The following is a 56,620-nucleotide window of genomic DNA, read 5'->3' on the forward strand; positions in this document are numbered from 1 at the left end:
CGGAGTTAAACAATCCGGACTGGGGCGCGAGGGCTCGCGCTATGGCATCGAGGATTATCTGGAACTGAAGTACCTGTGCCTGGCCGGGCTATAAGCGCACCGCATAGGGTGGGTCTCGACCCACCACTCAAAGCCATTTTCCAGGCACTCCTATCCTGGCATGCGACTTTGAATGGTGGGTCACGACCCACCCTATCCGCAGCTTGCTGCTTGACCATAGGGCGCGTTACCCCGCAGCAGTATTCATCCGAAGTGGCGCCGTTTGGTGGCGTTAAACAATCCGGGCTGGGGCGCGAAGGCTCGCGCTATGGCATTGAGGATTATCTGGAACTGAAATACCTGTGCCTGGCCGGTCTATAAGCCCACCGCATAGGGTGGGTCTCGACCCACCACTCAAAGCCATTTCCAGGCACTGCTATCCTGGCATGCCACTTTGAATGGTGGGTCACGACCCACCCTATGCGTGCAATGGTGAACCGATGTCATTCGGCCTTGGCCATCAGCTCAAGGATTTCCGCCGCGATTTCATCCGGGTGGGTTTCCAGCGCGAAGTGGCCGGTGTCAAGCAACACCACCTTTGCCTCCGGATTATCGCGTTGGTATGCCTGCGCGCCGGGCGGGATAAAGAAGGGGTCGTGCTCGCCCCAGATCACCAGCGTGGGTGGGCGGTGTTCGCGGAAAAACGCCTGGAACGCCGGGTACAGCTTGAGGTTGTTGGCGTAGTCCAGCGTCAGATCCAGCTGGATGTCTTTATTGCCCGGGCGTTGCATCAACGCGTAATCCAGTGTCCATGTTTCCGGCGCCAGTTTGCTGATATCGGGTACGCCATGCGTGTATTGCCAGCGCGTGCCTTCCAGCGTCAGCACGTTGTCGGCCACAAACTGGCGATGCTCTGGCGTCGGTTCGGCCCAATAGCGGCGAATCGGGTCCCACGCGTCGCCCAGCCCCTCCTCATACGCGTTGCCATTCTGCGAAATCAACGCACTCACCCGCTCCGGATGCTTCAGCGCCAGCCGCAGGCCAGTCGGCGCGCCGTAATCAAAGATATACAAGGCATAGCGCGTCAGTTTCAGCGCATCCACAAATGCGTCCAGCGTGTCGGCCAACGCGTCAAAGGTGTAGTGGTAATTGCGTTCGGGCGGCACTTCGGTAAAGCCAAAGCCGGGCAGATCGGGCGCAATGACGCGGTATTGCTGCGCCAACCGCGGCATCAGTGCGCGGAACTGCAACGACGACGTTGGGTAGCCGTGCAGCAGCAACAGCACCGGCGCATCCTTGGGCCCCGCCTCGCGGTAGAACACGTTCACGCCATCGGCGGCGACGGTGTGGTGGCGGACAAACAGATTGGCATTGGGGTGGGCAGTCATGGTGGCTCCTTGGCAGTAACCGTATAAATAGGCATTGAACGGTTACACTATGCGACGACCGTGGTAACTGTTCAAGTTATTTTTTAAAGGTTACAATCTACCGCGTCGTCACCGCACCGGAAATCGTCATGGCCATCGCCCCCCTGTTTGTCGCGGATCACCCCGCGCTGGATTTGTTGAATACCGTGATGACGGTGGATGGCGTTGCGGTTGACACCTGGCAAAGCGATGCCGATGTGCTGCGCTGGCTGCAAACGCTGGCGCTGCCCGGCTTGAGCGTGCCCGCTGCTATGCCGGGTTTGCTTGCTGCGGCACGAGCATTGCGCGAAGGCTGGCGCGAACTGGTGCGACAAAAATACGCCGGGCACACGCCCGATCTGCAGGCGCTGCAAAGCTGGCTCGATGCCGCCAGCCGCAGCCTGCACCTTTCCGCCGATGCCAGCGGCGACATCCAGCTCTCTGCGCGTTATACACACGCCAACCCGGCGCAATTGCTGGCCCCGCTGGCCGAAGCCGCCGCCGATTTGTTAGCGCACGGTGATTGGCAACTGGTGCGCCATTGCGAAGACCACAGCTGCAGCCTGATGTTCTATGACCGCACCAAGGCGCATCGGCGGCGCTGGTGCAGCATGGCGGCGTGTGGCAATCGCAACAAAGTGGCCAAATTCCGCCAGCGCCAGCAAGCCTGAGCCACCGCGCAAAAAAACCCCGCAGTCATCGATGGCGGGGTTTTTGCGGTTGCGACGGCGCTGAACGCGTTATTCAACCGGGATACACACTTCGGTGTCGCCACTGGCGGTTTGCGGATCGTAGTGCTCGCCGTAGCGCTCGAACGTTGGCGCATGCACCGGTTTGAATTCAGGATGCGCGGGCAACCAGTGCCGCCAGATCGCTTCCATGGTGTGGCCCAGCAGGGTGGCCGCACCTTCGTGCGTAAACACCAGATAACGCTGGGGCTCGATCTGCCACGAGGTCAATTCGGCAGGTACATCGGCGGCGCTTTCCACTTCGATACCGGCCATATATTCAAAGCTACCGTTGGCGTTGGCGGGCAGACAGACCCCATACGTGACCGCACCCGGTTGTCGGGCCAACTGGCGCATCCACGGTACAAAGCGTTGCCACAAGGCCGGGATATTGCCCACGCTGCTAAACGTAAACTGGTCTTGCAAGCCCGCCAGCACCATGGCGCGGCCTTGTTCCACGCGCGGCTCGGCCAGCGGCGTGGGTGTATTCGAAGCAGTCATTACGGTCTCCGTGCGGTTTTGACGATCTGTGCACGTTATAGAGGCTGCCGGACGGGGCGCAAGTCCGGAATCGTATGCGCAACCGCACGTTCTTCCTCGCCACCTCACCCCCGGGGCCCAGGACACCTCCTGGCTGGGACCCTTTCTAGCTTTCAAGCCGCGCGCCGCAACGCAGAATGCATTCCATCGGCCACCCACTACCGCACACGCAAATCACCTTGGTGGCCCTACTTGCGGAGTTACCCAAAATGAAAATCGTCAAAGCCCTCGCCCTCGTCGCTACCCTGATCGGCGCACAAAACGCATTTGCCGTCACCACCCAAACCTCGCAATTCCAGGTTTCGCTGACGCTGCAAGCTGCCTGCACCATCACTTCGTCGGCCCTGAACTTTGGCACCCAAGGCGTACTGACTTCCGCAATCAATCAAAGCACGTCGCTGTCGGTGACCTGCACCAACGCCGCGCCCTACAGCATCGGCCTGGATGCTGGCAACGTAACCGGCTCCGCCGTCTCCAGCCGTCTGCTGCAAGCCGGCGCCGGTGGCCCGACGGTGGCTTTCCAGCTGTACAAAGATTCCAGCCGCTCGCAAATCTGGGGCAATACCGTCGGTGTGGATGCTGCCACCGGCGTGGGTAACGGTAGCGCCCAGACCCTGTCGGTGTACGGCCAGATCGCCCCGCAAAGCACCCCGGCTGCGGGCACGTATTCCTCGACCATCACCGCCACCATCTCGTTCTGAGGCAATCGGGATCGAATGATCGATCCGCGCTGAGAGTTTGAAGCCGCACCCTTATTGAATTGATCTACGCATTACCGAATTCGCAGTAACCCGATACGACGGCCCGGATTAGTGGTCCGGGCAGTCAGCATGCATTTCACGACGCAAGGTGGGATGAGCAGGGGCAGTACCGCAGTGAAAGAAAGGCCAGTCTGGGGGGACTGGCCTTTTTTTATGGGCGCCTGCGACGGCGCGGTCAGCAACGCCCAACAACAATGCCCGCAATCGCTGCGGGCATTTTTTATTGCTGCACCAGGGTGTGATTACAAGCGCCCTACTGCGCGATACACCACGCGTTGGCGGCCGTGAGTCTGACGGTGGCGCACAAACCAGGCGGTGGTGGTGGCCAGCGTGCTCAGCAAACCGCCCCAGGCCCAGTCGGCCATCAGCCAGTCGGACGACACGGCTTTCAGCGTGCCCATATGCGCCAGCAGATAACCGCCCTGCACCACCAGGCCATACACGCAGCCCAGCGCGGCGGCATTGCGCCAGCGCGGTTGGTCCAGCGCCGGGATGATGGCCAGCAGCAACAGCACCAGCGGGTAATGATCCAGGTTGATATCGCTGCGCACCGGCACTGCACGTTGCCACAGCGTGGGCACGCCCAGTGTGAAGTCGTAACCGAACAAACCCAGCCACAGCAGATTAAGCAACATGGCGGCCGCCAACACGCCCGCACAGGCGAGGGCGTAACGATGAAAGCGGCTAAAACGGGTGGTGTGCAGGGTTTCGAGGCGGGCGGGCGTCGTCATTATGGGGCTCCGGCGCGGGTGGCGCGGGTTGCGGTGAGTTGATGGCTGTACTTTAGTCAAGCACCGCGCCGGGCTGCATCGGTGGGATTGCGCGGCTGGATGTGGGTCTTTTTAGCGAGATGCCGATGAATAAAAGCGGACCGGTGTCAGTGCCCTCGCCTATGCTGTCAGTGACGTGCCGACAGGACTATCCGCAGCGCGCCGCTTAAGGCCAGCGCGCGCCGCAACCAGAATACGCCGTAACGATGCCGCCGCGCGCCTTGCGCCGGTAGCACATAAAAAAACGGCGCACATCTCACGATCCTGCCTGACAGCCAACAGCCTTTCCGGAGCCTCATCATGCCATTGCCCCTCGACGCCCCCGTCGATAAACGGGACCGCCCCTATCCGCCGCCGCAACGCGCAGAATTATCTGAACAAGGCCGCATGCGCCGACGCGCATTGATGCTGGTGGCGGCCCTGGGCATGGTGGCGACGTTCCCCGCATGGCTGCAAGGCAGTGTGGCTCATGCCGCCCCTGCGGCCAGCCCGGCCGCGGCGCCGGCCGAATTTCTGGCCTTGTCGCAACTGGTAACGGGCCGCAGTCAGCTGGATACCGAAGTGGCCAATCGTATTTACGCGGCCTTGTCGCAAAAAGACCCGGCCTTCCCCAACCAGGCCAGCGCCTTGTGGCAGCACGCCAACGCCGGCGTCGAAGGCTTGCAGCAAGCTGCGCTCAGCGATCCGGCCTTGTCCAAAGCGCTCACCAACATCGTCAGCGCCTGGTATCTGGGCGAAGCCGGCGGCCAGGTGGTGCAATACAAAACCGCCATCGGCAATCAAGTGGTTGAAGACGTGGTCGTGACGCCCAGCTATTGCCGCGCGGCGCCCGGTTACTGGACGGCGCAACCGCCGCATACCGTGGCGCGCAGCATATGAGCGATGCCAGCAATGCAGATGTAGTGATTGTGGGTTCGGGCGTGGCGGGTGCGCTGATTGCGCACCAGTTAGCCAAAGCGGGTAAATCGGTATTGATACTGGAAGCCGGTCCGCGCATCGAGCGTTGGCGCATTGTGGAGAATTTCCGCAATTCGCCGGCCAAAGATGATTTCATGACACCCTACCCCAGCACCCGCCACGCACCCCATCCTGAATACGCCCCCGCCAACGATTACCTGATTTTTAAAGGTCCGCAAAAATACAATTCGCAATATATCCGCGCGGTCGGTGGCACCACATGGCACTGGGCAGCGGCCACTTGGCGCTTTTTGCCCAATGATTTCCATTTGCAATCGATTTATGGCGTGGGCCGCGATTGGCCCATCAGTTATGCCGATCTGGAACCGTATTATTTAAAAGCCGAAATTGAGCTGGGGGTATCCGGCCCCAATGACGGCACCGATTTAGGTTCGCCGCGTTCTGCGCCCTATCCGATGCCCGCTTTGGCCTTGTCGTGGAATGACCAGCGTTTTCATGATGTATTAACCGCCGATGGTTTCAAGGTGGTGTCCGAACCGGTGGCGCGCAATAGCCGCCCCTATGACGAACGCCCATCCTGTTGCGGCAATAACAATTGCATGCCGATCTGCCCGATTGCCGCCATGTATAGCGGCATTATTCATGTGGATAAAGCCGAGCGCGCCGGGGCGAAATTGCTGGCCAATGCTGTGGTGTACAAGATTGAAGTCGGCGCGGCCAATCGTATTGTGGCGGTGCATTACAAAGATCCGTCCGGCGTATCGCATCGTATTTCGGGCCGCTATTTTGTGCTGGCGGCCAACGGCATTGAAACGCCCAAATTAATGCTGATGTCCACCGACCATAATCCGCAAGGCGTGGGCAATAGCTCGGGCCAGGTGGGCCGCAATCTGATGGACCATCCCGGCACCGGCGTGACCTTTTTGGCAAACGAAGATTTGTGGGCAGGCCGCGGGCCGATGGAAATGACGTCGGTGGTTAATTTGCGCGATGGCGCCTTCCGCAGCGAATACGCCGGTAAAAAACTGCATTTGAATAACGGCGCGCAAACGCGTTCCGCCACCCGCAAAGCCATCAAGATGGGCTTGCTGGGCAAACAGCTGGATAGCGAAATCCGTTACCGCGCCGCGCGTACCGTCAATATCAACAGCTTTCACGACATATTGCCCGACCCGGCCAACCGCATTGTGCCCAGCGCCGACCATCGTGATGCACTGGGGATTGCGCAACCCGAAATCACCTATGCCATCGACGACTATGTGCGGCGCAGCGCGGCACATACGCACGAAGCTTATGCGCGCATTGCGCAATTGTTCGGCGGCAAGGAAATCAGCTTTGATGATGAATTTGCGCCCAACAATCACATTATGGGCACCGCGATTATGGGCACCGATCCGCGCAATTCCGTCACCGACGCGCACTGCCGCACGCATGATCACGAAAACCTGTATATCGCCAGTGGCGCCACCATGGTGACGGCCGGCACGGTCAATTGCACGCTGACCATTGCGGCTTTGTCATTGCGTATTGCCGATACTTTAAAGGCGGTGCTATGAAGCACTTGCGCATTGGTTTAACCGCATTGATTGCGTTGGCCAGCACGGCGCTATTTGCCGCTCAGGCCAACGATCCGGCCCTGATTAAACGCGGCGAATATCTGGCGCGTGCGGCCGATTGTTTTGCCTGTCACACCGCCGATAAAACCAGACCGTTGGCGGGCGGCTATGGCATTGATTCGCCATTTGGCACGATCTACACCCCCAATATCACGCCCGATAAAGAAACCGGCATCGGCAACTGGAGCGATGATGAGTTTTATCGCGCGTTGCATAACGGCATTGGCAAACACGGCGAACAGTTGTATCCGGCGTTTCCGTATCGCGCCTTTACGCTGATGCCGCGTGATGACGTGATGGCGATCAAGGCTTATCTGTTTGCCCAGCCGCCGATTCATTACACGCCGCCGCCCACGCAATTGCCGTTTCCGTTTAATCAACGCTGGTTGATGCTGGGCTGGAAGATGTTCAATTTCCGCGAAGGCGAATTCAAGCCGGAACCCGGCAAGGATGAAACCTGGAATCGTGGCGCATATCTGGTAGAAGGCCTCGCGCATTGCCAGGAATGTCATACGCCCCGCACCCTGACCATGGGCCTCAATGCCGACAAAGCATTTGGCGGCGGCCGCATCGGCAATTGGCATGCGTTTAATATTTCATCGGATAAAACCAGCGGCGTGGGTGGCTGGAGCGATGAAGAACTTATCCAGTATCTGCATACCGGCAAAGCCGATGGCCGCGCAGCCGCAGCGGGCGGCATGGCCGAAGCGGTGGAAGACAGCCTGCGCTATTTATCGCCCGAAGATTTAAAAGCCATTGTCGGCTATTTGCGCAGCGTGCCACCGGTGCATAACCCCAAGGACAATCAATCGCGTTCTACATGGGGTAAAGCGGCCAATGACGAAGTCAGCTTGCGCGGCAAAGCCGGTATTACAGCCAGCAATGACGCCAGCGGTGGCGCGGAATTGTTTAGCGCCAATTGCGCCAGTTGCCACAATCCCAGCGGCGCGGGCAGCAGCGATGGCTATTATCCGTCGTTGTTTCATAACTCGACGGTAGGCGCGCAAAATCCGGCCAATCTGGCGTTGGTGTTATTGAATGGCGTGCATCGCGATATGGGCAACCAGACCGTGTTTATGCCCAGCTTTGGCGACAAACTGACTGATGCGCAAATTGCCACGCTGACCAATTATTTGCTGGAACGCTTTGGCAATCCGGCTCGCACCGTGGATGCCCATTTTGTAAAGCGCTTGCACCACCCCGGTAAAGGATCGACCTATCTGATCGTGGCCATTGCGGCCTTTGCCGTGGTGGTGCTCGCGATTATCGCGTCGCTGTGGGCAATTCGTCGTCGCCCGTTACGGGTATTGCATCACTGATTAAAACGCAGCACTGCGTTAGCCCATAAACCCGACACTGGCCGGCCAACCCGCATTGGTAAAGCTGGCCAGATTGGGCACCACACTGCTTAATTGCGTGGGCGTAACGCCAAACCACGTGGCCAGCGTGGCGACATACTGGTCCACCGAGGTGGTGGGTATCCAGCGCCCTTCTTTGGTGGTGTCATCCGGGCCGCCCAGAACATGTTGCGGAAAGCGGCCGTAATACTGCTTGCCTTTGACCGCCCCACCCATAATCAGATGATGGCCACCCCAGGCGTGATCGCTGCCTGCGGTGGAATTGGGTTTAAGCGTGCGGGCAAAATCCGACATGGTGGCGGTGGTGACATTGCTGCCCAGTCCCAGACTGCCAATGGCGTTATTGAAGGTGGCCAACGCATTACCCAATTGGCCGTACAAGGTGTTTTGCACATTCAATTGATCGCCATGCGTGTCGTAGCCACCTTGCGACACAAAATACACCTGGCGTGATAACCCCAACTTGGCGCGTTGTTCAATCAACATGGCCACCGTCATTAATTGGAGGGCAATCGAAGAAGTCTGGCCGGCAAACAAGGGCCGCACCGTTGACGTGGCGTTATTAACAATCGGATTAACCAGCGCGCTATTGGCCAGCGCCGATTGTTTGATCTGGCCATCAATATTGCGCAAGCGCGTATTGCCGGTTTGCCCCGCCAATGCCGCCACCGCGCCTTGCAAAGACGTATTGGCGTAGCTGAGACCAAATGATCCCCCCGCCGTCGGCACTGCCAATGGGCGGGTATTTTTGCCCAGCGTAAAAATACTATTGCCCGCCAGCGTAATCACCGGCGGCACCGTGCCCGCACCGGCATTCACCGCATCGGCCACGCGCCCGCCCCAACCGCTGCTTTCAACGCCCTGCGGCGCAATGCCGGTGGTTTGCCATTGCTGTTGCTGGTCGATATGCGAATACAGATTGGCAGGCAATTTGTAGCCCGCGGTTTTTAACTGCGCTTGCGTGGTCGGCTTGGCCAACGGGCCGGCATTAAACTGGATCGCCAATTGCCCGGCATCCCATAACGGCGCGAGTGCGGCCAATGCAGGATGCAAGCCGAATTGCTGCACGCCATTCATGGTATTGGCGTTAATTGCGGCCGGATTGGCCAACGGCGTTAGCTGCGCCTGCGGAATCGCCAATGCGCCACGCACACCGGCGTAGGTGGCATACGCGCTGGCGTCGTACGGAATGATCATGTTGTTGGAATCATTGCCGCCGTACAAAAACACGATGACCAACGCCTTGTAATCACTGGCGCTATCGGCAAAGGCGCTGTTCAAGGACAACTGGCTTAGTGCGGCCAACATGCCGGCGCTGCCCGCGCCTTTTAAAAAATGACGACGGTTCATTAGCGTTGTACCTCGTAAAGCGGCGATGTCGCGATCAGATATGCGACCGTGCGCGCGGGCAATTGCGGATTGGCGGCGATGGCTTTGGCGGTCAGCGCTTTCACTTGCGCCACAATGGTGGCGTGGGCGTCTGCGGGCAGATCATCGTGCAATAACACGGCCGCCATTTGATTGACCAATTGATCCGGATCGGTAATCGGTACCCAGCTGGCAAAATCAATTCGGGTGCCGATGGAGCCGGTGACGCTGCTATCCGCGCCGACACCATTGGTTTGCAATACATAAGCGCCCACGGCATTCATGCGCGCCAAAGCGCTGCTGGTATCCAGAATGCCGAATTCGGGGCCGTACAAATCAGCCGCGCCCGGTGCGCGATATTGCGGCGAATAAAAATTGAACACTGACGGCGAGGCGTAAATGTTTTGCGACATGCCCGCTACTGCACTGCGCGGCGCCATGCCATCGCTATTGGCGCCCAGGGTACGCAACAGGCTGGCGATAAACAATGCGGGCTCGCGCAGATGGCCATAACCGGCATCGGCGACATTGCCGCCACGCGCTTCCGGGTCTAACAAAATGGCTTTGATCACGGCTTTCAGATCGCCGCGCACGCCGCTGCCATTGTTATCAAAAGCAGCGCTGACGCGTGCCACATAGGCCGGGCTGGGATTGCTGGTCACCAGTTTCTGGATGAGTTGCTTGCCCACAAACGGGCCCACGTTGGGGTGGTTGAAAATAATATCGAGCGCGCCATCCAGATCTTGCTGTGCCGTCTGGCCTGCGGGCAGCGTTTTGCCATCCAGCAGCACTTTGACGTCAACGTCGTGCTGCGTGTCAAACGCCACCATCTTGCCCGCGCGGTTAGTGGGATTGGTCCATTTGGACGTCGCGCCCGGCAGCGGCGGAAAAGTCCATCCCGTCATTGCGCGCGCCATGGCGGTAATTTCGGCCTGGCCATAGGTGGGCACCGCATCGCCATTGCTGTCGGTTTGCACGCTGCCATCGGCATTGAGTTTTTCCAGGCCGATGGTAAACAACTGCATTAATTCACGCGCGTAATTCTCATTGGCCTGTATGCCTTTGGCGGCATTGGGTTTGCCGTTATTGACCATATTCAGCCAGCTGCCCATTACCGGATGCAAAGTCACATCGCGCATCAAATCACGGAAATTGCCGAAGGCATCATTCAACAGCATATTCTGATAATCTGCCTGGGCATAAGCTTCATAGCCCGAGGTCACAAACAATTGCGATAACGCAAAGGCCACGCGCTGGCGTAATTGGTCTGGTCCGTTAATTGCATTAACAAAGAACTTTCGCTGTACCTGGGTTAACCCGTAATAATCGCGGCTGCAATTCTTGAGCATTAATGGGTCGGTGGATTGCGCCACAATCGAGGCATCCGTCGCGCAACTGCCCTGCGTGGACGGATTAACGTAAAAGAAACCGGAATAGCCGGTGCTGGCAATGCCGAATTGTTTGGTCAGCCATTGATTGGCGCTGCCGGATTGCAATTCGGCAAGGCTGGCGGTGGTGGCACCAAAGGTGGCTTGTTCCAGAAAGCGCTGGGCGTCCTGTTTAGAAGAAAACATCACATCGCTATTGCTGCTGCCCGTGCCGCCATTACCGCCGCCATTGGCGCCATTGCCCGCGGCCACATTGCCACTGCCGCCGCTATCGCCACTGCCCCCACCACCGCCGCACGCGGCCAAAGCCAGTGCGAGCGCCAGCGTACACCAGACGTGCAAGCCCGCACGCCGTGCCTGATCCGACATAGCCCTATCCCCTTTAATCAATACATGCTGAATAACGCTGATCGCAGATCAATGGCAAAGCGGTGATTGCCTTTTATCACCGACCGATGCAGGGTCGGATTGATCTTTTGCGTCGCGTTTTTACCGGGTTTATTTAGGCAGCAGCCTATGGATACAGAAAGACATTCAAGATGAGTGGCCGATACAAACAGACAGATTACCGGGTGTATAGCCAGCAACAATTAGCGCTTCATGACGCTGTAATAAGGGCTGCCGTAGATGGGCAGGCCTGCCCAAAATCGGCAGTTGCCAATGCAGGTTGATCACGTTATACGCGCGCAATCCCACGTGGACTGGCCCATCAATCCGGTTTGGCGGCAATGGCTTGCGCTCAATATATTGCTGCGCACTATTGGGCCAAATACGCTAATCAATATAGCGGCAGCGCCGCGTGGCCAATTGGCAAGCGGCTTTCGCTGTCATTGATTGCAATCGACCGTACAAATCATCGCCATCAGTAATGCAAACCGATCTTGCCAATTGCGCAATCTGCATTACAAAGAGAGCTGCGCTTTGTGGATCGTCAAGGATCAATACGGATGGCAACAGCGCCGTATTTCGCACAGGCGCAAGCGCGGGCTCAATGACAACAAGATGGGCAACGCAAAGCCGCTGCCACTGGCGGCCGGCGCGGAGCTTCAGCCACTTTTTAACTGGCGTTGCCCACCCACCCGGACGGCGCAAGCGCGACTACACGCCACCAATAAAAAACGGCCGTGATTGCTCACGGCCGTTTTGTTTCCAGACTGCGGTTTGCGTTAGCGACTTAACCCATAAAGCCCAGGTTAGCCGGCCAGCCTGCGGCGGTAAACGTCGACAGATTAGGCGCCACAGAAGCCAGTTGCGCGGTGGGCACGCCCAGCCAGGTGGCCAGCGTGGCCGCGTATTGCTCCACCGAAGTGGTCGGAATCCAGCGGCCTTCCGACGAGTAATCATTCGGGCCAGCCAGTTGATGGGTCGGGAACGTACCGTAGTAGTTCTTGCCTTTGACCGCACCACCCAGAATGAACTGGTGACCGCCCCATGCGTGGTCGGCACCACCGGTGGAGTTCGGCTTGAAGGTACGACCGAAGTCCGACATGGTGGCCACCGTCACATTGTTGGCGAGGCCCAGCGAGTTCATTGCATTCATGAAGGTAGCTACGCTGGTGCCCAGCGCGGTGTACAAACCTTGTTGCGTGGCCAGCTGGTCGGTGTGGGTATCAAAACCACCCAGCGACACAAAGAACACCTGACGAGATTGCGCCAGCTTGGCGCGGCTTTCGATCAGCATGGCCACGGTGGCCAGCTGCACGGCAATGGCGCTGGTCTGGCCGGAGAACATGGCTTTGACGGCCGAGCTGCTGTTGTTGATGATCGGGCTGATGGTGGAGCTGGCCGCCAGCGCTGCATTCTTGATCGAAACCTGAGCCAGTTCGAGCTGCGACGAAGCCAGATTACGTAAACCGATTTCCGAGCCGGCCAGGTAAGCATCGCCCCACAGCGGCGAGAACACGCTGCCATAAGTGGGCACCGACAACGGACGCAGGCTATCGCCTTGCGTGAGAATCGAGTTGCCCGACACGCTGATCACCGGAGAAATGCCGCTCAGGTTAGCGCCGACGTGTTCTGCGGCGCGGCCACCCCAGCCAGCGCGGATCATGCCCAGCGCATCGGTGCCGGTGGCTTGCCATTGCTGTTGTTGGTCAGCGTGCGAAAACAGGTTGGTCGGCAGGGTTGCGGTGCCTGCCACGATCTGGGCACGGGTGGTGGGTGCTGCCAGCGGGCCGGTATTGAACTGCACCGCCATCTGGCCCGCGTCCCAGAACGACTTCAGCGGAGACAGCGCGGGGTGCAGGGCAAACTGGGTAACGCCTGCGGTCTTGGCGGTGTTAAGGCCAGTGCTGGGATTGCTCAGCGGCACCAGGCTGCTTTGCGCCAGAGCCAGGCCACCGCGGATGTTGGCGTAGTTGGTGTAGCTGGCGCTGTCGTAGGGGATGATCATGTTGTTGGAGTCGTTGCCGCCAAACAAAAACACGCACACCAGGGCTTTGTAATCGGAGCTGGTATCCGCCAGGGCTTTCAGTGCGCCCAGTTGGCTCATTGCGGCAACCATGCCAACACCACCAGCGCCTTTCAGGAATTTTCTGCGATTCATATCTGCCAAACCTCGTAAATGGGCGACGTCCAGGACGCCAAAGTCTTTAAGGGGGCGGCTCACTCATTCACTGCGTCTTGCTGATCTCTGCCGCGTTGGTGCTATTAGGCCCGAGTATCAGTGTTTTCTTAACCAGGTCGATACCTGGGGACGCTGTAAGCTTGGTGAGTAAGGCGCAAAACCGGGGGCGTGGCGGGCTGGTTTTTAAATGGTGCCAGCGTCGCGTTGCCACTTTAAAATCAAGGGTTTACATCTGGATTCGGCGGGGGCCGACACCCCGAGGGGTATCGGCATCGCCACATTTACTTCTGGATTTCGTATTGCGGGGACGTCGAGATCAGGTACACGCAGTAAGAAGCGAGCATGGTCGGGTGCGCTTTGATCTGTGCATCGCTATACATGTTCAGGTAGCGCATGATCGCGGCCTTGCCTGCGGCGGAGAGCGAACCGTGCAGCAGCAGATCATTGAACTTGTCCACTGCGGCGCTGCGGTCGGTCAGCGCGCCGAATTTGGTCAGGTCAATGTGCGTGCCGATCGAGTTGGTGATCGATGCATCAGCACCCACACCGCCCAGGAAGAACATCTGCACTGCATAGTTGGAGCGATTGATCTGGCTGGCGGTATTCAGCACACCAAACTCAGGGCCGTTGACGCTGGTGCCCGGAGCAACATAAGCCGGCGAGTAAAAGTTGAACACCGACGGCGACATGAACACGGCTTCACCTTGCTGGCCGCTCCAGTAGTTGGGGCCCATGCCATCGGTGGTGCCACCCAGGGTGCGCATCAGGCTGATCATGTACTGGGTCGGTTCACGCAGGCGGCCGTAGCTGCTGGCGGTCTTGACGTCACCACGCGCTTCCGGATCGGTCAGGATGGCGGTCACGACTGCGGCCAGGTTACCGCGCACGCCGGCACCATCGTTATTCCAGACTGCGCTGACACGCGATACATAAGCCGGGGTCGGGTTGCTGGTGACCAGTTTCTGAATCAGTTGCTTGCCAATGAACGGCGCCACGCTGGGGTAGCTGGTGGCTGCATTAACGGCTGCTTTGACGTCCGACAACGCGCTGCCGCCTGCAGCGATCTTGTAGCCGCCCAGAACGACTTTGGCGTCGGTATCGTGGTGTGCTTCGATCGCCACCATCTGGCCTGCGTGGACGACGGTGCCTTGCCAGGTCACTTTGCCGCCCGGTGCAGCCGGGTAGGTCCAGCCGGTAAAGGCACGCGCCATGGCGGTGACTTGCGCCTGGGTATACACCGGCAGCGGCTTGCCGTGCGCATCCAGTTTGACGCTGCCGTCATAGTTGAGCTGGCTGGTGCCGGTGGTAAACAGCTGCAGAAATTCGCGAGCGTAGTTTTCGTTGGCCTGAATGCCCTTGGCGGCGTTGGGCTTGTCGTTGTTAACCATATCCAGCCAGTCGCCCATGGTCGGGTGCAGGGTGGTGGTCAGCATCAGGTTGCTGTACGTATCAAACGCATGATTCAGCAACATGTTTTGATAATCAGCCTGAGCGTAAGCCTCGTAACCCGAAGTCACCAGAATTTGCGACAAAGCAAACGCAACGCGTTGGCGCAGCTGGTCTTTGCCGCTCACGGCGTTGGTAAAGAACTGACGTTGCACAGCAGCCGGCGTGAAAATGTCACGCGCGCAGTTCTTCAGCTTGAGCGCGTCGGTCTCGTATTTGACGACGTTAACTTCTTTGTTGCAGGCGACACCAGAACCCGGGTTTACGTAGTAGGTACCTTTGTAACCGGTGGCCGGGGTAGCGATCTGTGCTGCAATCCAGCCCTTGATACCCAGACGTTGCACGTTGGCAATGTCAGCTTCGGTAGGGCCGAAGGTGGCTTGTTCCAGCAGACGTTGCGCATCGGCACGAGTCACCGTGGCGACGGCGGTTTCTTGTTTGGTTTGCAGATTCTGGCTGCTGTCCTGGTTGCTGCCGATCTCGCTGCTACCACCACCACAGGCGGCCAGTGCGGCGGTCAGAGTCAACACAGCTGCGCTGCGAAGGGCGTTCGTACCGCGCAAAACTTCAAATCGAAAATCCATTGTGTAGCTCCATTGCGTGGGGCGGCGTCTTTCGCTGTGGGCTTGGTAGCCGGTGCCGCGATGGACCGTATTTAGCCTGAAGCATCAGTATTTCAGGAATACCTGATGGACAACCGGCGCTACAAAGCAGACCAAAGCGATGACGCTGCGCTTACGCAATTTCTTTACTGCAATTACCTATTCTTGCTTTTTTTGTAAAAATACGACCTACTGACCTCGAAAATATGCAACACAAGCCCATGAATTTATTGGTAAAAATTCACGTTGACCTAATCTTACAAATATCGTGTGCAAATTCACAGATTACATCAAAAATAAGAATTGACAGAAAAGTTGGGCTTTTGCTCGTAAGTGAACCACCCTTCCCCAGGGTGGTACCTGGGAGGAATGAAAGCAGGCAATTGCGGGACGAACGGTCGGTTTTCCGCTCGTCACGCGGCATTACAAGCGGTTGAAACAATGGAAAAATTCTGAAAAAAATGCAAAAACCATCCGGTCAGGGTATCGCCACGTGTCCGGCGTACATCCGTCCAGTTGGTCAGGGCATAAAAAAAACCCAGGAGGGCTCCTGGGTTTTGTCAGCTTGGGGAGTGATGTCGTCAGAAAGACATATTGGCCGCACTCAACCTTTCGGATTGTTCACGGCAAAAAGATTTGTATCAGACAACTTCAATCCGCTTTGGCGGCGCTTGCCTTGCTTTTTGCCCGGCTGGGGGCCAGCAATTTCCAGCTGCCGTCGTCCAGCTTGCAATATGCGGGTGTCATACGATCGTTTTGTACCTTGCTGGTAAACGAGAGCTGGATATTCCGACAAGCGCGACCGCCATGCTGGTAGCTGCGCGTGGGCACCAGGTCCACCGTGGTGCCGCGTTTGCTGTCGGTATCGGCATCGGCGCTGCTCCAGCTGCGGTGCTCGCCATCTTTGGCTTCGTTGAGCGTGGCCATCACGCTTTCGTTCAGGCTTTTTTGATCAGCGCCGGACAAGCGCGTTAACGGGGTATTGCTCATAAAGCCCAGGCCAGCGCTTTGCGCCATGGGGATAACGATGGGCGCGGTCGCAATCAGTGCGGCCATGCAGGCGGTCATACAACGCATGCTGGAACTCCCTTCGGGATGGTTGGATTTTTACACAGTGAGAAAAAAGGTTCTGTCGGTGTGCGGCGTACAAGGTCGCACAGGCTGTGGGTGGCGGCCTGACGCGGTGATCACCCCCCTCGCCGGCCGCCTGATCGGCCTGGCGGTGCGGGCTGCACACCCGCCCTGCCTGAAATCTTCAAAGTAGCGCTCACATTCGCATTGCTGCGAGCTTTCGGCGCGACGCTGCGGCAGGCGTGGGCAAACAGGGGCGTAGTCTTGCTTAACACGGTCGGCGCAGGCTACGGCATTAGTCGGCATTGCCTATGCCATCCGGGCGGCGCCACGCCGGTTCCGGTCAGACTTTGGCGTTTTACGGGATGCGGTATCAGATATAGACAACCGGGCGAGCGCGCGCCAGTCGGATGCAGTCGAAATCTATATATATATAGATAGTGCGGCGGCGCTGGAGGGCTAGTCCGGAAACAGCACCGACGCCGTCAATCGCACGCCCCAGCCCGGCGCGGTTTCGGGCCGCGCCATCCAGTATTTGCCTTCCAGACCCAGACTGGCTTTTTGCTGGCCAAAGTTGAATGCCTTGCTGACACCCGCGCTGACCGGCACCGCCCAGTTATGCTGCGCCCAGTCATAACTACTCTCGGAACCCACCGACCAGGTCAGCCCCGATTTCTGGATAAACGCCAGAAACGGCTGCATGGCCGAGACGCTGCCCGCATTACGCAGATTGCTGGCCACGCCCGGCGTGGCATACGACCAGATATGGCTGGCCTGCACGCCCCACTGCCACTGGCTGGATTGCATCATCACCACGCCCGAGGGGCCGACGCCCCAACGGTCGGTGCCGGCCAGGCGTGTGCTGGGGTCAGTACTGAGATAAGCGGTGCCGCCTGCCAGCAGCAGACCATCGTTGCTGGTGGTATTGGGCGCCAGCCAGACGTTATGCACGGTCTCGCCGCCGCCATACGGATTGCTACCGGGCAGAAGATCAGTCTGCGCGCCCGACAGACTGGTGCGCGCCAGCATCGACCAATCGCGGTTAAGCGGTACCAGCGCATCCTGTTCCGGCTGCGGCACGCCCCAGTTATGCGCCAGCGCGCTTTGCATCAGCCGGGCCCCCACGGTTTGCTGCGGCGGGCGCAATAACGCCAGGCCGGCGTCATCGATTTCATCAGCCAACGCAGTCGCCGCCGTCATGGCAAGGCACAGATAAAACGCAGCCTGCAGCCAGTGTGGCCGTGTTTTGTGCGCTGCGTTGCCGTGTGCCATGCCCGTTCTCCCGACGTGCGCCGACCGGTCTTGTGGATGGGGCGGGCTACGTGTCTAGTGTGTTTTTATTCAGGGTCGGCGGCGCGTTTAAAACGCGTTTCAGCAGGGCCTGACCAATGCTGTAACGTTAGACGGGTTGTCGTGAAAATTCACGCCCAGCCGTTATCTGGCTACGGCCGCTAGTCAGTTTTGCAACACCCGCTGGCGTTCAAGGCGCTTTGGGCGACGCGGGCTGCGGCCCCGCTGGCGGCACGGCCGGGGCGGTGTACCAGGCAGCCCGCGGCACCAGTACATTGCGCTCGGGCTGCTCTTCAAAGTGCGGCGACATGATCTGCACGCCGTGCGTATTGAATTCATCCTGTATTTCGCCATGCAGCACCGACAGCACCGAGGCGCGTTCCAGCGGGTTGGGCATATGCGCGAACAACTGATATTCCACATAAAAATCGGACAGGGCGCGCTGCAACACATACGGCGTGGGCGTCTGCGCCAGCCCCGGCGTACGTAGCGCCGCGCCGATCAACATGGCGTGGACCTGACGCCACGGCGTGTCGTAGCCGATTGTCACCGTGGTCGACACCAGCGACCCCGCGGGCCCGGCCTGGCGGGTGTAGTTGTAGATGGTGTTGCCCACCACCACCGCGTTCGGGATGGTGATTTCCTCCATGCGCCGCGTCAGCAACTTGACCGACAAGGTGCTTAATTCGGTGACCACACCGGTGGTGTCACCGATGGCCACCAGATCGCCGCGGCGCAATGCGCGTGAATACACCAACACCATTCCGCTCATAAGCTGGTTAACCACGCCCGCCGAACCCAGCGTGATCATAAAACCGAATAACACGGACAAACCCTTGAATACGTCGCTTTGCGAGCCCGGAATATACGGATAAGCAAAGGTCAGCCCCAATGCCCACACCAATACGCTGACCATGCGCCGCGTTGCGCCCGCCGTTTCGGGGTGCAGACCAGGTATTTCCATCTGCCCCTGCTGGATTGAGGCAAAAATGCGAATCACCAGTGCGTTTACCGCGCGCGTAATCAGCAGGATCACCACCACCGTCATTACGCCCGGAATGGCATCGATAAACGCCTGAGCAAAGCGGCTGGCCAAGCCGGCCAGCAACGCGCCCATGCGATCGCCCAAAGGTTGGGTAAACGTAAATTGCTCCAGCACATACAACAACCACGCCCACGCCAGCGCCAGCCAGGCCAGCACCGCAAGAGTCTGAATCAGACGCACCGCCCATTGCTGCAACATCTCGATCCAGTCAAAGCCTGCTACGGCGGTGTGCGCGTCGCGCACGCGCGCCAGCACGGCCAGCAATTTGCGCCGCAAGCGACCCAGCAACCAGCTGGCCACGATCAGCAAAGCTGTCGCAATCGCGCTGGTGATTGCGCCGTGGATCAGATTCGGCCAGTGCAGGCCATCGGCCTTGGCGACCAGCGCGGCGCGCAGATTGGCGTCGGTGCGTTCAACCAGTTGCGGATAGCTTTGCGCGGACGCCGGGTCGCGGTCGTCGGGCACCAGCCAGAACAGCAGCCGATCGCCCAACTGGAAGACGGTGACCGGCGCGCCATTCATGCTGAGCTGCAAGCGCGTTAGCGGCGCGCTGAGTGCGCGTTCGGACAAGGCGTCCAGACTGGCTTCGGTACGCGACACCCGCAGTTGCGGGGTAACTCCACCCAGACTGGCGCGAAACGTGACGATGTCGCGGTTGGCAAATTGCAAGGTGGCCGCGGCAGGTGCCGGGGCGGTCAGTGCACTGGGCGCCGCCGTGGCACAGGGTAACGTCACACACGCCAGCCACAAACAAAGCAGGTATTTGCACATGGTTTTTGCCGGGCCATTTTTGAGGGGTTTTGGGTGGTATAGCTGATGCCGGTGGGGAAATGAATGTTTACAGCGCCAACACAACATCAGCGCCCTGTCCGCAGGCAACCAGGACATTGCCATCCGAGTGCAAAACCGCGCCCTCCCGACCGCCTACCGCCATGCAATTGGCGTCTGCGGGGGCCTGGTTTTCTCGTAATTTTCTGAATCGTGGGGCAATTATTGCCGGTGTCATCACGCAATTGGAATGCATTACAGACTGCGCCGCACCCTGCCCCATACCCTTTGCCGTTGGTTCTCAACAATATCGGCAAGGGGCAAAACGGCATGCAGCGGTATTTTCTGGACGTGATGACTGCGGACGCCATTTCGCCGCCACTGGATGTGCATTCTTTCCTGATTCAGGAAGCCATCGGCCAGCCCTACCGGATCGAAGTCACCGTCACCAGTTCGCAGCCCGATCTGCCGCTGCTGGCCTTGCTCGATCGGCCCGCCACCTTCCGCATCCCCTTGCATCCAGACGATATCGTTACGCCCAGACCGGATGCGATGACCGCTCCCGTTGCGCCGATCAAAGACCGGCGCTGGAACGGTGTCATCCGCGAAGCACGCCGACTGGCCAGTTCGCGCGATCTCACCGAGTATTTTTTTGTCTTGGAGCCGCGGCTGGCACGGCTGCGCGATAGCAAAACCACGCGCTTGCTGCAAAACCAGTCCGCCCGCCAAGCCGTGGAAACCGTGCTGCGCGCGGCCGGCTGTACCGGCGCCGATTTCCGCTTTGATTTGCGCCGCCAACCCGAAGTGCGCGATCACCTGACGATCTGGGCAGAATCGCCGTACGACTTTGTCCACCGCTGGCTGGAAGCTGAAGGCATCTGGTTTGTCTTCGAACAGAAAGATGACAAGGATTGCATCCGCTTTTGCGATGACAACTCGCATTACCTGCCACGGCTGGGCGTCATCCTGCAGCGCTCGGATGCGGGTTTGCTCAGCCACCAACGCGAAACGGTGCGCCAGTTGGAAGTCCACACGCGCCCTGCGCTGGCGGCGGTCGGCACGCGAGATTACAACTATCGCGCCACCGGCGGCGCGCCACTGGACAGCGCCAAACGCACCACAGGCCAAGTGCCTGGCGAGTTGGGCGAACACTATATTTATGGACCCAACTACAAGACGCCAGAGGAAGGCGCGGCGCTAGCCCGCCTGCACTACGAAGTCAGCCACGCCACGCAAGTGCAAGCGCATGGCGCGGGCAACGTGTTGGCCATGGAACCGGGAAGGCTGTTCCAGACCGATACGCACTTCAGCGAAGCGGAATTCGGCTGGGTGGTGGTCAGCATCGAGCATCGCGGCGCGCGCAACCAGGCGTACTCCAACCGCTTTAGCGCCATCCCCTCCACCACGCAGTACCGCATGCCGCTGGATACGCCCCGCCCGCGCATCAGCGGCACCATCCCGGCGCGCATCACTTCGCCCAGCAAATATCAGTACGCGTTTCTCGACGCCGAAGGCCGGGTGCGCATTACCTATGATTTCGATCAGGACAAAGGCCAGTGGCCACCTGGTGGCAGCAGCCGCCCGGTGCGGCTGGCCTCCATCTATTCGGGCAACGATTACGGCATCACGTTTCCGCCGATTGATGGTCAGGAAGTGCAAATCAGTTTTGTGGGAGGTGACCCGGACCGGCCGTTTGTGGCGCACACGATGCACGACCAGACCAACCCGGCCCATCTGCACGCGGCGACGTACAGCAAAAACATCATCCGCAGCGCCGCGGGCAACGAAATCCGGCTGGAAGACCGCCGCGGCAAAGAACACCTGCGCGCCTATAGCCCGTATGGCCAGTCCTGGCTGGATCTGGGCCATCTGGTGGCCAGTCAGTACCAAGGCAACGACACCGAACGCGGCCATGGCTTTGAATTAAAAACCAACGACTGGGGCAGCGTGCGCGCGGGTAAAGGCCTTTACCTGAGTGCGCACGACCGACCGGGATGGCAACACGCCGCAACTGGATCTATCGGAGCCCCGTGCACAACTGGAGCAAGCGCTGGCGCACATGAAATCGCTGTCGCTACTGGCTGGCCAAGCCAAAGCGCTGGCGGCCGACGTGGAAGCGCAGCAGCAGTTGTTGCAGCACAAACTGGACAAACTGCAAGCCGCAGTGCTGCTCGCCAGCGCGCCCGCAGGCATCGCATTAACCAGCGGCGAACATCTCCAGCTGGCCGCCCACCAGAACCTGATGCTGACGGCGGGCCGCAACGCCGACCTAGGCGTCATCAAGCGCCTGACCATCGCCGCAGGCGAAGCCATCAGCCTGTTCGCGCACAAAGCCGGCCTCAAACTGTTTGCCGCGCAGGGCAAGGTCGAAATCCAGGCGCAAAGCGACAACCTCGAACTGATCGCCACCAAAGACATCCTGCAAACCTCGGGCCAGCGCATCGTGCTGGGCGCGAAAGACGAACTGATGCTGGTCGGCAACGGCGGCAGTTATATCAAGCTGGATGGCGGCAATGTCGAAATCGGTGGGCCGGGCAAATTGCTGATACGCACCAGCGGCGTCAGCAAACAAGACGCGGCCAACCAGCGCGTTGCCATGCCCGCCTTTGCCGAAGACAGCTTCGACGAAAAATTCATCATCTCGCACGGCATCAGCGGCGAACCGCTGCCCAACCAGCGCTACAAGATCACGCTGGCCAGCGGCGAAATCATCGAAGGCCTGACCGACAGCAAGGGCCAGACCGCGCTGCTACGCAGCCAGGCGCTCGACGGCATGAAGTTGATGCTGGGCGCGGCGGAGAAGACTGCTCAAACCGGGCTGGCTGCAGGCATGAACACGACATCGGGCGCTAGCGTGCCGAAGGAACGGCCATGAAACGCGCTGGGTATAAAGCCGCTGGCTTTTTGTTGGCTGTTGCCGGGGCCGTATTACTGAATGGCTGCGCCATCATCGCACTACCTGGCGCGGCGGGCGCCGTGGGTTCCACCCGATCAAACAGCGAATGGAAGGGCTATCCGAAGTACGACGTTGATCCACAAGTGATCTATCGCATCGATGACCATCGCTACGTGACCATGGAGAACTACCTGGATTGCAAGTTCGCGAACTACGTGTCGGGCAATCAGGAAGTCTATTACCACCACGACAGGCTGGGCATCACCACCCGGTTGGGAACCAATAGAACCGCCTATCAAGGCAAATTGATCATTGATGCACCGGCTGGCAAAAACCTGGCCTTCCCTGGCTCACCCTGGGGCGTTTGCACGTACGGCGACAAGGGTTGCAGCGTTTACATCGCTTATTCAGCAGACAGCGGCAGGACGTGGAATGGGCTCCAGTACATGCACTACGCCAAAAGTCCCGCCGAGACACGCGATTACGCCGTCGTGGTTACCGACGACGCACTGTATATACGCCACCGCGACGCAGATCCCATCAAATATCCAATGGGCTCTCAGTGGAATAGCGCTTGGGGTCCAGGATTGGGAAACCAGGATTTTGGATCTCGCCTACGTGCGGCGATGACCGCAGCCCGGCAGCAAGATATACCTCAGGAAGCCATTGATGATGAGGGGCGCTATTACGATCAGTTGCCTTTGGAAGAGCGCGATGCAGCCATGCGCCGTCTCTCCATTTTCAAGCGCCAGGTCATGGCCACTGTCCCTGCGTCCAGGATCCCTCCAGAGGCACATACCCCGTCGGGCATGGACCGTCTCGTCTGCGACCCCACCATCACGCCGCGCGGTGTGACCTACTCCAAGCCGGCGTACTCCCGGTAAAGCCAGTCATGAGATGCAAATTTGCACGCCCGCCGCACACAACGTCCCAATCAGAAAAAGAGACTTTGCAATGAAACAACCACCCCTGAAATCCGCTGCCTTTGTGCTGGTTTTGACCGGAATCGCGTTGCTGAACGGCTGCGCCATCATCGCACTACCTGGCGCGGCGGGCGCCGTGGGTTCTACCCGATCAAACAGCGAATGGAAGGGCTACCCGAAATACGACGTTGATCCACAAGTGATCTATCGCATCGATGACCATCGCTACGTGACGATGGAGAACTACCCGGACTGCGAGTTCAAAAACCACGTCAGCGTGGATGGCATACAGGTCGTGCGTTACCACGACGACAAGATGGGTATCAATACGGAGTTGGTTGCCAGTTTTGCGGCCTATAAAGGCAAGCTGATCATCGCCGCGCCGGGCGGCAGGAACCTGGCTTTTCCGAGTACACCCTGGGGGGCCTGCACCTACGGCGAAAAAGGATGCAGCGTATACATCGACTACTCCACGGATGGGGGCATCACTTGGGGAGCAATTCAGTACATGCAATACGCTACTGACATCGCGCGTACCAAAGAATACTCGGTGGTAGTTACCGACGACGCGTTGTATATCCAGCAGGGCAACGCCACGCCACGCCAATATCCGATGGGTAGCCAGTTGAGTAGTGCTCGCGGTCCCGGCTTGGGCGAAGAGGATTTCAGAGCCCGTATAGATGCCGCATTAGCCGCCGCGCGCCCGCCAGACATCCCGCAAGAAGCCATCGATGACGAACGGAGTTACTCGAACAAACTCCAGCAACAAGTATCACAAGAAGAGTACGACAAGGCCAAACGTCGCCTTTGGGCCTTCGAGCGCCAGGTCGTCGCCACGGTCCCTGCTCCGAGAATTCCCGCTGAGGCGCGGACCCCATCCGGCATGGACCATCTCGTCTGCGACCCCACCATCACGCCGCGCGGTGTGACCTACTCCAAGTCCGCGTCCCCAATCTAAGGGAAACGGAGACACATCATGAATAAACCAAAGTTCAAGCATCAACACGTAGAGCCGACCCGCATTGTCAACCCATCGATTGACCACAACGGTAGGAGCTCGTGGAGCTCTATCCAGTCACCGGCCGGATACCCGGTGCGCGCGGAATGCCAGGTAAGGTCGCATCTACCCGGCCTCATCATTTTTGTGCACGGCGTTAACTCGCAGGGCGAATGGTACAAGTCAGCGGAAGAGGCGCTATGCAGCGGGCTAAATATTCGACTCGGCCGAAAAGGCACAAGGGATGAATTGAGATCCCTCGATTCAGGGGAGAACGAAAAAGAGGACGCCTCGTCCGGAGGAACTGCACGGGAGGGCTCAATCCCCAACTCCCCAGTCATCCGCTTCTACTGGGGCTATCGTGCCCCGGATGGACAAGAGCTGGCATATCGCATCCCGCTGCGCAATCTGGCGGGTGACGATTTCCATGCCTACAGTCGTTTGCAACAGCAGCACATCGTCTCCGGCCAGATGAAGGGTGCCGGGCCGTTTTACTGGGGTGGCGGGCCGTTCCAGAACGGCTGCAATGCCTTGCCCATGATGTGGAGCACGCGCGGCTTCAGCAAATGGGCCTGGCTGGGGCCGTTTCCCATCAGCACTCAGGCCATCAATACTGCAATTGAACGTCAGTTACAGGCGTCGCCGCCGCGCACTTATTACGCCTATGCGGCCAAGCGGCTTGCGGACCTGATCGACCGCATCCGTACTTCGCATCGCTGCGATACGGTGACCGTCATCAGCCACAGCCAAGGCACGATGGTGGCGCTGGCTGCGGCGGCCATCAGCCCGCCGGACGCGCTGATCCTGATGAATTCGCCCTATGCGCTCGACGACAAAGTGACCGATACCATGACCTCTGGCAATGCGCGCGCCACGGTACAGGCGCGGCAAAAAACCTTTATCAATATCGTTAAGAAAATTGGCCAGCACGCGACGCGGCTGCAAGACCACCCGGATAAGCCGCTGTTTACCGGCGCCAGCAAAGACGAGAACGGCCTGATCTGCGGCTGGAAGCCTGAAGCGACGTCAACACACCCGGGCGAAGGCGGCAAAACCATTCCGGAACGCGACAATCACGGCCGCACTTATGTGTATTTCAGTCCGCATGATCGGGTAATGGGCATGTCCGCGCTGCAAAGCATCGGTTGGCAAGGTCTGCCCAACAACGACCAGGCCAGACCCATCCTCGAACAATGCAAGGGGTTGCTGTTTCAGCGCATGCTGGCGCGCAACACGCCCTGCGGCGTTGCGCCGAACCCGACCACGCCGTACGGCACGTTGCCGGACATGGTGCCCACAACAGAAAACCCGCAGGGCAATCCATTCTGGGACGGCAATGAAAAAGTGCTCGGCGTGGCCAACCTGTGGACCGTGCCGCCGCGGGGACAAACCGTGAATATCAATGCGGAAGAAGTGCCAGCTCCGATTCGGCCTGATGAACTTTCATCGTTTGACATGCCGAAAAACACGGAAACCGAAACGGAGGGTGAGAAAGGGGTTGGCTGGGGACAGAGCATCCCGGACAAGACAGGAAAACTGGTGCCCAATGACCCCGAGTTCAAATACTTCGCCAGCATCTACGAGCCCGAATTTTACGTCGAAGATTCTAGCCTGCGCGCCCGCCTGGACGCAGGCCCCAACCATCATCGCCCGCCCAAGCGTCTGGAAACCCGCGAAGAAATGCTGGCGCGCATCAAGCGTTATCACGCCGAGCCCACTGACCATAGTTCCCTGCCTGGCCACGCTGAATTCATGAAACGCGTGGTGGCGTATGACCTGCCCATCGGTCATTGCGATGCCGGCAGCGATCTTGAATTCATGCAGCAATTGCGTCAGCAAGCCGACTGGACCTGGAGCGATCCCTATATGAAGACCGGCCAGTATGACGTACCGCCCATGCCCGCCGAGATCGAACCTGAAACCGTGCAAGACATCGTGGACGAGCGCGCGCAAAACCGCCGGCGCTACGGCCACTAGCCGCGCAGCACGCTGCTTACCCATCGCAGCCAAGCCCCCGAAACAACACGCGAACGCCAGAATAGTCGCGTTCAGCGCCTATCCAGGAGCCCCATCATGCACCGACCCGTAATCGTCCTGAACGACCCCACTTCTCACGGCGGCAAGGTAATGACCGCCTCGTCCAGCATGGAGATCGACGGTATGCCGGTGGCTTTGCTGCACGATCTGGTGTCGTGCCCCAAGCACGGCCCCAACAAGATCATCGAATGCGACGTGGGCTATCAGGAGGGCGGGCGTGGCGTGGTGGTTCATTACTGCAAAACCGAATGTGGCGCCGTGGTGCGCGCTACCCAGACCGCGGTGGATTTCTGATGGCCTGGCCGATACCGCAATTGCAACTGCAACTGCAAAGTACAACCCGCCCGTACGCCTTCATCCTGATCGCGCTCGCCCTATTGCTGCCGATACTGATCGGCGCCGTCACGGGGGTGCTGCATTGCCCTAACTACACGTATGTCGCCGCGCAATTCTGGCTCCCGGCGACCTACGCCACGGCGCAGTCCCTGCTGCTGTTTGGCGGTGCGATAGTCATGGTTATCGAATACGGCGAGTACAAACATGTCATCTGGAACCACTGGCGCGTACTGGAGCTGTATACCTGGCAACGCTGGACGCATAACCCGCTGGCGCTTTTGGCCAGCCACGTTTTGCTGCCCGAGGCGGACATCGCCGCGCGCATGGCCGGGCTTGAACCTGGCCCACCCGACGCCGCGAGCGTCGGCAAGGTGCTGTTCGCGGATGAGATTCTGGCAGCCGGACAATTCCGCTTTCAGCGCATCTGCCAAGAGCTGCTGACCGCAGTCGGGCCGGCCCTTGCGGCGGCCCAGGCACGATCGCACGCGCGCTTGCAGGTGTGGCTGCAAAGCCCAATCACGCTGACCGACCTGCATTGCGAACAGGTGCGCGAGCAGATCAGCCAGGCCGGATTACCCGCCCCGCAAAAAATCAGCGTGCTGGATAACAACAAGGTGCTGGAAGCGCAGCAAACGTTCCGGTCTGACGATCAGGTCATCCATCTGGTGCTGGCGTTGCAATATCACGCCACCGTGGACGATGACACGCCCGAAGGCGCGGCCGCGTTGGTGTTGTGCACCGGCTGGCACGCCGCGCATTACGGCCAATCCACCTGCAACCAGCTGTTCCGCCCGATGCAGACGCGCACCAGCACGCTGGCCGCCGATATGCACACCTGGATTACACGTGGCCAACAACCGCGCGATCAGCTCAAACAACTCTGGATAGGCAGCCTGGACAAAAGCACGCAGTACAGCATCAAAACGCTGGCGGGCGATATGGCGCTGCCACTGCGCCAGAATCCGCCCGCCTTCGGCGTCTTCGACCTGGAAAAATCGCTGGGCCGCTTCGGCCCGGTCGCCTATTGGTTGATGCTGGCGCTTGGCACCGAACTGGTGGCCTGCAACCAGGGCAGCCAGGCCCTCGCGCTGGGCAACGCAGACCGCATCGACCTACAGATGACCGGCCTCGCCAACTCCGAATGGGCCCGCTTTGGCACGCCCGACCAACCCTTCTACTACCCCGCAGCGGGCATCATTATGGTGGGCTGGGGCATCGCCATGGCGCTCGCCGCCATTCCGATCATCCTCGATCCGCAAGCCGACAATGCCCCCACCACGATCGCCGCCGCCATCCTGGGTCTGCTCGCCCTCGGCACACCTTTGATCTACGCAAAATGGCTGGAAAACCAATGGAGACCCCACTTCGAATATGAAGTGCGCAGCACCACGCCGTAAAACCCACTGCAGGCATCGCCCTCAAGCAACCGGCTTACCGATCACCCACCCCACGCACGGCACAAAGCTCAAATCCCCCGATCCAGAGACACCGCATCGCCTCTACACCCGCCCGATATTGCCAAAGGCCACCAAGCCAGCGCCCGCAGCGATGCCACCACAATGTCCTGAGCGCGCAAAGGTAGGAGACCTGGTTTATCGGGCTCCGACTGCGCGTCGCGTCCGCGAAGCGGCGAAAGTAACTCGCTTGGTCATAACGGCCAGGCGGGGCGTGTGGCTTGACCTGATTCAATGAGGGCGGCCACGCCGAGGTCGGCCCTTCCATAATTACGTTTATCGGATTCTTGTGTTAGCTAAAAGTCAGCAAACTACATTGATCGCAAATAACCAGTTACAGGAAATGCCCGCTCTGGCCCCGGCTTTGCCGGCTTGATTGTTTTTTTGCGGAATGACCTTATGAAAACCAGGATGTTTGCGCCCCTGCTGGCCGGGATGCTGGCGCTATCACCGTTGGCCCAAGCGGATGGATATCAATATGAATGGGGCGAAATGGGGTTCGACAGCGGCAAGCTCGATTTTTTAAGCGACCCGACTTATGGCTACTACAGCTATTGGTATCTGCACTTTGAGGTACCAGGCAACGCGCCAGAATCGCTGCTGACCATCAATTTTACGGCTGACGGCTACACCACCAGCCCGCCGCTGGTTCACCTGGGCGTGTACACCAGCATTAACCTGGGCCCACCGGATATCTATTCGCCCTACCCTAACGAGGACATCAAAGACCTGGATACCAGCGCCAATCATGGCACCGACACCGTGCTGCTGACGCCGGGATCGTGGTTTGTGGTGGTTGAGCCGACTGGAAATGGCTGGGGCGCGGTGCAGGTCACCGGCGCGCTGACGCCGGTGCCAGAGCCAGAAACGTGGGCCTTGTTGGGCGTAGGCGCGTTAGGGTTGCTGGCGCGGCGCTGCCGTAGTCGAGCGGGCCAGCTGGCTTGAGGTACTCGCACATCAAAAACAAATGGCGCGCCCGTCAGCGCGCCATTTTGCATCCGCGGGTACACCGCTCATGATGCCGCGTTTGGCATCTGCCGCTGCTTACGGCGTTACCTCGCCCCACGCCCTTGCTCCCAAGCCGTAGCCCGCTAAACTCCAGAACCACGATCCGACCAACTAACCAACCCTCCAGATGCCCACCATCCTCCGCCCCGCCACCCTCGCCGACGCCCCCGGCATCGCGCTCGCCCTTGCCGAACTGGGCACCGACCGCTACAACGTCGCCGCCACCGATCTCGCCCGCCGCCTGCCCGCGCTGCTGACCGCCCCCAACGCCATCGTCTACGTGGCCGTCTCACCGCAAGGCGAAATTACCGGCGTCTGCCACGTCGCGGGCGTGCGCAATCTCTCCACCGATGGCTACGCCGAAGTCATGGAACTGGCCGTCCTGTCCGGCTGGCAGAAACAAGGCATAGGCCGCCAACTGCTCGACGCCGCCGTGCAGTGGACCCAGCAAAACCATTACGCGCGTCTGCGGGTGCGCTCCAGCACGCACCGCACCGAAGCGCATCTGTTTTACGAGCGCTATGGCTTTACGCGCAAAGACGCCAGCTTCGCCTTCGAGCAAATCCTGTAACAGCAAAAACAAAAGCACCCGCGCAGGGTGCTTTTGTACCGGCTAATGTCGCTGGCTTTCGCCATTTGCCTTAATGCGCCGCCACGGCCTCGCCCGACAACCCGTTCCAGCCACCGCCCAGCGCCTTCACCAGCAACACATGCGCGCTAAACTGCCGCCCCTGCAACTGCAGCGCCGTTACTTCCGACGACAACGCCGTCGCCTGCGCGCTGGCCACGGTCAGATAAGTGGTGGTGCCCGCCTTGTACTGGTTCTGCGCCAGTTGCTGCGCATCGCGCGCGGCCGCCACGGCCTGGTCGCGCGTCACCGCTTCGTCGTCCAGCACCCGCAGCGCCACCAGGTTGTCTTCCACTTCTTGCAACCCGCCCAATACAGTCTGCCGATACGTTGCCACCACCTGATCGTAATTAGCCTTGGCTTCGGTCTGCCCCGCTTTCAGCAAACCGCCTTCAAACAACGGTTGCGCCAGCGACGCGCCCAAAGACCAGATCTGGCTGGGCGCGTTAAACCATTGCGCAAAGCTGTTGTTCTGATACCCACCCGACGCGGACAGCGACAAGGCCGGGAACATCGCTGCCGTGGCCACGCCGATATTGGCATTGGCCTTGGCCACCGCGCGCTCGGCCGAGGCCACATCGGGCCGGCGTTCCAGCAAGGCCGACGGCAGCCCCACCGGCACGCCCGGCAATTTCGCCGTCAAAGGCGCTACCGGCAGGCTGAAATCCGCGGGCGCTTTACCCAGCAACGTGGCGATCGCATGTTCCATCTGCGCGCGGCTCACTTCCAGATCGGTCAGCTGCGCTTGCGCGTTCAGCAATTGCGTTTGCGCCTGCGCCACATCCGAGCGCGTGACGATGCCGGCCTGGTACTGGTTCTGCGTCAGCGTCAGCGATTTTTGATAAGCGTCGACAGTTTGCTGGTACAGCGTTTTCTGGCTATCCAGCACGCGCAGTGAAAAATAATCCTGTGCCAGCGTGGCTTGCGCGCTCAGCAACGCGCCTGCCAGATCGGCCTCGCTGGCTTGCGTGGCCGCGTCTTGTGCTTCGACTGAGCGGCGCACCTTGCCCCAGATATCGGGCTCCCAACTGGCGTCCAGCGACTGGCTGTAGTTGTTTTTAACGCTGCTGCGGCTGGTGGTGGTGGTGTTGTCCACGCCGCTTAGATTGCTGGTGTTGCTGGCGCTGCGATTGGCCGACAAACCCAGCGACAAGGTGGGCCAGAACGAAGCGCGCGCCGCGTCGCCCGCCGCCACGGCCGAGCGATACGCTGCTTCAAACTGTTTGACGGTCTGGTTGTTGACCTGCACTTGCGGCATCAGCTGGTTAAGCGTGGCGTCCTCATACACGCTCCACCAGTCGCCGCGCGGTTTCAGATCAGCCGGTTGCGCCTGTTTCCAGCCCGCAAGTTCCTTGTACGCCACCGGCATGCTGGCATCCGGCGCGCCTTTGTAATCGGGGCCGACGGCGCAGCCGCTCAGGCCACCCACCAGCACCGTGGCCATCGCCAGCGCCATCAGGCACAAGCGCGACGCCGGACGGCTGGAAAGGGGCGATTCAGTATTTTGCGAAGAGACCATATCAATATTTGCCATAGCGTTTAGCGTGGCCCGGCGTCAGGGCGCGGGTCGAAGGTGGATTGGGTTTCGGCCATGCCGCGACGACGCAGCGCCCACAGCCGGAACCGGTCGAGATACAGATACATCACCGGCGTGGTGTACAGCGTCAGAATCTGGCTAACCACCAGGCCGCCGACAATCGAGATGCCCAGCGGCTGGCGCAATTCAGCGCCGTCGCCGTGGCCCAACGCCAGCGGAATTGCGCCCAGAATAGCGGCGGCCGTGGTCATCATGATCGGGCGAAAGCGCAACACGCAGGCATGGAAGATGGCGTCGCGCGAGTTCATGCCCAGCCGTCGTTCTGCATCCAGCGCAAAGTCGATCATCATGATGGCGTTTTTCTTGACGATACCAATCAGCAGCAATACGCCGATCAGCGCCACGATGGTGAACTCGGTCTTGAACAACATCAGCGCCAGCAACGCGCCCACACCGGCCGACGGCAACGTCGACAGAATGGTGATTGGATGCACGTAGCTCTCGTACAGGATGCCCAGCACGATATACACCGCAATGATGGCCGCCAGAATCAAAATCGGCTGGCTGCCCTGGCTTTGCTGAAACGCCTGCGCTGCGCCCGAGAACGAACCATGCACGCTGGTGGGCACGCCCAGCCGGTTCATCGCGTCTTCAATCGCTTTTTGCGCTTGCGACAACGACGTGCCCGGGTCCAGGTTAAACGAGATGGTGCTGCTGACAAACTGGCCCTGATGGTTCACCGCCAGTGGCGTAAAGGTCGGGCCATAGCTGGCCACCGCCGACAACGGCACTTGCGCACCTGCGGCGGTAATCAGAAACACGTCTTTCAGCGCCTCGGGGCTTTGCCAGTACTGCGGCGCCACCTCCATCACCACGTGGTACTGGTTGAGTGGGTTGTAGATAGTGGACACCTGGCGCTGGCCAAATGCGTCGTTAAGCGCGCTATCGACCTGGCTTACGGTCAGCCCCAGCCGCGCCACCGCATCTCTATCGATATTGAGCGACGTCTGCAGACCCTTATCTTGCTGGTCGGTGTTCACGTCTTTCAGGATGTCGATATTCGATAACGCCGCGCGCACCTTGGGCTCCCACGTGCGCAGCGCTTGCAGATCATCGGCCTGGATCGTGTATTGATACTGCGCGTTGGCGCTGCGACCACCGACGCGGATATCCTGCACCGATTGCAAAAACGCGCGCGCGCCGGGCACCTGCCCCAAGGGCTCGCGCAGCCGCGCAATCACCTGATCGGCCGTTACGTTGCGTTCGCTCAAGGGCTTGAGCGCCACAAACATATTGCCGCCGTTACGCTGGCCGCCGCCGGTAAAGCCCACCACCGATTCCACGGCCGGATCACTTTTCACGATGTTCATAAACTGCGTCATCTTGATGCGCATAGCCTGAAAGCTGATGGCCTGGTCCGCCTGAATCATGCCCATCATGCGGCCGGTATCCTGCTGCGGAAAAAACCCTTTGGGAATCGCGATATATAGATAGACGTTGAGCAACACCGTAGCCAGCAGGATCAGCATGATCAGCGGCGCCTGGTTCAGCGCCCACGTCAGCGAGCGTCGGTAGCCGTTCAGCATGCCTTCAAACACGCGCTCACTGGCGCGATACAGCCGGCCGTGCTCTTCGGGCTCCGGCCGCAGCAAGCGCGCGCACATCATCGGCGTGGTGGCCAGTGACACCACCAGCGACACCAGAATGGCCACCGACAAGGTCACCGCAAATTCGCGGAACAAGCGGCCCACAATGCCGCCCATCATCAGGATCGGGATAAACACCGCCACCAGCGAAATGCTCATCGAGATCACGGTAAAGCCGACCTCGCGCGCCCCGGCCAACGCCGCCGCAAACGGCTTCATGCCTTCTTCGATGTGGCGCGAGATGTTTTCCAGCACCACGATCGCATCATCGACCACAAAACCGGTCGCCACGGTCAGCGCCATCAACGACAAGTTGTTAAGGCTAAAGCCGCACAGATACATCGCCACAAACGTGCCGATCAGCGACACCGGTACCGCCACGCACGGGATCAGCGTGGCGCGGCCATTGCGCAAAAACACAAACACCACGCCAATCACCAGCAGCACCGAGATGATCAGCGTGCGCTCCACTTCGTTGAGCGAGGCGCGGATGGTGGGCGTGCGGTCCATCGCCGTTTCCATATTGATAGCGGCGGGAATTTGCGCTTTCAGCGCGGGCAGCTCGCGGTTTACCGCGTTAACCGTTTCGATGATATTGGCGCCCGGCTGGCGGCTGATAATCACCAGCACCGACGGCTTGCCATTGGCCATCCCGGCATTGCGGATGTCCTGCACCGAATCGACCACGTCGCCCACATCGGATACGCGCACGGCGTTGCCGTTTTTGTAGCTGATGATCAGCGGCATGTATTCGGCCGCGGTTTTGGCCTGGTCGCTGGCGTAAATCTGCCAATGCTGGTCGCCCGATTCCAGCATGCCTTTGGGCCGGTTGGCGTTGGCATTGGCCAGCGTGGTGCGCACGCTTTCCAGCGGAATGCCGTATTTGTTGAGCTGCGACGGGTTCAGCTCCACCCGCACCGCAGGCAGCGAACTACCGCCCACGCTGACCTGGCCCACGCCATCCACCTGCGACAACTTTTGCGCCAGGATGGTCGAGGCCGCGTCGTACATCTGGCCCTGGCTCATGGTGTTGGAGGTCAGCGCCAGAATCATCACCGGCGCATCAGCCGGGTTCACCTTGCGGTAGGTCGGGTTGCTGGGCATGCCGGACGGCAACAGCGCGCGGCTGGCGTTGATGGCCGCCTGCACATCGCGCGCAGCGCCGTTGATATCGCGGTTGAGGTCAAACTGCAGCGTAATGCGCGTCGAGCTTAACGAGCTGGACGACGTCATTTCGGTTACGCCGGCGATGCGGCCCAAGGCGCGCTCCAGCGGCGTGGCCACCGTCGCCGCCATGGTATCGGGCGACGCGCCGGGCAAGCTGGCCGACACCGAAATGGTCGGAAAATCCACCTGCGGCAACGGCGACACCGGCAGCAGATTGAAGGCCACCGCGCCGGCCAGCGCCACCCCGATGGTCAGCAACGTGGTGGCCACCGGGCGCTTGATAAAGAGGGAAGAGAAGCTCATCAGCGCACATCCGTCACACGGGCGCTGTCATGGCGACCGCGCCAGGTGCGCAGACGCGTGCCCAACCGGTCAAAGTACAGATAGATCACCGGCGTGGTAAACAGCGTCAGCACCTGGCTCACCAGCAAGCCGCCCACCATGGTCACGCCCAGCGGATGACGCAATTCGGAGCCGACGCCGGTGCCCAGCATCAGCGGCAGCGCGCCCAGCAAGGCTGCCATCGTGGTCATCAGAATCGGACGGAAGCGCAGCAGACACGCCTGATAAATCGCCTCGCGCGGCGACAGACCGTGGTCGCGTTCCGCCTCCAGCGCAAAGTCGATCATCATGATGGCGTTCTTTTTAACGATACCAATCAACAAGATAATGCCGATGATGGCGATCACGCTAAGGTCGGTGCGCCCCACCAGCAAGGCCAGCAACGCGCCGATGCCGGCGGAGGGCAGCGTCGACAGAATCGTAATCGGGTGGATATACGATTCGTACAGCACGCCCAGCACGATATACATGGTGATAATCGCCGCCAGAATCAGCCACAACTCGTTCTGCAACGCCGCACGGAAGGCCAGCGCCGCACCCTGGAAGCTGGTGACGATGGCGGATGGCATGCCGATGTCTTTTTCGGCTTGCTCGATCAGCTTGACCGACTCGCCCAACGACGCGCCCGAGGCCAGGTTAAACGAGATGGTCGATGCCGGAAACTGCGCCAAGTGGTTGATCGACAATGGCGAATCGCGTTCTTCCACATGCGCCACCGCCGACAACGGCACCTGCACGCCGCCGGTACCGGCCACATGCAGATCAGCCAGTTGCGCCAGACCCTTATCGCTGGGCGTGGCTTCCAGAATTACGCGGTACTGGTTGGATTGGGTAAAGATGGTCGAGATCATGCGCTGGCCATAGGCGCTGTACAGCACCTGATCGATGGCCGCGGGCGTAATGCCCAGCCGCCCGGCCGCATCGCGATCAATATCCACCCACGCCTGCAAACCCTTAGCCTGCAAATCGCTGGCGACATCGGCCAGTTGCGGGATGGTCTGCAGCTTGGCCACGAGCTTGGGCGTCCATTCGCCCAACTGCTCCAGATCGGGCGATTGCAGCGTGAACTGATACTGCGTGCGCGACACGCGATCTTCGATGGTCAGATCCTGCACCGGCTGCATGTACAGCGTAATGCCCGCCACATGCTCCACTTTGGGCTGCAGGCGGCGAATGATATCGCTGGCGCTGGCGCGGCCCGAATCGTGCGGCTTGAGGTTGATCAACATGCGGCCGCTATTGAGCGTGGCATTGGTGCCATCCACGCCGATATATGACGACACGCTGTCGACATCGGGATCTTGCAGAATCACCGCCGCCAGTTGTTGCTGCCGGTCCGCCATCGCGCCAAACGATACCGATTGCGAGGCATCGCTGATGGCCTGGATCACGCCTGTGTCCTGCACCGGAAAGAAGCCCTTCGGCACAAAGATATATAACAAGGCGGTCAGCGCCACGGTCGCCAGGGCCACCATCAGCGTGAGCGGTTGGCGATCCAGCACCCAGTTCAGAATCTTGCCGTAGCGCGCAATCACCCGATCAAAAAAACGCTGGCTGGCATGGTAGAACCAGGTCTGTTTTTCTTCCGGCACATGCTTGAGCAAACGCGCGCACATCATCGGCGTCAGCGTGAGCGACACCACCGCCGAAATCAGGATCGACACCGCCAGCGTGATGGCAAATTCGCGGAACAAGCGTCCGACCACATCGCCCATAAACAGCAGCGGAATCAGCACCGCAATCAGCGAAAAGGTTAGCGAAATAATGGTAAAGCCGATCTGTTCCGCGCCCTTGAGCGCGGCTTTCATCGGCGTTTCGCCTTCTTCGATATAGCGGCTGATGTTTTCGATCATGACGATGGCGTCATCGACCACAAAACCGGTCGCAATGGTCAGCGCCATCAAGGTCAGGTTATTGATCGAGAAACCGGCCATATACATCACGCCAAACGTGCCGATCAGCGACAGCGGCACGGCCACGCTGGGGATGATGGTGGCGGGCACATTGCGCAAAAACAGAAAGATAACCAGCACCACCAGGCCCACCGACAGCATCAGCTCCAGCCGCACATCGCTGACCGAGGCGCGGATGGTATCGGTGCGGTCGGTTAACACCTTGACGTCAACCGAGCCGGGCAAGCCTTGCTGCAAGCCCGGCAGAATGCCTTTGATGGCATCGACCGTAGAGATAACGTTGGCGCCAGGCTGGCGCTGGATATTGACGATGATGGCCGGCTTTTTATCGGCCCATGCCGCCAGCTTGCTGTTTTCCGCGCCATCAACAATCTGCGCCACATCGGACAAGCGGATCGCCGCGCCATTCTTGTAAGCGACGATCAGGCTTTGATATTCCGCAGCCGTCTTCAGTTGATCATTGGCGTCGATGGTCGACGCGCGCAACGGGCCATCAAAACTACCCTTGGCCTGGTTGACGTTGGCTGCACCGATGGCGGTGCGCACATCCTCGATGCTGAGGCCATACGACGCCACCTGCTGCGGATTAACCTGCACCCGCACCGCCGGACGCTGCCCGCCCGACAGACTGACCAGACCCACGCCTGGCAATTGCGAAATCTTTTGCGCCAGCCGCGTATCCACCAGGTCTTCCACCTTGGGCAGCGGCAGCGTATCGGACGTCACCGCCAGCGTCAGGATTGGCGTATCGGCCGGGTTAACCTTGCTGTAGATCGGCGGCATCGGCAGATCGGTCGGCAGCAAATTGCTGCCGGCGTTGATCGCGGCCTGCACTTCCTGCTCGGCCACATCCAGGCCGATTTCCAGGCTGAACTGCAGCGTAATCACCGACGCGCCGCCGCTGGATTGCGACGACATCTGCGCCAGGCCCGGCATCTGGCCAAACTGGCGCTCCAACGGCGCGGTAATCGACGACGTGGTTACATCCGGGCTGGCACCCGGGTACAGCGTGACCACCTGGATGGTGGGGTAATCGACTTCGGGCAACGCCGAAATCGGCAAAAACTTCATCGCAACCAGGCCGGCCAGCAAAATGGCCACCATCAATAACGAGGTCGCGACCGGCCGCAAAATAAACGGGCGTGAGGGATTCATACAAGGCTCCGGCTAACGAACGAGGACTGGCCTTGTTGTTTACTGTTGATCCGACGACGGACGATGTTGCCACGCGCCCGAAGCACGCTTGCCATGCGGACCGCTGCCACGCCGACCGCGCGGCTTGGCCGCCACTTCGCTGGCATTGGCCGCCACCACTTCCACCTGGCCGCCATCTTTCAGCTTGTCGCCACCATCAATGACCACCACGTCGCCCGGATGCACGCCTTTGACCACTTCCTGCTTGTCGCCATCAATTGCGCCCAATGTCACCGGCACGGCGCTAACGGTTTTGTCCTCGCCCACGGCAAATACAAAGGTGCCGGACGAACCACGCTGCACCGCCGCCGAGGGCATAAAGGTGGCGTCGTGTTTGGTCTCAACCAGCAAACGCGCATTCACAAACTGATTGGGGAACAAGCTGCCGTCTTCATTGGGGAAGGTGGCTTTCAGCTTGACCGTGCCGGTGGTGGTGTCGATCTGGTTATCGATCGTCAACAACGTGCCCTTGGCCAGTTGCGTGGTCTGGGTGCGATCAAACGCATCCACTGCCAGCTTCTGCCCCGCCTGCAATTGCTTCATTACTGCGGGCAGATTGCCTTCCGGAATCGTGAACAACACCGATACCGGCGTCACCTGGTTAATAACCACCAGGCCATTGGTATCCGCGCTATGCACCATATTGCCGGGGTCGACCTGACGCAGACCCACGCGGCCCGAAGCCGGCGCTGTCACCCGCGTATACGATAATTGCAATTTGGCCGAATCCACCGCCGCCTGGTCTGCCTTGACCGTGCCCGCGTATTGCTGCACCAGCGCCGCTTGCTGATCGGCCGTCTGTTTGGAAATCGAATCCTGCGTTACCAGGGTTTGATAACGCGCCGCATCTTGCTGCGCACTGGCCAGCTGCGCTTTGTCGCGCGCCAACTGGCCCTCGGCCTGCGCCACCGCTACCGCAAACGGCGCCGGATCAATCTGGGCCAACACCTGGCCTTCTTTAACCATCTGGCCTTCGGTAAAGAACACCTTCTGCAACAAGCCATCGACGCGCGTATGCACGGTGACCGAATTGGCCGGTGTGACCGTACCCAGACCATTCAGATAAATATTGAGATCGCCCTTACGCACCGGCCGCGCGTGCACCGGCATCGGCCCCGCGCCCGCCCCCATCATCGCGCGACGCCCCCCGCCCGCATTGGCCGACGGCGCCGTCTGCGCATGCTTGATGAAATAAACCCCACCGGCCACGATGACCACCGCCGCAACCCAGTACGGCCAGGTCGTGCGCTTGCGTTTTAAATGGGCAGGAGGAGTAACGACGGGCTGCTGATTCTCGGACATACCGGTTCCAGTTCTACGTGTCTGCGCCCGTTGCGCACGGGCTTGTGGTTGGTTGGCACTGAGCGTGTGTCTTGCGCGCGCCCGCCTTGCTGCGGCGCGCGGACTGTTTATTTATCAGAATGCGTTATCTGTATGCGCGGCTACTTTGCCCTGGCCGGGCTTAGGCCACGCTGAAGCGGCAGTGTGCCGGATGGGTCCGTTAATAGGGGTTAGGTCATCGTAAAGGTTTTGTAAAGGCGGGGGATGGGCGCGGCTTATCGTCGCGCGCATCAAGGTGGGGGGCCGACGCTCACGCTTGAGCGTGAGCGATGTTGACTGCATCGCCGACCGGATGCGACATCAGGCAATCACGCGGCAATGGTCTACACCTTCGTAGCCGCGCAACTGCATTGCCGCCATTCAGAAATAGCAGCGCATTACAAAATTGAGTGTGTCATTAGTGCAGCGGGATGACATTGTGATCACTGCCGCCCCACCTCACTCCCCGCAGCCCCCGCCGCATACATCGGCACCCCGCCCTCGTGATAAACCGCCTGCACCGGAATCGCAAAGCCAATACCTTCAGCATCAAATGCCTCAACCATCGCAAGATTCACTTTCTGCTGAATATCCATATACAGGTTGTAATCGCCCGACAGCACAAAAAACACCACTTCAAACAAATAACCGTGATTAGCAAAACCCAATAAATGCGCCCTATCCATGCGCACCTGGTCTTGTGCCAGGATAGCGTCGCGGACGATCTGGTCGATGCGGGCAAGTTTGTCTTTGGGGGTGCGATAGGTAACGGTAAACGTAAACAGTACGCGCCGTTCCTGCATCTTCTGGTAATTGCGGATTTTGCTTTTCAGCAGAAAGTCGTTGGATAAAACGATTTGCTCGCCCGCCAGGCTGCGGATGCGCGTGGTTTTAATGCCGACGCGTTCGATATTGCCCAGCATGTCTTCCACGATAATGAAATCGCCCACCACAAATGGTTTATCCAGCACGATGGCCAGCGATGCAAAGATATCGCCCAGGATATGTTGCAAGGCCAAGGCGACGGCCACGCCGCCAATACCCAAACCTGCGACCAGCGCCGAAATGTTAAAGCCCAGCTGGTCCATGACCAGCAATACGATAAATGCCCACAAAAATGCGCGGCAGATAAAGCCGATGACGGCCAATGCGGTGGCGGTTTCGGCGTCAGCGCCGGGCCGGTGGGCAGCTTCCAGGCTAAACCACACCGTCAGCATGCGGTTCGCCCAGAGCGCGACTTGTAGCGTAATGCCGGCCATGGCCAATACGGCGAGCAACGTTTCTAGCCGCGCGGGCAATTCGAGATTATTGCCGCCCAGATAAAGCGCGACCGGAAACAGCACAAAGATCGACGTCGCGCGAAATGATTCTGCGATGGCAGTCGCGCCCAGCTTTTGTCGTTTGCGTAATCGCGGGGCAATCCAGCGCACCAGCACTTTGCGCACCAGCCAGAACAGCACCAGTGCGACCACGACAATAAAGCCGGCGAACAGAAAGTCGCCGACTTCATTCTCGGTAAGGATGCGGCGGCTGAACAGCGGCCCCCGCCCGGCCAGCGACCAGACCGAGCTGGCCGCTTGCGTTGCTTTGGCGGCGACGGCGCCCGCCATGTCAGCGCACCTGGCCGAACAGCACCGCCACCGGCAGGGGCTGCATGATGTCGCCCAGATGCAAATCGTTGCTTGCGGCGATTTCGCGACCGGTCAGCACATCGTGCCAGGTGATCTGGCCCAGTTCGCCTTCCAGCGGCAAGCGCGTATCCGCCCAGACGTCAGCAGGGATGGCGGGTGTTGATACCGCGCCCGCCAGTTGCCACGGAAAACGCGTAACCGCCACCAGTACCACATCATCGCCATAGCGGCGGGTAAACGCGACGGCATGCTGCCCTTTTGCACCATCCACGCGCAGCGGCTGGTAGTCGCCATCGCCAAATACGCCGGGATGATCGCGGCGGAATTGCAGCAGGCTGGCCACCAGCGCCTGTTTGACGCGGCCGTCGGTCCAGTGCTCGATCAACTCTTGTAATGCGCTGTGTTTATCGGCGGCCCTGTTCCACGCTTGCAGCGACGTATTGCGCGCCTCGTAATCCACCGGGCGACGATTGTCGGGGTCAACCAGGCTCAAATCCCAATATTCCGTGCCTTGGTACAGATCAGGCACGCCGGGCACGGTGCTGCGCAGCACCGCCTGGCTCAGCGAATTGATCGCGCCTGCGGCGGCAATTTCGCGCACAAAGTTGACCATCTCGCCCACGAACGGCGTGCCGGGTGCGCACGAGCCGGTGACAAAATTGCGGCTGGCGTTCTCATATTCGGTATCGGGTACAAACCAGTCGGTGCGCAACTTGGCTTCGCGCTGGGCCTTTTCTTGCCAGGCGCAAATGCGCTCCACAAAGTCTTGCAATTCATCGGCTTGCGCGGGCTGACCGGCGATGTCGGCAGGCCATGCACCGGCCAGCATCTCGTACAGCATGATTTCGACATCGGTCGGTGGCACGGCCGCGCCGTCGATATGCGCCACGCGTTGCTGGTTAAGCTTTCGCCACTGGTTGACCACGCTAATCCAGCGCTCCGGCATTTCGCTGACCACGGCCAGGCGTGTGCGCACGCCCTCGCCGCGTTTGTGGTCGTGCGTCGCGGTGGTCAGCATGGCGTGCGGAAAATCCTTGGCGCGGCGCAGAACCGATTGGTGAAACGCGTTGGGCGACATGGCAAACAAAGACGGGTCCGCGCCCACTTCATTACGCGACAACAGCACGCCATAACGATAAAACGCGGTGTCTTCGATCGACTTGGCGTTGACCGGCGACGTCAGTTGCAGAATGCGCTGGATGGCGGTACGCGCGGCCTTGTCGTTTTCCTGGTCGATGGGGGCCAGCGCGTCGGGGTTCACTTCGCTTTGCGGACCGGCGTTGGGCCAGTTTTCCAGCCACTGCGCCAGCCGTTCCAGCACCGGCAAATCCACGCGGCGCAAGCTGGTGCGCGCGCCATCTACCGCTTTGTGCAGCAAGCGGCGGTCTTGCTCGCTCATGCCATCGTCGCCGGTATACACGCGATACACCGGAAAATGCACCACCAGTTCGATCAGCACACGGCGTAACGCATGGAAGGTCACTTCGCGGCTTTGCAGATGGCGGCGCGCCACGTTTTGCAATGCGCGCGTGGCGGAATCGAGTTCGCTACTGAAATGTTCGGTCAGGATTTTGCGTCGCGACGACTCGGCGACGATTTCATAATCATCCGGGATATCGTCATCGGTCCATTCTTTCCACGCCGCTTTAAGTTCGGGCAAGTGGCTGCGATCGTGCAGCAATGCGCCGACTTCATTCATAAAGTCGTAGCCGGTGGTGCCATCAATGGCCCAATCGGTATGCAGCGTTTCACCTTGGGCGAGAATTTTCTCAACCACAATCCACGGACGACCGCGCGGTGCGTCGTTGGGGCGCGCCTCGGTCAGCGCCTCCAGCCGTTGCCGCAGCTTGCGGCAGTATTGGCCAGGCCATGCCAGACCATCGATATGGTCGATGCGCACACCATCAATCAAACCGTCCTGGTACAGCCGGAAGATGAGCGCGTGGGTGGCTTCGAACACTTCCGGCACTTCGATGCGCAAGCCAGCCAGCGTGTTGACGTCAAAAAAGCGCCGCCAGTTGATTTCATCGCTGGCGCAGCGCCAGCCGCTGAGGCGGTAATGCTGCGCCTCCAGCAAGCGATGCAAGGCCGGGCGCGTGGCTTCATCGCTGCCGTCATAGGCTTTCAGCGCGGCGGCGATCACGGCCTGGCCCGCTTCGGATTTCGCGAAATGTTGCAGGCCGCCAAACGCGCGGTCTGCCTGATCGCGTAAGTGCTCGGGCTCATCCAGCCGTTCGAGTACATCAAACGGACGCCACCAGGCGTCGGCGTCGTCCATGCCGTGCTCGGCGCTGACGTGACGCAAAATCTCGGCGTGCGATGCGGCCGAGACCGGAAAGACGTTGTCGTAATAGCGAATCACAAAGTGGCCGTTGTCCGCCTCGAAATCCAGCTTGATCTGGCCCGCCAGCGCTTCCGCGTAGTCGCTGCCCAGAATCGGCGCCAGCACTTTGCCTTTCAGGCCCGGCACCGGTGTATTCCAGTCGATATCAAAATAGCGCGCGTACTGGCTGCGCTCACCCCACGCCAGCACATCGGCCCACCACGGGTTTTCGCTGGCGCCCACGCCCATATGGTTGGGCACGATATCGACGATCAGGCCCATCTTGCGTTCGCGTAATGCAGCCACCAGACGGCGCAAGCCCTCTTCACCGCCGATTTCGGCACTGATTTGCGTGGGGTCGACCACGTCGTAACCGTGCAAAGAGCCGGGGCGCGCGGTGGTGATGGGGGATGCGTACAGGTGGCTGACGCCGAGGCCGGAAAAGTAATCGAGACGGCTTAGCGCGTCGTCAAACGTAAAATCTTTATGAAACTGCAGCCGCAAGGTGGAGACGGGAATTGCCATTGTTGTTCTGCCTGTTTTGCGTGTTCGAAGAGGAACGGGATCGCAGGCCGCCCGTGCAGGGGCAAACCTGGCCATTGCGGCAAGTCTCAGGCAGAACGGTTATTGAGAATGTCGGACAAGCGCCGAACTTGCTGCCCGGTCTGCGGCTACCGGGCAGCATGTAAGCAAGCTGCAGGTTTTATGCGGATTCGCGGATCACCAGGCGGCCCGGAAAGCGTTTCTGAAAATAGCCGCCGACTGGCGCGCTTTCTTGCAGCATAAAGTGGATGGCGGTCTGGCCAATCTGCTCGATATCCTGGTGCACGGTGGTCAGTTGCGGCTCCAGATATTCGCCGATATCCAGATTGTCATGCCCCGCCACCAGCATGTCTTTACCCGGTTGTTTGCCAAATTTGCGCAGCGCTTTGGCCGCACCAAACGCCATGCGGTCGGTGGCGCACATGATGGCGCCGACGCCACCGTCGCGTAATCCGCCCTGCCCGCACCACGCCAATAATTGTTCGTAGGCAAACGATTCGAATTGCCATGTCGGCGCTTCCACATCCACCGGAATAACCTGCGGCGTTTCGCCCGCTTGCAGCATGGCTTCCTGATACCCGGCCAGGCGCTCGGGCCGCGAGGGGTTGGCGATGCGTGGGGTGCCCAGATAGGCGGGTCGTACGCCGCGACTGAGCAGATAGTTGACCATCAAACCGATGCTCTGGCGGTTGTCATTCATTACAAAATGGCAGTCTTCATCGAAATACGCGTCCAGAAAGATAATGCGCATTTCTTTCTGTAATGCGGCAAACAAGGCGCGATTGGCGTTGGATTCAATCGGCGTAACGATGATGCCGTTGACCTTCATCGCCCGCAAAGTCATCAGCGCCGCCGCTTCGCGCTTGGGATCGTTGTTGGAGGCCTGGATGACAATCTGCATGCCGCCACGCGCGGCTTCACGTTCCATGATCTGCAGCACCTTGCCAAAGAAGGGCTCGGCAATAAACGGCAGGATCACCCCGATCAGATTGGAACGCCCTTTGACCAGGCTGACCGCGTGCAAGTCCGGCACGTAATGCAGCTCGCGGCAGGCGCGTTCGATGCGTTCGCGCGTGGCGGGCTTTAGCGTTTCGCTGCCATTAAAAAACTTGCTGACGGTGGTGCGCGACAAACCGGCCGCTGCGGCTACGTCGTTCATGGTGACCACACCCGGAAATCCATCGGCATGCGCCAACGTGGATTCGGCCGGTGCGGCAGCTACAGCATGCAAAAAATCGTCGTTTTGGGTGGTCATGGGGGCAAATGTGTACGCGTGTAGCGGCAAAGTCTACACATTTTCTGGCGTAGCGAAACCCCGTTCTGGTTCAACGATTTAATTGCACTGCGCAAACGTTTGAGCCCAGCGCCCGTGCGGCCCGCAGCCCGATTAAACCGCGCTGTTTTATTGCATTGCACCAATCTGACGCCACGTTTCGCACATAAAAAGAACACCTTATGCCATTCGTCAGCTCTTAATTGGTGCCAACTCGATTTAATAAATTTACACGTGTAGATTTATTGCACCGGCATCACTCAAAACAGACCGGCCGATGCCATCGCCCACATGGGCTTGCGTCTTCTCATACCTTACAGATCAGGAGTTTCACCATGCGTTTGCGTCAGTCCTTGCTTGTCGCCACTTGTGCCGCCGTGTTTGCCACGCCCGCCTTCGCCGCCAAGCCACTTAAATACATCGGCATTACCGTGGGCGATCTGGCCAATCCGTTCTTTGTGGCTATCGGCCAAGGCGCAGAAGCCAGTGCCAAAAAGATCGCGGGCAATAGCGTCAAGGTCACTACCGTATCCAGCAAATACGATCTGAATACCCAAGTGGGCCAGATCGAAAACTTTATCGCCAACAAGGCGGACATCATTCTGGTGAATGCGGCCGACCCGAAAGGCATTGCGCCTGTTATCGAGAAAGCCAAGGCGGCTGGCATTGTGGTGGTCGCGATCGACGTGGGTGCGGAAGGCGCGGATCTGACCGTGATGTCGGACAACAATATGGGCGGCACCGAGTCCTGCCGCTTTATGGCCAAAGCCATCAATGGCAAGGGCAATGTGGTGATCGTCAACGGCCCGCCGGTGACCTCGGTGATTGATCGCGTGGCGGGCTGCAAAAAATTGCTGGCGGCCAGCTATCCGGGCATCAAGGTGCTGAGCGATAACCAGGACGCCAAAGGCAGCCGTGATGGCGGCATGCAGGTGATGGCCGATTTGCTGACGGCGCATCCCAAGATCGACGGCGTCTTTGCGATTAACGATCCGACTGCCGTAGGTGCGGAACTGGCCATCAAGCAGGCGGGCCGCAGCGACGTCAAGGTTATCGCCTCGGTGGATGGCGGCCCCGACGCGCAAGTGGCGCTGAAAGACAAATCCAGCCTGATGGGCGTTTCCACCGCGCAGAACCCGTACAAGATGGCGCAGACCGCCGTGCAACTGGGCTATGACTGGATGAATGGCAAAAAGCCGGCCAACGCCACCGTGCTGCTGCCCACGCCGCCCATTACCAAGGCCAATATCGGCAGCTACGCCGGTTGGGTTAAACAGTAATCCGGTTTCCGGCTGAACCGCGTGCGCACCTTGCGATTAGTCTGAGGCTTATCGATATGCTTTAGGACAAATCGCAAGCGTGCTCGCGGATGTTTACACGCGCCGCTTTTGCAGGCGGCGCGGTTAGCGGGAGACCCGTGCGATGTCTGAACTCGTCCTTGATGTAAAGGGTGTGAGCAAGCGCTTTGGCGCGGTGCGCGCACTCGACAATGTGCAATTGCAAGTCCACAGCCATGAAATCCTGGCGCTGATGGGCGAAAACGGTGCGGGCAAAAGCACGCTGATGAAAGTGTTATCAGGCGTGTATCAACCCGACGCCGGCGAAATCCGCCTCGGTGGCCAGACCATCAAGGTGCATTCCCCCGCCGATGCGCGTGCCGCCGGCATCAATCTTATTTATCAGGAACTGGCCGTGGCGCCCCATATGTCGGTGGCGCAAAACGTGTTTATGGGCAGCGAGCCGCGTGGCCGCTTTGGCCGCGTCGATACCGGCCTGATGACGCGCAAGACCAACGAAATCCTGGCCAGCCTGGGCGCGCGCTTTAGCGCCGATACGCTGGCGGGCAGTCTCGGCATTGCCGACCAGCAACAAGTGGAAATTGCGCGCTCGCTGATCCACAAAAGCAAAGTGCTGATCATGGATGAGCCGACGGCGGCGTTATCGGATCGCGAAACCGAGCGCCTGTTTGAAGTCATCCGGCGTTTGCGTAATGACGGCATTGCGATTGTGTATATCAGCCACCGCATGGCCGAGATGGTGGAACTGGCGGATCGCGTTTCTGTAATGCGTGACGGCGGTTACGTCGGCACCTTACCGCGCGAAGAGGCTACGCCCGAACGCGTAATCCAGATGATGGTGGGCCGGCCGCTGGGCGACTTTTATCAGCGCCGCGAAACCACCACGCCAGGCCCGGTGCGCCTCGAAGTGCGGAATATGCATAGCGATCGTATCCACGGCGCGTCGTTTGCGGTGCGTGCCGGCGAAGTGCTGGGCCTGGCGGGGCTGGTGGGTGCAGGTCGCACCGAACTGGCACGGCTGGTGTTTGGCGCGGATGAGCTGCATCAGGGCGAGATTTTGCTGGATGGCCAGGTCATCAAAGTCAAAGAGCCGCTCGACGCCATCCGCCGCGGCATTGCTTATCTGCCCGAAGACCGTAAGGGCCAGGGGCTGTTTCTGCAATTGTCGGCGCTGGCCAATACCACCATGAGCGTGCTGGGCCGCAACTCGCGCTTTGGCATTCTTAATCACAAAGGGCTGCGGCGGCTGACGGAAGACGCGATCAAGCAACTGGCCGTCAAGGTGCCCGGCCCGGATGGCATCGTGGGCGGCTTGTCGGGCGGCAACCAGCAAAAAATCCTGCTGGCGCGCTGGTTGGCGATCAAACCCAAGGTGCTGATTCTGGACGAGCCCACGCGCGGCGTGGACGTCGGCGCTAAAAGTGAGATTTATCGCATCATCAACCAGCTGGCCGCCAGCGGCGTGGCCGTGGTGGTGATCTCCAGCGAGCTGCCCGAAGTGATCGGCATTTGTGACCGTGTGCTGGTGATGCGCGAAGGCCATATCAGCGGCGAACTGGGCGCGGGCCAGATCAATCAGGAGGCCATCATGACGCTGGCCACCCACCTGCCCGCCGCCGTCGACGCCACCGTCACACTGCATTAATTACAGGACAACATCATCATGAGCATCCCTCTTCCTACCGCAGGCCAACCGCCGTTGCCGCGCCCGCATGCGCGGCTGAATGCGCGCGAAGTGTTTAACCGCGTCGGCATGCTGCCGGTGTTGATCGTCATGTATGTGGCGTTCTATTTTTTAACGCGTTATCTCAGCGATGACGGTACGTCCAATTTCATGACGGCCGGCAACACCATGAATATCTTGCGGCAGACCTCGATTAACCTGGTGCTGGCCTGCGGCATGACCTTCGTGATTTTGACGGCAGGCATTGATCTGTCGGTGGGCTCGATTCTGGCGGTGGCCGCCGTGCTGGGCATGCTGACCTCGCTGCCCGAACACATGCCGATGCTGGCGCTGCCGGTGTTCATGTTGTCGGGCCTGGCGCTGGGTCTGCTTAACGGCGTGCTGGTAGCCGGCTTCAAGATCAACCCGTTTGTGGTGACGCTGGGCACGATGACCTCGCTGCGCGGTGCGGCCTATCTGTTTGCCGATGGCACCACGGTGCTCAACCGCACGATTCCGTCGTTTGAATGGCTGGGCAATGGCGCGTTTATTGGCGTGCCCTGGCTGATCTGGGTGGCGATTGCGGTGGTGCTGGTCAGCTGGTTTCTGCTGCGCCAAACCGTGCTGGGCCTGCATATCTATGCCGTCGGCGGTAATCCGCAAGCGGCGCGGCTCACCGGCATCAAGGTCAGCGCGGTGCTGCTGTTTGTGTATTCCATCAGCGGCCTGTTCTCGGGCATCGGCGGCGCCATGAGCGCGTCGCGGCTGTATGGCGCCAACGGCAACTGGGGCACCGGCTACGAGCTGGACGCTATCGCCGCGGTGGTGTTGGGCGGCACCAGTTTGATGGGCGGCGTCGGCTCGGTGTGGGGCACGGTGGTCGGCGCGCTGATTATTGGCGTGATGAACAACGGGCTGACCATTATCGGGCTGTCCAGCTTCTGGCAATACGTGGCCAAAGGCGCGGTGATAGTGCTGGCCGTGCTGCTGGATAAATGGCGTCAAAGCCAGGCCACCACCAACTAAGGCAACGGGTGGGCTTGCCCACCCGCTGAAGCATGATGACGGGATGGAATATCGCGTGGGCTCACGGCGTGGCGCAGGTACAAGCGCTGGGTGGCATGCTGGGGCCGGTGGATTTTGTTTTGCCACACGGCCAACACGTGCAGCCGATGTATGTTGCGCCGTGGGCGCAAGAGCCGGTGAATGCCGCACTGCCTGGGTTGTTGCGTGGCTTGCGCGGCGAATGGCCGTGCGTGCCGTTCAGTCGGGAAAGCGCGCCCGACGTGATCGCGGCGGGGTGGCAACGCCGCGTGCAGACTGATCCGGCGTTTTTGCTGCCGCATGGGCCCGGCTCCAATCAGCTGTGGCAGTTGATCGGGCAAAGCCCGGCGCATTTGTTACTGGAACTGGAATACCCCGCCCACAGCGCCGTCGCGCGACTGGAGCGCGAAATCCGCCCCGATCCGCTGCACGCCGCGCTGGAGATTACGCTGCGCATCAGCGCGCGCGCCGACACTGTCTGGCCGGTGGCGCTGCACCCCACGTTCCGCCTGCCCGCCCGGCCCGGCAGTCTGCATCTGCGGCCCGGCCGTTATGCCGAAGCGGTGACTTATCCGCTGCCGTTTGAAGCCTCGTCGCAACTGCAGCCCAACCAGTCCGGCGCGCGGCTGGAGCACATGCCGGGGCAACACGGCGCGCTGGATCTCACCCAACTGCCGCTGGTTAACGACAGCGAAGAGCTGCTGCAACTGATCGACTGCGATGGCTATTTCGCGCTTGATTATCTTGATGACGCTGCCCGCGTCACGCTGACCTGGTCCACTGCGGAATTGCCCGACCTGGTGCTGTGGCTCAGCCAGCGCGGCCGCCCGTATGCGCCGTGGTTATCCCGCAATCTGGCGCTGGGCGTAGAGCCGGCGAATGGCGTATTTGAACTGGGCGGCGTGCTGACACCACCCGCGGATCACCCGCTGGCGGCGCGCCAGGGTTTGCCGCTGCGAGCGGGGCAAACCGTGGCGATCACTTACCGGATTGCGGCAGAAGCGCTGGCGGGCTGATACCGCCGCTGTGCGCTTAAGGCAGCGCCTGGCGTATATCGGCCACCAGCGCATCCACCTGCTCGGCCGTGGTGGCCCACGAACAGACAAAACGCGCGCCGCCCGCGCCGATAAAGCTATAGAACGACCAGCCGCGCGCTTTCAGCGTGGCGGCGGTGGTCTCGGGCAGCGTGGCGAAGACGGCGTTGGCTTGTACCGGAAACATTAACGCCACGCCGGGCATGGCGCTCAGCGCTGCGCCCAGGCGGCTGGCCATGGCATTGGCGTGCGCGGCGCGGATTTGCCATGCGTTGTTTTGCAGCATGCCCACCCACGGCGCGGCCAGAAAGCGCATCTTGCTGGCCAGTTGCCCGGCTTGCTTGCAGCGATACGCAAAGTCTTGCGCCAGATCGTGGTTAAAGAACACCACCGCCTCGCCCACCGGCATGCCCATCTTGGTGCCGCCAAACGACAGCACATCCACGCCCGCGCGCCAGGTCAGATCAGCCGGGCTGACTTGCAGATGCGCCACGGCGTTGGCAAATCGCGCGCCATCCATATGAAACGACAGATCCATATCGCGGCAGGCGGCGCCCAGCGCTTGCACTTCGGCCAGGCTGTACACGGTGCCCACTTCGGTGGATTGCGTGATCGTCACCGCGCGCGGTTTGGGGTAATGGATGTCGGTGCGCGCCGCCACCACGCGGGCGACGTCGGCCAGATCAAGCTTGCCGTCCGCGCCGTCGGCCAGCAGCAGTTTGGTGCCGTTGGAAAAGAATTCGGGCCCGCCGCATTCATCGGTTTCGACGTGCGATAACTTGTGGCAGACGATGCTGTGATAGCTCTGGCATAACGACGCCAGCGCCAGCGAATTGGCGGCGGTGCCGTTAAACACAAAGAACACGTCGGCATCGGTTTCGAACAGATCGCGGATGGCGTCGCAAGCGCGGCGCGTCCAGTCGTCGTTGCCATAAGAGGCCATCACGCCGCTATTGGCTTCGATGATGGAGTTGAGCGCTTCGGGGCAGATGCCCGAGGTGTTATCGCTGGCAAATTCGGTGTGCAGCATGGGCGGATCCAGGGGTGGCGGATGGTGGGGCGACGGCCTTGTGGGCCAGCCGCCATTCTAGCAGCGCGCAGGCGTGCAGCCAGCGGGCGTAACCCTTACAACGCGGTGGCAGGCCGATGCGCTGACCGCCACCCCGCCCTGCGCGGATTTCGCCCGCGCCCTCCCTTTACCCGGCGGGCTTAGTCTTCCAGATTGGCGTGGTACTCCACGGCGTCGTGCTTCCAGTAGGCCGAAGCGCGAATGCGGCTTTTGTCCACGCCATGCGCCAGCAAGGTGCCGCGCAAACTCTGGATGGAGGCGGATTCCCCGGCAGCCCAGAAGAAGCCATCGCCATCCGGGATCACCAACCGTTGTGCCGCCTGCAGCAACAAACTGCCCGGCACGCCCGCGCGGCGATGCAGCCAGTGGATTTGCACATTCGGGCGCTGCGCCAGTTCGATTTCCTCGGCGGGCGTGCCCACTTCGGCAAAGACGATGGCGCGCGCGCCCGGCGCGGCTTCTTCCAGAAAGCGGCCTACGGCGGGCAAGCCGGTTTCATCGGCAAACAGCACATACCACTCGTAATCCGGCGGAATCACCATGGAGCCGCGCGGGCCACCCAGGCCCAGCACCTGGCCGACTTGCGCCTGCGCCGCCCATTCCGCCGCCGGGCCAACGCCGTGCAAGGCAAAGTCGATGGTCAGCGTATGGGCCGCATTGTCATAACGGCGCGGCGTGTAATCCCGCGCGGGCGGACGCGGTTTGTCTTCCGGCCACACCGGGCCGTTGTCGCCCCATGTCGGCAGCGTGGGCGTGGTTTCGCCGGGATTGGGAAAGAACACTTTGACGTGGTCATCAAAGGAGGCCGAGACAAAATCGCTGAGATCAGGGCTGACCAACGTCACGCGCAGCATATGCGGCGCGATGTGCTGGATGTACTGCACGGTGGCGACACGAAATTTAAGGTTATGGCGCACGCGGGTGGCGGCGCGGGTGCTGGGGGTAGTGGCTTGAGTCATTGCAAAGCTCCGGCGAGGTGACAGGGGATTTGCCGGTCTGTACTGCCAGCAAACGTATCGTACGATACAGTCATAAGATATAACTCGACAAGCCCTGCGGCGACCAACGTAACGGCATCGGCTCAATTTCCTTTCATGCCATAAGCATAGAAGCGCTGCGCGCCGATGCGGGCCACGGGCAGCCCAATCCGCGCCGGGCCTTGCCGTGGCCGCAGCGCTATCCCATTACTTGCGTCAGCTTGGCCGACAAACGGCGTCAGCAAGCGGATTGCGGCCGGAATGGGCTTACACGGCGCCAAGCCGCGCCAGCTATCACTTTGCGCGGATTGGCGTGTACGTAACGCGCGTGCATCGCGTTATCACAGATACAACAAGCGGCCTGTGTGCTTTCACACAAAGGTCGCTTTAATTGCGCGATTTACTTACAATCGCTCGAATCTGACAGACCGGCGGTATTCCCCGATATCCGGCAGGTGCGGCAACGCACACACGATGCAGCAGGGACAAGAGAGCAATGGATAAAAACGAAATTCTGGCGCGGGCCAGAACCACCTTTATTGGCGCGTTTAACGACGCCGCCGAACTACTCGCGCCTGCCACCCTGCTGCGGCTGACCGCCGCCACCGAGACCGGTGTGCTCACCGCTGCCGAGCGCTACACGCTGTACGAAGCGCGCAATGTGCTGCAAAAAAACGAAATTCCGGTGCGCCAGTTGTTGCGTGATCGCATGGAAGTGCTGGTTAACCGCAGTTTCCAGACGGCATACAGCACGTTTCGACCGTCGTTTGCCGATTCGTTTGCACAAACCACGCTCAGCCTGATTGATACCTCCACGCAAGAAGAAGAACTGCGCGTCGACACCGTCACGCGCCGGTATCGCAATACCAGCGAACAAGAATTACGCGATCTGAATATCCGCATGGCCGTGCTGTTTGGCCAGGAAGACATCAAGGAACGCGAAAATCCGTTTCGGCCGTGGCTGTTTGCGCGCGCGATTTCGCAAGCGGTCGAAGCGCTGGGCCAAGGCCCGGACACTGCCACCGTGCTGACGGATTATCTGGCCGAAGAATTCACGCCCTCCGTGCATCGCGTGTACGAACGGCTCAACCAGTTGCTGTCCGATGAAGGCATCGGTACCAATCTGCAGCTCAAGATTCGCCGCACCGCGCAATCGCGCCCCGCCGGCATACCGGGTCAGATGCCGCAGGCTGGCGCGCATGACGACGGCGGTGCGCACGCGGATTCGCCGTTTGCCGGCATGCAGCCCAACCCGGCGTTTGCAATGCCGGGCGGCCATGCCGATCCGTTTGCCGCCATGGCGGGCGCGCAGGCGATGGGCAATCCATTTGCACAAGCCATGGCGCAGGCGGGCAACCCGTTTGCCGGATTGCAGAATGCGTTTTCGCCGGACCCGACCGACCAGTTGCTGCAAGCGGTACAGCGTGCGGTATCGGGCGGCGGCGATGTGCCGGGCGGCGCGGCGGATGCGGCGGTGGGCGGCAGCGTACCCAATCTGCCGCAAGGTCTGCCGGGCGGCATGCCGCAGTTGTTTGCGCATGGCGCGTTTCCGCAAGGTGGCTTTGGTCAGGGTGGCATGCCACAAGCGGGCTTTGGCCCCGCAACCGGTATGCCGGGTGGCTTGGGCGGCGGCATGGGCGGTTCGGCTCAGCAAGGCTTTGGCGCTAGCCCGGCGGCCGGTGGCACAGCGGGCGAGGCCGCGCGCAAAAGCTGGCTGAGCGGCGCCAGTGGCGTGAGCGATGCCTTGCGCCATCTGTTTAGCGGCATGCGCAAAGTGGCGCCGCGCAGCGCGGATGATCTGGCCAGCCCGTTTGGCGCGCCCGGCGCCACCGACGAGCCCTTGCATTTTGATGGCGGCGCGGACAGCTTCGAGCGCGAAGCCGCGTTCGAACCCACGCAATTTACCGGCAGCGCCGTCATCCACACGCCCTTGTCCGGCATGGTGGAAGAACTGCAGTACATCGCCACGCCCGACGCCAGCGGCATTATGGAAAACGGCCGTGTGCGCAACCTGATTATGGAAGCGCGCGCGCGGCTGTCCGATGTGGCCAAAGACAGCACCGAGCAGATGGTGATCGACACCGTCGCCATGCTGTTCGAATTTATTCTGAGCGATACCGAAGTGCCGGCCGAAGTGCGCGCGCAATTGGGTCGCCTGCAGTTTCTGGTGCTGAAAACCGCCCTGCTCGACCCCGACTTCTTTACCCAGGCGCACCACCCGGCGCGCATGCTGGTAAACCGCATCGGCTCGATCTCGCTGGGCCTGCGCAGCCTGGACCCCAGCGGCGAACGCATCAGTATCGAAATCCGCCAGATTATCGAAACCTTGCTGGCCGACAAATCTGAAGGCCTGGCGCTGTTTACGCGCATGCTGGACGAATTCGACGCGTTTATTGCGCGCGAATTGCGCTCGGCCGATGCCCGCGTGGAACGCGCCGTGGCGGCGGTGGAAAGCTCGGAAAACCACACGCTGCTGTATGCGCGCACCGCGGGCAAGCTGGGCGATGCCTTGTCGGCGTTCCGGCTGGACACGGTGTTCCATGATTTTCTGGTCAACGCGTGGTCGCACGCGGTGGAACGCGCAGGCCGCAATTCGCCCGAGCGCGCGCATCGTTATCGCGAACTGGTGCCCGATCTGGTGTGGAGCATTGCGCCCAAGGTGTTGCCGAGCGAACGCAAAGAGTTTCTGGGGATGATTCCCGGCATGCTGGCCACCTTGCGCGAAGGCATGGCCGAAAGCGGGCTGACGCGCGAACAGCAGACCGCCTTCCTCGGCTGGCTGGCTGACCGGCACAAGCTGGCGCTGTCCGCCGCCAGCGTGCCCGCGCCGGTGCCGCCGCTGGATATGTTGCGCGAAACGTTTGCCGGCTTTGTACATGCGCCCGCCGAGAGCGAAGGCCGCGACGAAGAAGCCGCCGCCTTTGACCGCGCGCATCTGGCCGAAGCGATCCAGGAACTGGATATCGAACTTGACCTGATCGACCACGTGCTGGCGCAAGAATCGGACGAAGCGGTTGCAGCGCCCAGCGCACCCGGCGACGAACTGCAAAACCGGCTGCAAAACGGAGTGATGGTGGAAGTAAACCTGGACGGTAAGCCGTCCATTGCGCGGCTTAACTGGATCAGCACCAGCGCCTCCACCTTGGTGCTGACGCTGGAAGGCCATGAAAAGCCGAGCGTGGTCAGCGTAAAGCTGTTCCGCCGTTTGCTCGACAGCGGCCGCGCGCGCTTTATCGAGGCTGCACCGTTGTTTGAACGCGCCGTCACCGCGTTGATGGATTCGGCCGACAAGGTGGACCAGACCCCGCTGCCACTGGCGGCTTAAGCGCCCTCATCTGTTTTAATTCCGACCACCAAAAATGGCGCGTGTTTAACGTGCCATTTTTTTATTTTGCGGGGACAGTCGGCATCAAGCTCGGGCGATACATGCCGATACAATGGCATCGGATAACCGCACAAGAAAAGACGATGATCTCTGCCACCAGCCTTGGACTGGCGCAGCGCATGGCGCTGACCGGGCCCGACACATCCAGCCAGACAGCCAGTAAAAAGACACAAGCCGATACGAACGCTGCCGCCAACAACCTGAGCACCGCCACGGATGCCCAAACCAGCGCCAGCACGCAGGTGTCTTTAAATTCGCAAATGCGCAATCTAATGACCGCGCTGACATACCGGCCGGTCTCCAGCAAAAACAATACTTCGATGCTGAAACAGGTGAGCAGCGGCAGCGACCAGCGCAAGGCGGCGGCGCGCCAACGGCTCAAGCAGCTTAAAGAACAGATCGACAGCATGAAACGCTTTGCGGTGGCGCTTAATCCGCGCGCGGCCACGGCAATGGCCGTGCTGCTCAAGCAGTTGGCGCAGCAGGTGAAGGCGGCAGCGGCCGAACTGAGTGCCGGCTCGGGCGGCAGCAGTGGCGGCGAGATGCATATCATGCCGGTGGCCAGTAGTGGCGATAGCAGTGGCGAGAGCAGTGCCGATGCTGGCGCAAGCGTGGCGGCTGCGGTCAGCAGCAGCGCGGATACCAGCGGCAGCGACAGCGCGGGCACGGACAATGGCGGCGATGCCGGCAGCGCGGCGGATGCGCAAGCGGCCGTAGCTGCCGCCGAACAAGCCGCCACCGCCGCCAGCAGCGCCGATCAAACCAGCAGCGCCGCCAGCGGTAAATCGAGCGACGCCACGGGTAAGAGCACCGACGCAAGCGGCGCTAAAACCGCTGATAAATCGACCGGCAGCGCCAGCAAACCCAGCGTCAACGTCAACCCCGGCACGGGCGCCAAGCCTGATCCGCAAGCGGCCGCCGACGCCGACTTGATCCGCAAAGTGGCGGGCAGCCTGAAAGAACTGATGGCGCTGGTCAAACTGCATCTACGCGGCCAGCCCAGCAAAGACATGCAATCGGCCGAAGCGGCGATGAAAGACGTGGACAAGATCGTCAAGAACATGACGGGCAACAGCGGCACAACCGGCACCTTGGGCGGCATCGGCGGCATCGGCGGCACGGCCAGCGCACTGACCGTACCCCTGACTTCGCTGATGAGCTCGCTTAACTTCGGATAACCACGCTGCGGCATGGAGTGGGTAAAGACGGGGACGCCGAGTCCCACCCTTTCTCGCCACCAACGCGGCTGCCGCATATGGTGGGTCGAGACCCACCATTCAAAGCCATTGCCACAGACTGCGGGCGTGGCATACCACTCTGGCTGGTGGGTCTTGACCCACCCTATCTCGCCACCCAGCGCCA

Annotated in this window: 39 protein-coding genes and 2 pseudogenes; 22 read left to right on the forward strand and 19 right to left on the reverse strand. The window is 60.3% G+C overall.

Annotated features, from left to right (window positions below):
• Window positions 1-243 precede the first annotated feature (243 nt).
• Window positions 244-360 (forward strand): annotated as a pseudogene (locus tag WG78_RS22230) (aldehyde dehydrogenase family protein); the annotation flags it as partial.
• A 122-nt stretch (window positions 361-482) separates the two neighbouring features.
• Here WG78_RS22230 and WG78_RS18840 read toward each other — a convergent pair.
• Window positions 483-1,367, reverse strand: coding sequence for an alpha/beta fold hydrolase (locus tag WG78_RS18840; RefSeq protein ID WP_053939391.1), 885 nt, complete (start codon window positions 1,365-1,367; stop codon window positions 483-485).
• A 128-nt stretch (window positions 1,368-1,495) separates the two neighbouring features.
• Between WG78_RS18840 and WG78_RS18845 the strand changes: the two genes are divergently transcribed.
• Window positions 1,496-2,056, forward strand: coding sequence for a CGNR zinc finger domain-containing protein (locus WG78_RS18845; protein WP_053939392.1), 561 nt, complete (start codon window positions 1,496-1,498; stop codon window positions 2,054-2,056).
• Between the two features lie 69 nt (window positions 2,057-2,125).
• On the opposite strand, the gene WG78_RS18850 is transcribed toward WG78_RS18845, so the two are convergent.
• A complete protein-coding gene (locus WG78_RS18850; RefSeq protein WP_053939393.1) occupies window positions 2,126-2,614 on the reverse strand; it encodes a GyrI-like domain-containing protein in 489 nt (162 codons plus the stop codon).
• Between the two features lie 248 nt (window positions 2,615-2,862).
• Between WG78_RS18850 and WG78_RS18855 the strand changes: the two genes are divergently transcribed.
• The gene (locus WG78_RS18855; RefSeq protein WP_053939429.1) at window positions 2,863-3,354 is read left to right on the forward strand and encodes a Csu type fimbrial protein; all 492 of its coding nucleotides are present in this window, start codon (window positions 2,863-2,865) and stop codon (window positions 3,352-3,354) included.
• 302 nt (window positions 3,355-3,656) lie between these two features.
• Here WG78_RS18855 and WG78_RS18860 read toward each other — a convergent pair whose 3' ends face one another.
• Window positions 3,657-4,145, reverse strand: coding sequence for a DUF2177 family protein (locus WG78_RS18860; protein ID WP_053939394.1), 489 nt, complete (start codon window positions 4,143-4,145; stop codon window positions 3,657-3,659).
• Between the two features lie 339 nt (window positions 4,146-4,484).
• Here WG78_RS18860 and WG78_RS18865 point away from each other — a divergent pair, with 339 nt between their 5' ends.
• The 3 genes from WG78_RS18865 to WG78_RS18875 are packed head-to-tail and all read left to right on the forward strand — an operon-like array spanning window position 4,485 to window position 8,037.
• Window positions 4,485-5,063, forward strand: a complete 579-nt coding sequence (locus WG78_RS18865; RefSeq protein ID WP_053939395.1) for a sugar dehydrogenase complex small subunit — start codon at window positions 4,485-4,487, stop codon at window positions 5,061-5,063.
• Window positions 5,060-6,658, forward strand: coding sequence for a GMC family oxidoreductase (locus tag WG78_RS18870; RefSeq protein WP_053939396.1), 1,599 nt, complete (start codon window positions 5,060-5,062; stop codon window positions 6,656-6,658). Before WG78_RS18865 ends, WG78_RS18870 begins: the two co-directional genes overlap by 4 nt.
• Complete coding sequence (locus WG78_RS18875; RefSeq protein WP_083459387.1) at window positions 6,655-8,037, forward strand: cytochrome c; 1,383 nt, start codon at window positions 6,655-6,657, stop codon at window positions 8,035-8,037. The genes WG78_RS18870 and WG78_RS18875 overlap by 4 nt, the downstream gene beginning before the upstream one ends.
• An 18-nt stretch (window positions 8,038-8,055) precedes the next feature.
• Here WG78_RS18875 and WG78_RS18880 read toward each other — a convergent pair whose 3' ends face one another.
• Both WG78_RS18880 and WG78_RS18885 read right to left on the reverse strand, forming a co-directional pair.
• The gene (locus WG78_RS18880; protein WP_053939397.1) at window positions 8,056-9,426 is read right to left on the reverse strand and encodes a DUF1501 domain-containing protein; all 1,371 of its coding nucleotides are present in this window, start codon (window positions 9,424-9,426) and stop codon (window positions 8,056-8,058) included.
• The gene (locus WG78_RS18885) at window positions 9,426-11,201 is read right to left on the reverse strand and encodes a DUF1800 domain-containing protein (RefSeq protein ID WP_053939398.1); all 1,776 of its coding nucleotides are present in this window, start codon (window positions 11,199-11,201) and stop codon (window positions 9,426-9,428) included. The genes WG78_RS18880 and WG78_RS18885 overlap by 1 nt, the downstream gene beginning before the upstream one ends.
• Window positions 11,202-11,666: 465 nt before the next feature.
• On the opposite strand from WG78_RS18885, the gene WG78_RS18890 reads away from it, so the two are divergent.
• Complete coding sequence (locus WG78_RS18890; RefSeq protein ID WP_053939399.1) at window positions 11,667-11,960, forward strand: hypothetical protein; 294 nt, start codon at window positions 11,667-11,669, stop codon at window positions 11,958-11,960.
• Window positions 11,961-12,006: 46 nt separating this feature from the next.
• Here the strand turns inward: WG78_RS18890 and WG78_RS18895 are convergent, their stop codons facing one another.
• The 5 genes from WG78_RS18895 to WG78_RS18915 form a co-directional block, all read right to left on the reverse strand.
• Entirely contained in the window at window positions 12,007-13,377 is a 1,371-nt protein-coding gene (locus WG78_RS18895) for a DUF1501 domain-containing protein (protein ID WP_083459389.1), read from the reverse strand.
• Between the two features lie 302 nt (window positions 13,378-13,679).
• Window positions 13,680-15,374 carry a DUF1800 domain-containing protein gene (locus WG78_RS18900; protein ID WP_161805153.1) on the reverse strand — a complete coding sequence of 565 codons (1,695 nt, stop codon included), beginning with the start codon at window positions 15,372-15,374 and terminating at the stop codon, window positions 13,680-13,682.
• Window positions 15,375-16,097: 723 nt separating this feature from the next.
• Entirely contained in the window at window positions 16,098-16,523 is a 426-nt protein-coding gene (locus tag WG78_RS18905) for a hypothetical protein (RefSeq protein WP_152969301.1), read from the reverse strand.
• Between the two features lie 453 nt (window positions 16,524-16,976).
• Window positions 16,977-17,789, reverse strand: a complete 813-nt coding sequence (locus tag WG78_RS18910; protein WP_152969302.1) for a hypothetical protein — start codon at window positions 17,787-17,789, stop codon at window positions 16,977-16,979.
• Between the two features lie 208 nt (window positions 17,790-17,997).
• The gene (locus tag WG78_RS18915) at window positions 17,998-19,623 is read right to left on the reverse strand and encodes a mechanosensitive ion channel family protein (RefSeq protein ID WP_161805154.1); all 1,626 of its coding nucleotides are present in this window, start codon (window positions 19,621-19,623) and stop codon (window positions 17,998-18,000) included.
• Window positions 19,624-19,974: 351 nt separating this feature from the next.
• Here WG78_RS18915 and WG78_RS23435 point away from each other — a divergent pair.
• The 9 genes and pseudogenes from WG78_RS23435 to WG78_RS18965 all read left to right on the forward strand — a co-directional run.
• Window positions 19,975-21,564 (forward strand): annotated as a pseudogene (locus tag WG78_RS23435) (type VI secretion system Vgr family protein); the annotation flags it as partial.
• A 31-nt stretch (window positions 21,565-21,595) separates the two neighbouring features.
• The gene (locus tag WG78_RS18930) at window positions 21,596-22,495 is read left to right on the forward strand and encodes a DUF2345 domain-containing protein (protein WP_053939406.1); all 900 of its coding nucleotides are present in this window, start codon (window positions 21,596-21,598) and stop codon (window positions 22,493-22,495) included.
• Complete coding sequence (locus WG78_RS18935; RefSeq protein ID WP_053939407.1) at window positions 22,492-23,400, forward strand: T6SS immunity protein Tli3 family protein; 909 nt, start codon at window positions 22,492-22,494, stop codon at window positions 23,398-23,400. Before WG78_RS18930 ends, WG78_RS18935 begins: the two co-directional genes overlap by 4 nt.
• A gap of 70 nt (window positions 23,401-23,470) precedes the next feature.
• Window positions 23,471-24,397, forward strand: a complete 927-nt coding sequence (locus WG78_RS18940; RefSeq protein WP_053939408.1) for a T6SS immunity protein Tli3 family protein — start codon at window positions 23,471-23,473, stop codon at window positions 24,395-24,397.
• 18 nt (window positions 24,398-24,415) lie between these two features.
• Complete coding sequence (locus tag WG78_RS18945; RefSeq protein ID WP_152969304.1) at window positions 24,416-26,413, forward strand: T6SS effector phospholipase Tle3 domain-containing protein; 1,998 nt, start codon at window positions 24,416-24,418, stop codon at window positions 26,411-26,413.
• A gap of 96 nt (window positions 26,414-26,509) precedes the next feature.
• A complete protein-coding gene (locus WG78_RS18950; RefSeq protein WP_053939410.1) occupies window positions 26,510-26,767 on the forward strand; it encodes a PAAR domain-containing protein in 258 nt (85 codons plus the stop codon).
• Window positions 26,767-28,206 (forward strand): KPHS_23130 family T6SS system protein, encoded by a 1,440-nt coding sequence (locus tag WG78_RS18955; protein WP_053939411.1) that lies wholly within the window; start codon window positions 26,767-26,769, stop codon window positions 28,204-28,206. The genes WG78_RS18950 and WG78_RS18955 overlap by 1 nt, the downstream gene beginning before the upstream one ends.
• Before the next feature lie 456 nt (window positions 28,207-28,662).
• The gene (locus WG78_RS18960; protein ID WP_083459391.1) at window positions 28,663-29,208 is read left to right on the forward strand and encodes a PEP-CTERM sorting domain-containing protein; all 546 of its coding nucleotides are present in this window, start codon (window positions 28,663-28,665) and stop codon (window positions 29,206-29,208) included.
• 190 nt (window positions 29,209-29,398) lie between these two features.
• Window positions 29,399-29,842 carry a GNAT family N-acetyltransferase gene (locus WG78_RS18965; protein ID WP_053939413.1) on the forward strand — a complete coding sequence of 148 codons (444 nt, stop codon included), beginning with the start codon at window positions 29,399-29,401 and terminating at the stop codon, window positions 29,840-29,842.
• 70 nt (window positions 29,843-29,912) lie between these two features.
• Here the strand turns inward: WG78_RS18965 and WG78_RS18970 are convergent, their stop codons facing one another.
• From WG78_RS18970 to WG78_RS19000, 7 genes are all read right to left on the reverse strand, one after another.
• Window positions 29,913-31,418 (reverse strand): efflux transporter outer membrane subunit, encoded by a 1,506-nt coding sequence (locus WG78_RS18970; RefSeq protein WP_236692082.1) that lies wholly within the window; start codon window positions 31,416-31,418, stop codon window positions 29,913-29,915.
• 20 nt (window positions 31,419-31,438) lie between these two features.
• On the reverse strand, window positions 31,439-34,552 hold the full coding sequence (locus WG78_RS18975) for a multidrug efflux RND transporter permease subunit (RefSeq protein ID WP_053939415.1): 3,114 nt from the start codon (window positions 34,550-34,552) through the stop codon (window positions 31,439-31,441).
• Window positions 34,552-37,659, reverse strand: coding sequence for an MdtB/MuxB family multidrug efflux RND transporter permease subunit (locus tag WG78_RS18980; protein WP_053939416.1), 3,108 nt, complete (start codon window positions 37,657-37,659; stop codon window positions 34,552-34,554). Before WG78_RS18980 ends, WG78_RS18975 begins: the two co-directional genes overlap by 1 nt.
• Before the next feature lie 39 nt (window positions 37,660-37,698).
• On the reverse strand, window positions 37,699-39,000 hold the full coding sequence (locus WG78_RS18985; RefSeq protein WP_083459394.1) for an MdtA/MuxA family multidrug efflux RND transporter periplasmic adaptor subunit: 1,302 nt from the start codon (window positions 38,998-39,000) through the stop codon (window positions 37,699-37,701).
• 461 nt (window positions 39,001-39,461) lie between these two features.
• Complete coding sequence (locus WG78_RS18990; protein WP_053939418.1) at window positions 39,462-40,628, reverse strand: mechanosensitive ion channel family protein; 1,167 nt, start codon at window positions 40,626-40,628, stop codon at window positions 39,462-39,464.
• Between the two features lies 1 nt (window position 40,629).
• Window positions 40,630-43,497 (reverse strand): malto-oligosyltrehalose synthase, encoded by a 2,868-nt coding sequence (gene treY, locus WG78_RS18995; RefSeq protein ID WP_053939419.1) that lies wholly within the window; start codon window positions 43,495-43,497, stop codon window positions 40,630-40,632.
• 178 nt (window positions 43,498-43,675) lie between these two features.
• Entirely contained in the window at window positions 43,676-44,770 is a 1,095-nt protein-coding gene (locus WG78_RS19000; protein WP_053939420.1) for a LacI family DNA-binding transcriptional regulator, read from the reverse strand.
• Window positions 44,771-45,123: 353 nt separating this feature from the next.
• On the opposite strand from WG78_RS19000, the gene WG78_RS19005 reads away from it, so the two are divergent.
• The 4 genes from WG78_RS19005 to WG78_RS19020 all read left to right on the forward strand — a co-directional run bounded on the left by WG78_RS19005 (window position 45,124) and on the right by WG78_RS19020 (window position 49,809).
• The gene (locus WG78_RS19005; RefSeq protein ID WP_053939421.1) at window positions 45,124-46,068 is read left to right on the forward strand and encodes an ABC transporter substrate-binding protein; all 945 of its coding nucleotides are present in this window, start codon (window positions 45,124-45,126) and stop codon (window positions 46,066-46,068) included.
• 142 nt (window positions 46,069-46,210) lie between these two features.
• The gene (locus WG78_RS19010) at window positions 46,211-47,731 is read left to right on the forward strand and encodes a sugar ABC transporter ATP-binding protein (RefSeq protein WP_053939422.1); all 1,521 of its coding nucleotides are present in this window, start codon (window positions 46,211-46,213) and stop codon (window positions 47,729-47,731) included.
• An 18-nt stretch (window positions 47,732-47,749) separates the two neighbouring features.
• Window positions 47,750-48,775, forward strand: a complete 1,026-nt coding sequence (locus WG78_RS19015; RefSeq protein ID WP_053939423.1) for an ABC transporter permease subunit — start codon at window positions 47,750-47,752, stop codon at window positions 48,773-48,775.
• A 32-nt stretch (window positions 48,776-48,807) separates the two neighbouring features.
• Complete coding sequence (locus WG78_RS19020; protein WP_053939424.1) at window positions 48,808-49,809, forward strand: aldose epimerase family protein; 1,002 nt, start codon at window positions 48,808-48,810, stop codon at window positions 49,807-49,809.
• A 16-nt stretch (window positions 49,810-49,825) separates the two neighbouring features.
• On the opposite strand, the gene WG78_RS19025 is transcribed toward WG78_RS19020, so the two are convergent.
• On the reverse strand, window positions 49,826-50,857 hold the full coding sequence (locus WG78_RS19025; protein WP_053939425.1) for a threonine aldolase family protein: 1,032 nt from the start codon (window positions 50,855-50,857) through the stop codon (window positions 49,826-49,828).
• A gap of 179 nt (window positions 50,858-51,036) precedes the next feature.
• Window positions 51,037-51,855: a siderophore-interacting protein gene (locus tag WG78_RS19030; protein WP_053939426.1), complete on the reverse strand. Its 819-nt coding sequence runs from the start codon at window positions 51,853-51,855 to the stop codon at window positions 51,037-51,039.
• A 514-nt stretch (window positions 51,856-52,369) separates the two neighbouring features.
• Between WG78_RS19030 and WG78_RS19035 the strand changes: the two genes are divergently transcribed.
• Together WG78_RS19035 and WG78_RS19040 are read left to right on the forward strand one after the other, a co-directional pair.
• Entirely contained in the window at window positions 52,370-55,198 is a 2,829-nt protein-coding gene (locus tag WG78_RS19035) for a DUF1631 family protein (protein WP_053939427.1), read from the forward strand.
• Window positions 55,199-55,341: 143 nt separating this feature from the next.
• Window positions 55,342-56,436: a hypothetical protein gene (locus WG78_RS19040; protein WP_053939428.1), complete on the forward strand. Its 1,095-nt coding sequence runs from the start codon at window positions 55,342-55,344 to the stop codon at window positions 56,434-56,436.
• The last annotated feature ends 184 nt before the right edge of the window (window positions 56,437-56,620 follow it).

The organism is Amantichitinum ursilacus, assembly GCF_001294205.1.
GTDB lineage: Bacteria > Pseudomonadota > Gammaproteobacteria > Burkholderiales > Chitinibacteraceae > Amantichitinum > Amantichitinum ursilacus.

Coding starts and splice junctions, on each gene's coding strand:
- WG78_RS18840 (WP_053939391.1), bottom strand. CDS start 1,367: ATGACTGCCCACCCCAATGCCAATCTGTTTGTCCGCCACCACACCGTC.
- WG78_RS18845 (WP_053939392.1), top strand. CDS start 1,496: ATGGCCATCGCCCCCCTGTTTGTCGCGGATCACCCCGCGCTGGATTTG.
- WG78_RS18850 (WP_053939393.1), bottom strand. CDS start 2,614: ATGACTGCTTCGAATACACCCACGCCGCTGGCCGAGCCGCGCGTGGAA.
- WG78_RS18855 (WP_053939429.1), top strand. CDS start 2,863: ATGAAAATCGTCAAAGCCCTCGCCCTCGTCGCTACCCTGATCGGCGCA.
- WG78_RS18860 (WP_053939394.1), bottom strand. CDS start 4,145: ATGACGACGCCCGCCCGCCTCGAAACCCTGCACACCACCCGTTTTAGC.
- WG78_RS18865 (WP_053939395.1), top strand. CDS start 4,485: ATGCCATTGCCCCTCGACGCCCCCGTCGATAAACGGGACCGCCCCTAT.
- WG78_RS18870 (WP_053939396.1), top strand. CDS start 5,060: ATGAGCGATGCCAGCAATGCAGATGTAGTGATTGTGGGTTCGGGCGTG.
- WG78_RS18875 (WP_083459387.1), top strand. CDS start 6,655: ATGAAGCACTTGCGCATTGGTTTAACCGCATTGATTGCGTTGGCCAGC.
- WG78_RS18880 (WP_053939397.1), bottom strand. CDS start 9,426: ATGAACCGTCGTCATTTTTTAAAAGGCGCGGGCAGCGCCGGCATGTTG.
- WG78_RS18885 (WP_053939398.1), bottom strand. CDS start 11,201: ATGTCGGATCAGGCACGGCGTGCGGGCTTGCACGTCTGGTGTACGCTG.
- WG78_RS18895 (WP_083459389.1), bottom strand. CDS start 13,377: ATGAATCGCAGAAAATTCCTGAAAGGCGCTGGTGGTGTTGGCATGGTT.
- WG78_RS18905 (WP_152969301.1), bottom strand. CDS start 16,523: ATGCGTTGTATGACCGCCTGCATGGCCGCACTGATTGCGACCGCGCCC.
- WG78_RS18910 (WP_152969302.1), bottom strand. CDS start 17,789: ATGGCACACGGCAACGCAGCGCACAAAACACGGCCACACTGGCTGCAG.
- WG78_RS18915 (WP_161805154.1), bottom strand. CDS start 19,623: ATGTGCAAATACCTGCTTTGTTTGTGGCTGGCGTGTGTGACGTTACCC.
- WG78_RS18935 (WP_053939407.1), top strand. CDS start 22,492: ATGAAACGCGCTGGGTATAAAGCCGCTGGCTTTTTGTTGGCTGTTGCC.
- WG78_RS18940 (WP_053939408.1), top strand. CDS start 23,471: ATGAAACAACCACCCCTGAAATCCGCTGCCTTTGTGCTGGTTTTGACC.
- WG78_RS18945 (WP_152969304.1), top strand. CDS start 24,416: ATGAATAAACCAAAGTTCAAGCATCAACACGTAGAGCCGACCCGCATT.
- WG78_RS18950 (WP_053939410.1), top strand. CDS start 26,510: ATGCACCGACCCGTAATCGTCCTGAACGACCCCACTTCTCACGGCGGC.
- WG78_RS18955 (WP_053939411.1), top strand. CDS start 26,767: ATGGCCTGGCCGATACCGCAATTGCAACTGCAACTGCAAAGTACAACC.
- WG78_RS18960 (WP_083459391.1), top strand. CDS start 28,663: ATGAAAACCAGGATGTTTGCGCCCCTGCTGGCCGGGATGCTGGCGCTA.
- WG78_RS18965 (WP_053939413.1), top strand. CDS start 29,399: ATGCCCACCATCCTCCGCCCCGCCACCCTCGCCGACGCCCCCGGCATC.
- WG78_RS18970 (WP_236692082.1), bottom strand. CDS start 31,418: ATGGTCTCTTCGCAAAATACTGAATCGCCCCTTTCCAGCCGTCCGGCG.
- WG78_RS18975 (WP_053939415.1), bottom strand. CDS start 34,552: ATGAGCTTCTCTTCCCTCTTTATCAAGCGCCCGGTGGCCACCACGTTG.
- WG78_RS18980 (WP_053939416.1), bottom strand. CDS start 37,659: ATGAATCCCTCACGCCCGTTTATTTTGCGGCCGGTCGCGACCTCGTTA.
- WG78_RS18985 (WP_083459394.1), bottom strand. CDS start 39,000: ATGTCCGAGAATCAGCAGCCCGTCGTTACTCCTCCTGCCCATTTAAAA.
- WG78_RS18990 (WP_053939418.1), bottom strand. CDS start 40,628: ATGGCGGGCGCCGTCGCCGCCAAAGCAACGCAAGCGGCCAGCTCGGTC.
- treY (WP_053939419.1), bottom strand. CDS start 43,497: ATGGCAATTCCCGTCTCCACCTTGCGGCTGCAGTTTCATAAAGATTTT.
- WG78_RS19000 (WP_053939420.1), bottom strand. CDS start 44,770: ATGACCACCCAAAACGACGATTTTTTGCATGCTGTAGCTGCCGCACCG.
- WG78_RS19005 (WP_053939421.1), top strand. CDS start 45,124: ATGCGTTTGCGTCAGTCCTTGCTTGTCGCCACTTGTGCCGCCGTGTTT.
- WG78_RS19010 (WP_053939422.1), top strand. CDS start 46,211: ATGTCTGAACTCGTCCTTGATGTAAAGGGTGTGAGCAAGCGCTTTGGC.
- WG78_RS19015 (WP_053939423.1), top strand. CDS start 47,750: ATGAGCATCCCTCTTCCTACCGCAGGCCAACCGCCGTTGCCGCGCCCG.
- WG78_RS19020 (WP_053939424.1), top strand. CDS start 48,808: ATGATGACGGGATGGAATATCGCGTGGGCTCACGGCGTGGCGCAGGTA.
- WG78_RS19025 (WP_053939425.1), bottom strand. CDS start 50,857: ATGCTGCACACCGAATTTGCCAGCGATAACACCTCGGGCATCTGCCCC.
- WG78_RS19030 (WP_053939426.1), bottom strand. CDS start 51,855: ATGACTCAAGCCACTACCCCCAGCACCCGCGCCGCCACCCGCGTGCGC.
- WG78_RS19035 (WP_053939427.1), top strand. CDS start 52,370: ATGGATAAAAACGAAATTCTGGCGCGGGCCAGAACCACCTTTATTGGC.
- WG78_RS19040 (WP_053939428.1), top strand. CDS start 55,342: ATGATCTCTGCCACCAGCCTTGGACTGGCGCAGCGCATGGCGCTGACC.